Here is a 56,436-nt window from a genome sequence, read left to right as displayed (position 1 = left end):
TTCGCGTCGGGGTCGCCCCGGTGGAAGTCCCCCTCGCCGTTCGGCCCGAGCTTCACCCCGTTGATCCAGGGCACCGAGTCGCAGATGCGGTGCTGGTCGAAGTGGTCGAGCGCCGACGCGAAGTACACCTTCCGGTTCGCGGCGGCGAGTCCGTCGACGACCTCCTTCTGCTTCTGCGCGATGTACTCCGCCAACCGGTTCAGCGGTGCGGCCACCGGTCCGGTGATCGCCTGGATGTTGCACACGTTGTCGCCCTCGTTGAAGAGCCTCGGGTACCCGAGCAGGACGATCTTCGCGTTCTTCGCCTTGTCGGAGACGGCGGTCAGGGTGGTGCGGTACGCCTCCATGTTCCGGTCCACGATCTGCTTGTACTTGGCCAGGAACGCCTCGTGGCCGCCGGCCTCACCGCAGCTCGGGCTCAGGATGCACGCGGTGATCCCGTCGGTGAACATCGAGTCGTTGTTCGCACCCATGGTCATCGCGACCATCGTGGTGTTCTCGTCGAGCGCACCGGAGTTGATCTGACCGATCTCGCGGAACTGGCCGTTGCCCAACTCCGCGTAGTCCTTGACATCGTTGGTGTGCCACGCGGGTTGCGGCTTGTCCATGATGAAGTTGGTGTCCGCACCGGAACACGCCACGAAGCCGAGCTCGGCGTCGGGTGCGAACCTGTCCGCGAGCTGCCCGAGGTTCTCCTGTTGTCCGGAAAGGACGGTCTGGCGGATCCACGCGTTGCGGCTGCGCCGACAGGCGTTCCAGTCGAGCGTCCCGTGGTTGTTGTCGGACTCCTTGAAGTAGTCCCCGGCTCCTTCACCGGAGGTGTAGGAGTCGCCGAGCACCGCGACGATGTGCTTCGGCTTGGCGGTCAGCGGCTGGAACGCGATCGCGTCCCAGGCGATGTCGTTGACCAGCCGGCCGTCCGCGGTGATGTTGCCGAGCCGCACCCGCGGTATGCCGTTGAACTGGTACACGCCGAGGGAGACCCACTTGTTGGCCTCGGTGCCCTGTGACAGGTAGCGGGATCGTTCGAACACGCCGTTGCCGCGGTCGATGTCGTACCGCGCCTGCTGGGTGTGCGCACCGTGGTCCGGCATGTGCACCAGCACCCTGGCCCACTGGTTGAGCCCGCGGTTCAGCTTCCACGTGCCGGTCACCTTCAGCTTGTAGCCGATGTCGTCGGCCTGGTTCGTGTGGGAGAACCAGAAGTGGCCGCCGAACCCGGCGCCCAGCTGATGGAAGTCGATCTTCGACGGATAGGTGCCGCTGGTGTTGGCGAAGTCGAGCGAGAACGACCCCTCGTTGGCCCAGTTGTTCGCACAGGGACGTTGGGAGGTCGAGTGCGCCGCTGTGCCCGTCGGTACGTCGTCGACGATCAGCGCGTCGCCCGGCAGGCCGTCGCGCTTGCAGTTGGGCGGATAGCTCCTGCCGTCGGGCTGGTAGCCGATGTCAGGATCGCGGAACCGGTTGGTCCACACCGCACAGTCGCGGTCGCAGTTGTCCTTCCACGTGGCCGTGTGGTGCCACCAGCACCGCAGGTCGTAGTAGCCGTTCGCGTCCTGGTGCCCGCACGGCCCCGCATCCTCCCCGATCGTGCCCTCGTCCTCCGGGGTGTTCGGGTCGTCGGGCTTGTTGGGCGTGAACTTCTTGGTGAGGTCGCAGTTGTTCTTGTCGACGCTGCAGAACAGGTAGTACGGCGGTTTCACGTCACGACGGTTCTGCTGCGAGCTGGGCGTGCCGTCGCCGGGGTCCTCGCTCGGATCGGCGTTCTCGTCCCAGCCGTTCCACGTCAGGTAGTTGAAGCCGGAGACGACCTTGCCCGGCTCCTCCCAGGACTCGATGGGGTGGCCGGCCCAGCCGAGCACCTTCTCCGGGTACGGCCAGTCCTGCGGGTGCGCCGCGTCGCCGTAGCCGTACTCCAGGAACGGCTTGCGCGTGGGCGAGTACTTCGGGTTGACCGGGTTGTTGGCCCAGCCGACGCCCCACGGCTTGGACTGCGACGCGTCCGGGTAGTTGAAGCCGGAGTTGTAGGCCCAGATGGCGAAGAACCAGTTCTCGGCCTTGTTCACGTCACCGTTGTTGATCATCAGTCCGTGGCGGCGCGTGGTGTTCCACTTCTCCTGCAGGATCCGCAGGCCCGCCGCGACGTTGGTGGCGAAGTCGACCGCGACCGCTCGCTGCTGGTTGGGCGAGAGCGCGGTCTCGCCCGGCTTCTCCTTGCCCGCCAGCCGCATGCCGTCGGTGATCTGGGTGACGCCGTAGCCGCAGTCGGCCTTGGCCCAGTTGATGTTCCAGTCGTCACTCTGGTCGCCGTTGTAGAGGTCGACGCCGTAGAAGTTGCCGATCAACGGGTTCGACGTGACGCCGGGCAGTGCGAACCGGGCCGCCTGCCACATGTTCGACTCCTGCGCGATGATGCCGAGGAACACCTGCGGCGGCACCTTTCCGCCACCCTCGAGCGGGATCGGCGGGAACATCGACTGCGGCTGCCACGACACCGGCATCCCGGAGTTCTTCCAGTTCGCCTCACGCGTGATGGTCAACGCCGAGTCGACCGCGTAGTCCACGGCCCACTCGACCTGACGTGCGGTCGGTTGGTACACCTGGATGTTCGGGTTGTTGCGCGCGATCGCGCACACCTGCTCCGCCGGGTCGAGCGGGGAGTCCGGTGAACCCTGCGCCGACATCTCACCCGAAGGCGTGCCGAGCTTCGGGTGCGGCGCGCGCCCGCTGTCGCCCGCGTCGGTCGCGGCCGGGTCCACGGTGAACGCGACCGGCTTTCCGGTCGTCGCCGACCTTGCCTCGACGCGGACCGGCCGGGCCGCGAACGGGTCGCGCACCGGCGTGCGCGGGTCCGGGTTCTTCGCCCGCAACACCGAGGTCACCGCGAGCTCGCCCAGCGTCGACATGGTGCTCTCGTTCGAGACGTCCAGCCGCTTGACGGTCCGGGGCAACGGCGACAGCTTGGCGACCTTACCGGTCACGAAGACCTTGCCCGCCGCACTGGCCGCCAGACCGATCTCCATCAACGGACCACGAGCCAGCGCGGCGACCTTCGCGCCCTTGCCGACGCGGTCCACCCGCCGCACGACGCCGTCCGCGCCCTCACGGTCCATGAACACGACACCGCCGTCGGCGTCCGCGCGCAGCCGGAACGGCAGCTGCGCGGACTTCGCCAGCAGCTCGCGCTTACCCTGCGCGTTCACGGTCACCACGCCGCCCGAGTCCGCGGCCACGATCCCGTTCTTCGTGGGGATCGACGAGGTCAGCTGGCCGGGCACCTCGATCGCCTTGCCGACGGTGTTCTTCGCGGCGTCGACCTCGAACAGCCGGGTCTTGCCCAGCGTCTCCACGCCCTCCTGAGTCACGACCGCGGTCTCACCCGTGCCGCAACCGGGGTTGTAGTAGGCCAGCGTGCTCTGCACCGGCAGCTTCGTCACCGCACCCGACTCGAGATCGACCGTCGCGGTGAATCCGCCCCGGTCGAACAGCTCGGCCTTGTTGGTGAACGTCCGCGGTGCGTAGACCACCACGAGCCGCTTACCGGAACCGGTGGCACACACGTTGCCGATCCACTGGTCCGCGTCGAAACCGCGCTCGGACAGCGTGGCCACGGTCCGCCACTCGTAGCCCTCTGCGGCCTTCGCGGCGAGGATGTGGAACCCGTCCGCGTCGCCGGACGTGGTCCACGCCACGTCTCCGGACTTCTGCCACTCCCTGCCGAGCACCTCGCCGCGCTTGCCGGGCGGCACCAGACTCGGCTCGGAGCTCTTCACCTCCTGCTGTGCGATGTCCTTTTGAGACTTGTCAGGGACCGCCTGTGCGGCCGTGACCGGCAGCAGCGACACGACGATCGCGGCCCCCAGTCGTTTGGTCGTTCTTGACCAGAGCACGGTGCTCTCCACGTTGTGCGGGCACGCCAAAGGCGCGCCGGACCTGAAGTCGGTTTGGTGGCGGCGTTGACTGCGAGCAGCGCTCTGATCAGGTGTGAACGGACATGACGTCCATGACGAACCCCCCAGTTCGTATGTCCCCGCCCCAGTACGAGGACATGTCGACCTTAGGCGAAACGGATGGTCAGGGGCTAGTCGACGTTTCCCACCCCGTCAGGAACGAACGAGGGGCCACTCCGCGGTGTCGGAGTGGCCCCATCGTCATCTGGGTTCGCCGGGCTCGGTCGGGATCGTGATCGGTGGCGGCTCACCTGGGTGGCCCGGATCGCCTGGTTGCCCCGGATCCGCGGGCGGACCGGGCTCCTGCGTGTCGCTCGGCACCGGCGGCGGTACGTAGCCCGTGCTCACCATCAGCATGACCACGGTGCCGCGCAACGCGTTGCCGCGCGGCGACTGGCTGACGACCGTCCCCTTCGGCTGGTCGGAGTTGAAGTTCTGCTGGCTCACCTTGTAGCCGGCGCGCTCCAGGATCTGCGTGGCGTCGTTGACGTTCTTGCCGACGACGTCCGGGATCTGCATCTCCTTGCCGCCCTTGCGGTACCGGTCCTCGATACCGGGCAGCGGCGACGCCGGGATGTTGCCGTGCACCTTCGTCATGGTGTCGAACCACGTCTTCGCCGGGATCGTGCCGCCGAAGATGTTGCCGTTCGCGCAGAGGCGGGGTTGGGCACCGAGGCAGATCGGCCGCGGGTTCGTGCCGTCGTTGAACGTCTGCACCGCGCCCGCGAAGTCCGGGGTGGCGCCGATGAACGCGGCGGACTTGTACTCCTCGGTGGTGCCCGTCTTGGCGATCATCGGGCGGTTCCACTTGAACTGCTTCGCGGCGTTGGCCGCGGTGCCGTTGCCCTGGTCGTCCTTGCTCATGCCGACCGCGAGGCCGTTCGCGAGGCCCTCGGCGACGACCTGCTCGCACGGCGACTCGTTCACCGGCACCTGCTTGCCGCTGCGGTCCAGCACCTTCTGCAACGGCGACGGCGGGCACCACTTGCCGCCGCTGATGATCGTCGCGACGACGTTCGCCAGCTCCAGCGTGCTGACCGGCGCCGGCGACAGCGTGAACGAGGCGTTGCCGCCGTTCTGCTTGTAGAACTCGGTCTGCGAGATCCGCAGCTGCTTGTCCTTGGCCTTCGGGTCCGGCCGTGTGCCGGAGATGTTCGTCGCCATCGTCTCGCGCATGCCGAGCCGCCCGGCCATGTCGACCACCGGGTCCATGCCGAGCTGTTCCTCGAGGATGACGAAGCCGGTGTTGGGCGACGTCTGCAACGCCTGCTGCAGCGGCATCTGCGGCGGGTAGCTCGAGTCGAAGTTGCGCAGGCAGTACCAGCGGGTGTCCGGTTCGCCGGTGCCGGGACAGCCCTTGCCGCCACCCTTGAAGCGCTTCGAGACGTACGAGGTGGGCGTGGCCATCATGCTCTCGATGCCCATGCCCTTCTCCAGCGCGGCGGCCGCGGTGAAGACCTTGTAGACCGAGCCCGCCCCGAACTTGTTCTCCACGCCGCTCGGGAGGTCGAACGTCGTCTGGTGCTGGTCGCCCTTCAGGCCGTAGTCGCGGTTGGCGACCAGCGCGAGCACCTGGTGGCGTTCCTTGCCCGGCTTGACGATCGCCATCGTGTTCGCGATGCCGTCGATGCCCTTGTTGACCTGAGCCTCGGCGGCCTGCTTCGCGACCGCGGTGACGTTTCGGTCCAAAGTGGTCTGGATGACATAGCCGCCGGTGCGCAGCTGCTCCTCGCTGAAACCCGCGCGCTGCAAGTAGTTCACGACATACGAACAGAAGAAGCCGTTTTCCGGTCCCGCGCCGACACAACCGTTCGGCGGCGTGCGGACCGGGGTCGCCAGGCCGAGGCCTTCCTTCTTCGCGGCCTCGGCGGCATCGCGTGAAAGCTTGTCGTTCTCGACCATCTTGTCGATCACTTTGTTGCGTCGTTCCAGAGCCTTGTCCGGATACGCTTCGGGGTCGAGCGCTGACGGACTGTTCACCATTCCCGCGAGCATTGCCGCCTGCGGAACGGTCAACTTGTCCGGCGTCGTGTTGAAGTACGCCTGTGACGCCGCGGCGATGCCATAAATGGTTGAACCAAAAGGCACCACGTTGAGGTAGCGGGCGAGGATCTCTTCCTTGCCAAGTTTTCGTTCCAGCTGAAGGGAGATCCGCGCCTCGCGCATCTTGCGGGCGACGGTCTGCTCCTGCGCCTTCTGCTGCTCGACCTTGTTGTTCCGCGCCACGACGTGGACCAGGTAGTTCTTGACGTACTGCTGCGTGAGCGTGGACGCGCCCTGCGACACCGAGCCCCTGACCTGGTTGGTCAGCGCGGCGCGGAAGGTGCCCTTCCAGTCGACGCCCTGGTGCTCGTAGAACCGCCGGTCCTCGACCGAGATCAGCGCCGCCTTCATGGTCGGCGAGATCTTCTCCGGCGGTGTCAGGACTCTGTACTGGTCGTACAGGTAGGCGATGGGGGCGCCGTCCTTGTCCGTGACCGTTGTGATCAACGGCGGATCGGTCGTCACCAAGTCGGCGGAGATGCTGTCCACGGTGTCGCTGGCCTGGTTGGACACGAGGCCCATGGCGCCGACGACGGGGAACAACATGCCCGCCAGGAGCACCCCGGCCAGCATGCACAGGCCGAGCATCTTGAGCACGCCATTCCTGACTCGCACGCGGGCCAGCGTACGCGTGACACGAACGGGTGATGATGATCAGCAACACCCGTTACTCAGGATGAGTAACGGTACTCAAGACAGGTAACGGCTCGGCAACCCAGGGTTGGACGTGGAACCAGAAGGCTCTACAGTCCGTCAACGTCCAATGAATGCGGCCGTCGGCGTCCGACGCTACGGCATCCGCGGCAGGGGTGTGGCGGATTTCAGGAAATTGGACAGCACATGAGGAGTGGGGGATATGGATCAGGGGGATTGGCGTATCAACGCTTCGTGCCGAGATGAGGAGCCGGACCAGCTCTTCGTTCGCGGCGCTGAGCAGCGCAAAGCGAAGCTTGTGTGCCTCGGGTGTCCCGTGCGCATGGAATGCCTCGCGGAGGCTCTGGACAACCGGATCGAGTTCGGTGTCTGGGGCGGGATGACGGAGCGTGAGCGTAGGGCTCTACTGCGTCGTCGACCGGACGTGGACTCTTGGTACGAGTTGCTCGACAACGCTCGCCAGGAGCACCTCGAGGACACACGCGTCGGGTAATTCCAGCTCACTCGCCGGCGAGCCGGCTGCCGATCTCCCGCAGACCGTCGATGTCGTGGACGTCGGCGGGCAGCGCGGGCACGCCGACGAGTGCGACACCAGGATGCGCGCGGGTGAACCGGGCCAGCAGTCGCTTCTCCCGATCTGCGACCGCGGCCCGGTCCGCGTGCAGCCGCAGCACGGCCGCCGCGAGCGGGGCGTCACCGGCACGTTCGAGGTCGTCCGCCGCGGCCAGCGCCTTCGGTGCGGGCAGCGCCGCCAGCACCGGATGCGTCCGGTTCGCGACGAGACCGCACAGCGGCATGCCCTCGGCGCTCAGTCGTTCGACGAAGTAGCTGGCCTCCCGCAACGCGTCCGGCTCGGCCGCGGCGACCACCAGGAACCCCGTGCCCGGTGAGCGCAGCAGCTCGTACGTGCGCTGGGCGCGTTCGCGGAATCCACCGAACATGCTGTCGAACGCCTGCACGAACGTCGACGCGTCGTGCAGCAGCTGACCGCCGACCACGGTGGCCACGGCCTTGGTGAACAGGTTGAACCCGGTGCCGACCAGCTTGAGCAGGCCCCGGCCGCTCGCCCTGGCCGGTGCCGAGAGCATCCGGATGAACCGGCCGTCGAGCACAGTCGACAGTCGCTGCGGCGCGTCGAGGAAGTCCAGCGCGCTGCGGCTCGGCGGGGTGTCCACGATGATCAGGTCCCACTCGCCCTGCGCGACCAGCTGGCCCAGCTTCTCCATCGCCATGTACTCCTGCGTGCCGGAGAACGACGAGGAAATGGTCTGGTAGAAGGGATTCGAGAGGATCTGGTCGGCCCGGTCGCGGCCGGCGTGCGTGAGCACCATGTCGTCGAACGTGCGACGCATGTCCAGCATCATCGCGAACAGCTCGCCCTTGGGTTCGAAACCCTCGACCTTCACCTCACGCGGCTGGTTGTCCAGCTCCCGCAGGCCCAGCGACTGCGCGAGGCGCCTGGCCGGGTCGATCGTGAGCACGACCGTCCGCCTGCCCCGTTCCGCCGCCCGCAGCGCCAGTGCGGCGGCGGTCGTCGTCTTGCCGACACCGCCCGAGCCGCAGCACACGAGCACGCGGGTCGCCGGGTCGTCGATCAGCGGGTCGATGTCGAGCCGGTTCATCGCACACCCGCCGCGACGAGCAGCTCGGCCAGTTCGTAGAGGGCGGCGACGTCGACGCCGTCGGTGAGCTCGGGCAGCTCGATCGACGGCAGGTCCGACTCGGCGAGCTTCTCCTTCGCGGACTGCTCCATGCGCACCCGGATCGCGTGCTCGACCGTTTCGTCGACGAGGCCGTGCAGCGTGTCCTCGTCCAAGTCGATCCCGGCGGCCCGCAGTCCGGCGCGCAGGCGTTCGTCGTCCACGTTGCCCTTGGCGGCGGCCGCGACGGACCGCGCGGGCAGGCGCGGCGGCCGCACCCGGTTCACCAGCACGGCACCCGGCCGCAGGTCCGCGGCGTCCAGCTCGGCGACCGCGTCGAGCGTCTCCCGCACGGGCATCTCCTCCAGCAGCGCGACCAGGTGCACCGCGGTGTCGCCGGAGTGCAGCAGCCGCACCACGCCCTCGCTCTGCCCCTTGATCGGGCCGACCTTCGCGAGATCGGCCATGGCCTTCGTGACGTCGAGGAACTTGACCACGCGCCCGGTCGGCGGCGCGTCCAGCACGACGGCGTCGTAGGTGTGCCGGCCCTGCGGGCCGGTGCGGTTGACGCACTCCTTGACCTTGCCGGTGAGCAGCACGTCGCGCAGGCCCGGCGCGAGCGTCGTGGCGAACTCGACCGCGCCCATCTTGCGCAGCGTCCGTCCGGCGAACCCCAGGTTGTAGAACATCGCGAGGTACTCCAGCAGCGCCGCCTCGGCGTCGATCGCCAGCGCGTGCACCTCACCGCCGCCGGGCGCGGACGCGATGCGCTCCTCGGCGTACGGCAGCGGCGGGCGGTCGAACAGCTGCGCGATGCCCTGGCGTCCCTCGACCTCGATCAGGAGGACCTTGCGGCCGCCCGTGGCCAGCGCGAGCGCGAGGGCGGCGGCGACCGTGGTCTTGCCCGTCCCGCCCTTGCCGGAGACCACGTGCAGACGAGCGCGGGTCAGCTCCTCCGTCCACGACATCACGTGGCCAGCCTATGTCGGGGAAGGTCAATCCATCATGGTGAGAAAGAAAACGACCATCGCGGTCGCGGCGACCAGCGCCCACACGACGACCGAGGGCAGCCACGTGGCGATGTTCACGGCGATCACGGCGACGACCAGCAGGCCGATCAGGCCGGCGCGGATCACCTCGCCGTGCGTGGAGTGCTTGCGGTCCCGGACCTGGGCCATCGCGACGAGCACCATCACCAGCCCGCCCACACCGAACAGACTGGTGGCGACGATCCGCCAGGTGTCCATGTGATCAAGGTAGCGCCAACCGGCGGATTCGGGCAGAGGTTAGGCTCCCGCCCATGACGAAGTGGGAGTACGCCACCGTGCCGCTCTTGATCCACGCCACCAAGCAGATCCTCGACCAGTGGGGCGAGGACGGCTGGGAGCTGGTCACCGTGCTGACCAACCCGACCGGTGAGCAGCACGTCGCCTACCTCAAGCGGGCGAAGGCATGAGCTGGTCGGAGCGTCTCGCCGAGCTGGGGATCAAGCTTCCCGGGGTGGCCGCACCGCTGGCCGCGTACGTGCCGGCAGTGCGCACCGGTTCGCACGTCTACACGTCGGGCCAGCTGCCGTTCGTGGACGGCTCTCTGGTCGCTACGGGCAAGGTCGGTGCCGAGGTCAGCCCCGAGGAGGCCAAGGACCTCGCCCGCGTGTCGATCCTCAACGCGCTCGCCGCGGTCGACTCGGTCGTGGGCATCGACAACATCGTCCGAATCGTGAAGGTCGTCGGATTCGTCGCTTCGGCCGAGGGGTTCACCGGGCAGCCGGCCGTTGTCAACGGCGCCTCGGAGCTGTTGGGTGAGGTCTTCGGCGACGCGGGCAAGCACGCGCGTTCGGCCGTTGGCGTGGCCGAGCTGCCGATCGGGGCGCCGGTGGAGATCGAACTGATCGTTGAGGTGTGAGATGTCGGACACGTGCCACGAGCTTCTGCTCCGCCTGGCCGGGCGGCTGCCGGACGACCTCCTCTGGAGGTACCGAGACTGGGCGGCGTCCGACGCGTATCCGGTGCTCGCGCGGTCGCTGCCCCGCACGCTCCTGCACGACCGCGTCGCTTTGACGGATCATGAACTGGCCCTTTTGCACGACGCCCTCGTGCCCTACGGGGCGGATCCCGGTGCCATCAGTTCGGTCAAAGGGCTGGACGAAGTGCCCCCCACCGACTACACCTTTACGCCGGAATCACCTGATCGGGTGGTCATGGGGGATTCCGCGACCGTTGTGCTCGGTGCGACGCTGCGAGGCCGGCACGGAGTCGGTGAGGTCCGCTCCTGCTGGCGTGTCGGGCAGGGGCCGGCCAGGAGGGTCATCCTGGTCGCCGCCACCACCGGCCACGCGCGGCTGACCGGCGAGTTGCAGCGGGTGCTGCGGGCGTTGGGCGAGCACGACCCGTGCGTCGAGGTCATGTCGTCGGGAATGGATCTTCCGCCCTACCACAGGGCGGCGTTGGCGGCTTCGGAGTTGGTCTGTGCCGGCGCCGAGTCCGAGGAGCATTTGGTGCTCAGTTAAGGAGTTTGGCGTGACGAGCGACGGCGTCGGTCTGCCGGTCCGTTTACACGATCTCCTGCTGGCGATGGCGGGTCGCGTCGACGACGACGCGCTGTCGCAGGCGCGTGAGTTCCTGGCCGTGGGGGAGCTCGACCGGGCGGTCGAGCTGCTGGTGGGCACCCTGCTCGCGGGCAGCATCCCCGTACTGCCGGACGAGCGCGCCGCGCTGGTGTGGCTGCTCGGCGAGGTCCGCTCGAACCCGGCGCTGGCGGACCGCCTGCCCGTGGTCGAGGTGCTGCCGCGCGTCCGTCACCGCTTCACCGCGGAAGCCGACCCCTTCGAGGGAGTCGGCGACGCCCTGTCCCGTGCCGTCTCGGTGCTCCCGGACGTCCGCGGCGTGCGCTGCGTCTGGCGCTCGTCGCCCGCCGGCTCGACCCCCGGCCCGCTGCCGCAGCGAGTCGTACTGGTCGACATCGGCCCCAAGGGCTTCGCCCCGGCAACGGCCTACCGCATCGACAGCGTCCTGCGCGGCGCCGGCGTCCGCGCCGCCGTCGAGGTCGTCACCGTCGGCACGCAGCTCAGCGACTACCACGCCGCCGCCATGACGTCGGCCCGCGCCCTCTCGGTCGCCGCCCCGCGTGCCGATGCTCCGGTTGCCAGGCAACCCGTCGAGACTCCGCAGACGACCTGGTTCGACAACTCGGACGAGCTTCCCGCTCCGGCGCCGGTGGCCGAGCCGACACCGGCGCCGGAGGCAGCGGAGAACCCCGGCTCACGACGTTCCCGCGCGGCGGCCCGTGAAAGTCTCGAGGGCGCCCAGCCCTTCCCGCCGAAGCCGGTGAAGCGCATCGCCGTTCCCGCGGAGGAGGAGGCGGCGTCTCCTGCTCCCGCTCCGGCTCCGGCTCCGGCAGAAGAGCGTCCCGCGGCTCCGATCGCGCGGGCCGAGGTGACCACGGAGCTCAAGCCGGACGAGCTCGCCGCTCTGCAGGCCGCGTTGGCCGAGGGGGCGGGCGAACCGTCGTCCGTCGACGCCAACCTCAGCGAGCGTGAACGGGCCCTGTTGCAGCAGCTGCACGAGGAGCTCGCGCAGCGCGAGCAGTCCGGGACCAAGGCCACCGACACCGGACGCTGGCAGATCGACCGGTCCAGTTCGCGGCAGAGCGCGTTCGGGGCGGCCAACAACGGCCACCCGCCGTTCCCGCCGGCCGGCTGAGGCTTTCGGACAGCCCGTTCACGCTTTGCGTGGACGGGCTTTCTGCTGCCCTGGGGCTTTGGGCTTTGGGCTTCGGGCTTCGGGCTTCGGGCTTCGGGCTTCGGGCTGGGGGCTGGGGGCTTCGGCTCCGCGCTTGCGCCGAGGTCCCCCGGCCTGGGGGACCCCCGTTTTCAACTCTGCCATGCGGCACCGACAGTTTCGGGCGCGCTGAGGCGTCAACGGGCCGTTCACGGCCTCGATTCGCAGGCAGTGCCCGCCGTGTGGTGAGCAGGGCGGCCGGTCGACCTGCCGTGCTGTGCGCGCTTGCGCCGAGGTACCCCGGCCTTGGGGGACCCCCGTTTATAACTCTGCCATGCGGCACCGACAGTTTTGGGCGGGCTGCGGCGTCAACGGGCCGTTCACTGCCCCGATTCGCCAGGTAGCGCGCGCAGCGTGGCGAGCAGGGCGGCCCGGTCGGCCCGGCTGAGCGCGCGATAGGGGCGCGAAGCCATCCGGTCCGTCGCCGCCTCGATGCGCGCCCGGATCGGGTCGTCGTCCTTCAACGCGCGCACTCCGTCCACCGTCAGGCCCTCCGCCTGCCAAGCCGCGGCGTGCGCGTCGGCGCGGTGGTAGCGCAGGGCGCGGAGCTGGTCCCACAGACGCGCCGCGGGGTGGTCGCCCGTGGCCGCCGCGGCGAACGGGTGATCCACCTCGATCTTCAGCTCGGGCGGGTCCGGCCAGAGCGCCGCGGCCGCCTTGGCGTGATTGCGGTTGATCTCGACGATGAACGGCTCGGCGAACTCCGTCGGCGTGATCTTGTCGGTGACCTTGATCCAGCCTTCACGTGCGAGTTCCAGCAGGCTCAGGTCGCGTTGCTCGGCGTGGTAGCGGTGGACGTCGAACACGACGTCCACGGGCGCGGGCAGGAGGCTGGCGACGTCGGCGAGCACCCACAGGTGCGGCGGCCGGATCGACGGACGGGCCGAACTGCGGTGCACGGCCGGGACGAGGCGGTGCAGTTCGATGGCGACTAGCGCAGCGGTGAGGCACGCGTCGGCGGCGTCGATCTCGACGGCCAGAGCCGGGTCGGCGGCCTCGGTGAAGTGCTCGAGTGCGCGTGACCAGTTGCCCTGGTCGTAGTAGCACCGGCCCCAGTGCTGGTGCACCAACGCGGTCAGCTCGCCGCTCTCCAGACACCGCGCGAACTCCGCATGTGCCTCGACGTAGCGCTCCTGCCACTGCAGGGTGCGGGCGAGCTCGAGTCGCGTCGCGACGGTCGGGTTGAGCTCCATGGCTCTTCGCAGCGCCCATTCGGACAGCGCGACCTCGCGCAGCATCCGGGCGGCGACACCGATCTGCGCCCACGCCTCGTGGGGCGAGACCGGGGAGTCTCTGAGGGTCTCCGGGTCGATCTCGAACGGGATCACGCGCCGGCCTTGTTCCTCGCCGCGTCGATGATCCGCTGCAGGTGCAGCCCGCGGTGCACGTCGCACTCGTGGGACGTCGTGCCGCTGTGCACCATCGCGACGAAGTCGTCGAGCAGGTTGACGAAGCAGTCGAGCGCGGATGTGTCCCGATTGGACAGTGTGCGGTGCCCGTGTTCGCCGTACACGGTGAACTCCGCGAACGGCGGCTGCAGCGGCAGGTTCAGCGACAGCGAGACCGTGCTCGTGGCGCCGCCCTCGTGCTGCAGGATCACCTGCCACAGGCCGGTCGCGTTGCGGTTCGCGGCGATCACGTCGGTGATCCGGCCGAGCGCGGCGTCGAGCAGGTCGAACGCGTGCGGGCCGATGTCGTCGATCGCGCCGCGGTCGTGCCGCCACTGGGAGGTCGAGTACGGGCCGTCGAGCAGCGCACCGGCGAGCCACCGCGCATCCGCGCCCGTCCAGCCGCCCGTGCGGTGCAGCTGGGCGAGCAGCTCCTTCGTCTCCGGCGCGTATCGGCGCGTCAGCATGACGAGCGACGCGACGCCCGCCTCGTCGACCGCGGCGGCGAGGCGTTCGGCGTCCGCGACGGTCGCCGCGATCGGCTTCTCCAGCACGACGTGCTTGCCGGCCTGTACGGCCTGCAACGCCATTTCCCCTTGTACGGCAGGGGGAACGCAGAATGCAACTGCGTCCACATTGGACAGCATTGCGGCGTAGTCCTCGACGACCTCGGCGCCGTGCGCACCGGCGACCTCGGCCGCGGCCTCAGGCCGGCGCGCCCACACGGCGGTCAGTCTGGTGCCGGGGTGATTCGCGATGCCGGGCGCGTGCACCGCCCGCGCCCACGGTCCGGCCCCGACGAGTCCTACGCGCAGCTGTTCGTCCACGGGGGTCATCCTGCCTCAGGAGTAGCTCCCTTTGGGCACGAAGATCTCCCCGCCGCCGCGGAACTTGAGTCGCACGCCGTCCGGCGTGAACTCGTGCTCAGGTGCGGTGTCCCAGCCGGCGGGGATGTGCACGACGTGTCCGCGGTCCTCGGTCGGGCCGAGCCACAGCTCGAACTCCGTGTTGCCGACCGTCCGCTCGACCTTCTTCACGTAGATGCCGGGCCCGTCGCTGGACGGCGGCGTGCTGCTCACCGTCGAGCGGCTGGGCAGGAACAGCAGCACGGCCGTCACCGCCGTGAGTGCCGTGCCCACGACGACTCCGAACAGGACCAGCAGGAGTTTGACGAGGCATCCCGAGACGTTCGTGACCATCGTTCCATCCTCGCGTGTACTCGGTCGTAGTCTCGGAGGATGCCCGAAGACATGACCTTGCCGGGGAACCTGGTACCCGCTGAGCAGCCGGCCGAACCCGTTCCGGTGCGCGACGCGGTGACCGTCGTGCTGCTGCGGGACGGCGCGGAGGGCCTGGAGGCGTTCCTGCTGCGCCGGGTGACCGGCATGGCGTTCGCGGGCGGCATGACCGTCTTCCCCGGCGGCGGCGTCGATCGCCGCGACGCCGACGCCTCGGTCGCCTGGGCCGGACCCGATCCGGCCTGGTGGGGCCAGGTCTTCGGGGTCGACGAGGCGACGGCCCGCGCGTTCGTGTGCGCGGCCGTGCGCGAGACGTTCGAGGAGTCCGGCGTCCTGCTGGCCGGCCCCGACGCCACCAGCGTCGTCGCGGACACCAGGCCGTTCGCCGCCGCCCGCAAGGCGCTGGTCGACCGTGAGCTGTCGCTCGCCCAGTTCCTCGCGGATGCGAACCTGGTGCTGCGCGCCGACCTGCTGCGCCCGTGGGCCAACTGGGTCACGCCCGTGGGCGAGCCGCGCCGCTACGACACCCGGTTCTTCGTCGCGGCGCTCCCCGAGGGCCAGCTGGCCGACGGCGAGACCACCGAGGCCTCGCACAGCGCGTGGCAACGCCCGTCGGACGCCATCGCCGACGCTCGGGAAGGCCGCCACATGCTGATGCCGCCGACCATGCGCACCCTCGACGAGGTGGGCGCACTCGGGTCCGTTTCCGCCGTGATGGCCGAGGAACGCTCGATCGACAAGATCATCCCCAAGCTCGTCCGCGACGGCGACGTCGTCCGAGTGGTGCTCCAGTGAGCGGCAGCCCACTCATCGGCGCCCGCGCCGAACATCCGCTCTACGGCCAGTTGCGCCCGGTCACGCCGCACGCGTCCGTCCTGCTGGCGGACAACCCTGGTGTGATGACCCTGGACGGCACCAACACCTGGGTCCTGCGCGCACCGGACTCGGACACGTGCGTCGTCGTCGACCCCGGTCCGGACGACGAGACCCACCTGCGCCGAGTGGCCGCCTGCGGACCGGTGGCCGAGGTGCTGCTGACGCACGGCCATCCCGACCATGCCGAGGGCGCCCGCCGCTTCGCTTCGCTCGTGGGTGCTCCCGTGCGGGCCCTGGACCCCGCGCTGCGTCTCGGATCCGAAGGCCTGGCGCACGGCGACGTGATCGCTCGCGCCGGCCTGGAGATCCGCGTGCTGGGCACGCCTGGGCACACGGCTGACTCGCTGTGTTTTGTTGTCGAGTCGGAGGCCGTGCTCACCGGGGACACCGTGCTCGGTCGCGGAACGACCGTCGTCGCACATCCGGACGGCAAGCTGGCGGACTACTTCGACTCGTTGCGTCTGCTGGCGGACCTCCCTTCTGGGACGGCTGTGCTGCCTGGGCACGGTCCCGAACTGGCCGATGCCGGGGATGCCGCGCGGGCATACCTCGCGCATCGGGAACAACGGTTGGAGCAGGTGCGGGCGGCTGTTGACTCGCTCGGCGGCTCGCCTACGCCGCGGCAGGTCGTCGAGATCGTTTATGCGGATGTGGATCGCGTGTTGTGGCCGGCCGCGGAGTGGTCGGTGCGGGCGCAGTTGGAGTACCTGCGGACGCACGGCTGAGCTACGGGATGCGGTCGGGTTCGCGGTGGGTTCTGAGGCGGATTGGCTAGGCCGCGTGGTTTGCGGGTGCGGCGTCGCCGCCCGCCGTGGGTGGGGCGTTGGGCGGGTTTGGAGTTGGCCGATCGGGTGGGGGCTTCGGGGTTCGGGTCGCGGGGCCCTCGGCCGCTGTGGGCGGGGCCTCGGATCGCATGGGGTCGCGGGGTAGGTCGAACTTGGAGTCGGCTGATTCCGGATGGGGCTTCGGCCCGTCCGGGTTGTGGTGGGCGGCTCGGATTGAGTGGGTTCACAAGGCTGGTCGGGACCGGCCTGGCGAGGAGGCGGCTGCCTCCTGAGCGCGGACCGGCCTGCCGCGTCAGGACGCCATTGAGCGCATTGGGACCACCAGGTAGGTGAGCTCGACCCCGTCGTCGTCCGGCGGCGACGTCAGCACCGTTGACCGCAGGCCGTCCTGGATCCGCAGTTCCACTCGCCGCCCCGCGAAGGCCCGTAGGGCGTCCGCCAGGTATCTGGCCTGGAACGTCTTGGTGATCCGGTTGCCCTCGACGGTCGCCTTCACCGACTCCTCGGACTCGCCGGACTGGGGATCCGATCCACGCACCCGCAGCTCCGTGTCCTCCACCTGGAGCGTGACCGAGCCGTGCGGACCCGCGTAGGGCGTGGCGCGGCGGACCGCGCGCGCGAGGGTGTCGGCGTCCACGAGGACGGTGCTGTCGATGACTGCCTCCAGGAGTCGGCGTGCCCGGTCGTCCGGGAACGGTGCGGCCAAGAGTGCGGTGGTGATCGAGTCGCCGGACCAGGCCAGGCCCATCCGGTCGGTTGAGGCGTGCAGGGCCACGCGGCCCGACGGCTGGCGGAAGGCCAAGGCCGTGGCGGGGACCAGGACGTCCAGCGGAGCCGGGCCCGGTTCCCACGGCAGGACCGCGTGCGCCATCCGGTAGCGGTCCGTCGCCAGCAGGTGGAGTGACGAGCCTGCCGACTGGATGCGGACTCCGGTGAAGATCGGTAACGCGTCGTCGCGCGACGCGGCCGAGGCGACCGGCGCCAAAGCGGAAACCAGAGCCCTGGAATCAACGTGACCACATAACGGCGGCAGCTCGGGAACGCCTGGGTGCGCCGGTAAGTCCAGTAACGGCAGGGCGAAGCGCGCGCAGGATGTTCGGACGGCCAGTCGGGAGCCCTCTACGACCAAGCGCACCTGAGGTTCGTCCAGGGACTGCAGAGTCGCGGCGAACAGGCGGGCGGGCACTAGTACCGCGCCGTCGGTGTGCACCGTTGCGGAGCGGTGCAGCACGACGCCGGTCTCGCGGTCACTGCCGGACACGACGACCCCGCTCCCGCCGGCCCGCAACAGCAGGCCGGCGAGAGGCAGGTGTGTCCGCAGCAGCCGGACCACCTCGGCAACTGCCGAGGCCAGGCCGGCTGTGGTGGCGGTCAGATCCATGTCTCGCAAGTTAGCGAGGGGGTCTGACAATTTTGGGCCGCCATGTCCCGGCAAGGTAACGAGAGTCTTAACGGAGGGGAAGCATTCCGTCTCAACCCGTGACGAGCTCGAGCTCCGATCGGCGCGGCAGTTCAACCGGCACACCAGCGCGAACAGTGCGGCGGAAGATCCACACCAGCAGTGCGATCAGCATTCCCGCGAAACCCGCCGCGAAGAACGCCGGCCGCGTGCCGAAGTGCTCGACGATCTGGCCGCTGATGCCTTGGCCGATCGCGAGACCCACGGTCACCGAGGTGATCACCCAGCCGAACGCCTCCGCGGCCGTCCCGGACGGCGTGACCTGCTCGATCGCCGCCGAGTGCGCGGTCGACTGCGGCGTGATCAGCGTGCCGACTACCAGCAGGGCCAGCGAGAGGCCGACCAGAGAAAAAGGCACGCCGAGCAGCAGCGTCAGCAGGCCGAACCCGCCCAGCAGGACCGGCAGCCGCAGGTGCATCGGCCGGGGCCACGGACGCATGCCGTAGACCACGCCGAAGATCACCGAGCTGACCGACCACAGCGAGAGCAGCAGGCCGCCCAGCGACGCCTCACCCGCGGCCGTGGCGAACGCGGGCACGGCGACCTCGACGAACCCGATGGTCACGCCGAAACCGAGAGCCGCCAGCGCCACCGTGCGCATGCCGGGGTACGCGAACGCACCCAGCAGTGAGGCAGGGCGAGAAACCGAGGGACCCCAAGCGCGCACGACCGGGTTCAACGCGAACCAGGACGCGCCCACGATCATCAGGACCGCGCCGACGACCACGCCGGTACCGGCCCACGGCGCCGCGATCAGCAGTCCGGACAGACCCGGTCCGAGGACGAAGAAGACCTCCATGCTGATCGCCTCGTAGGCGTACCCGGCCATCCGCGTCGGGCCGACGGGCACCATCCGCTCCCATAGGGCACGCGACGCGGCACCGACCATCGGCTCGAACGAACCGACGAAGAAGGCCAGTCCGACCAGCACCGGCACCGGCGCACCCGCCTCGACGGCCAGCACGGACGCCGCCACGGACACCGAGAACAGCCCGACCGTCGCGAGCAACGGCCGGGTGGGGCCGTACCGGTCGATCAGGCGGCCTTGGACGATCGCGCCCGTCGCGACACCGACCAGCGCGGCCGCCGACACGAGACCGGCCGACGCGAACGAACCGGTGGCGCGTTCGACGTAGAGCAGCATCGACAACCCGACCATGGCGATGGGCAGGCGGGCGAGCAGCGACGCGACGACGGGGCCGCGCATTCCGGGGGTGGTCAGTGCGGCGCGGTAGTCGGAGAGACGGGCGGAGTGGGACATGCGTACCAGTTTGCCAGAGTTGGTACGGGAGTACCACTAAGAAACCGGTGCGCTCCGTCACGGACGTTGCGATTCGGTCACGGAAGTGGGATGACCGGGTGAAACATGCAACTAAAACCCACGACATGCGGTCCTTGAGGGTGAAAGGACTTGAGCGGGATGGGTGGGGTCGTGCGAAAGTTGACTCATCCACCGAACGTTCCTCTGGCATGAGGGTCGGGGCCTAACGCGCCAGAGGGATGAAGGCACGGTTCGTCGGGGGATGGGCCGTGCAAGACAAAGGGCTGGTGCGCCGCGTCGGGGGCGGCGCCCAGCCCTTTGTTATGTAACGACCTAGCGAGCGCGTCGAGCCAGGCGCTCCGGGTCCAGGATCAGCACGGACTTGCCCTCCAGGCGCAGCCAGCCGCGGTGCGCGAAGTCGGCCAGGGCCTTGTTCACGGTCTCGCGGGACGCGCCGACGAACTGGGCGATCTCCTCCTGCGTCAGGTCGTGCGTGACGCGGAGCAGGCCGGCCTCCTGCGAGCCGAAGCGCTGCGCGAGCTGCAGCAACGCCTTGGCGACGCGGCCGGGCACGTCGGTGAAGATCAAGTCGGCCAGCATGGAGTTCGTCCGGCGCAGCCTCCTCGCCAACGCCCGCAGCAGCTGCTCGGCGATCTCCGGCCGGTTGGTGATCCACTGCCGCAAGGCGGGACGGTCCATCGACACCGCGCGCACCTCGGTCACCGTGGTGGCGGTGGACGTGCGGGGTCCCGGATCGAAGATCGACAGCTCGCCGAACATGTCGGAGGGCCCGAAGATCCCCAACAGGTTCTCGCGACCGTCCGGGGACTTTCGGCCGATCTTCACCTTGCCGGACTGGATGATGTACAGGCGGTCGCCCGGCTCACCCTCCGCGAAGATCACGTGACCGCGCGGGAACTCGACCGACTCCAGCGTCTGCGCCAAGGCCTCCGCTGCAGCCGGTTCAACACCCTGGAAGATGCCCGCGCGGGCCAGGGTCTCGTCCACCTCATCCCTCCTAATCGACGCGACGGCACGCCCATCACCGCCTTTGGTGATGTCAGCGCCGTGCCGTCGATCACTGCGTTGCAGTCTAAGGGCTGTCCTGTGGATCGCTGACCGGCTCGCCGTCTTAGTTGGAATACGGTGCTGTTTCGATCCAGAGCCCAACGAGCCAGTCTAGTTCACGAGCGAACGCGCTTCTTGCTCAGGTTCCGCGCGCGGCCACCCAGACGACGGAGACGGAACAGTTCCAGTGCGCGACCGATGCCGTGTCCGTAGAGCGCCCTGACCTCGTCGGGACGGGCGGACTCCAGGAACTCCTCGACCTCGTCCTCCTGCACGGCGACGTGCCGGAGCTTCGCTTCCACGCGCTCCATGAAGAGCGCGAAGAACATGATCACGATCGGTACGGCGATGACGAACCAGGCAGTCATGATGCTCCGCATCCTCGCGCATGAGGGATTCGATGACGCGTCAGGGGGTCTTGTCGGCGTGTTGACTAGGCTTGTTGTGTGCCCCGAGCCTCGAAACCGGAAACCAAGATCGGCCTGGTCCGCAGGGCCCGTCGGATGGTGCGAACGCTGGCCGAGGGTTACCCCGACGCGCACTGCGAGCTGGACTTCACGACGCCGCTCGAGCTGATCGTCGCGGTCGTGCTGTCCGCGCAGTGCACCGACAAAAAGGTCAACGAGGTCACCCCCGCGCTCTTCGCCAAGTACCCGACGGCCGCCGACTACGCCGGCGCCGACCGGATTGAGTTGGAGGAGATGATTCGCCCGACCGGTTTCTACCGGAACAAGACGACATCTCTTATGGGTCTCGGTGCGGCACTGGTCGAGCGCCACGACGGTGTGGTTCCCGGCAAGCTCGAGGAGCTGGTCAAGCTCCCGGGTGTAGGACGCAAGACGGCCAACGTGGTTCTCGGCAACGCGTTCGGTGTGCCCGGCATCACAGTCGACACCCACTTTGGACGACTTGTCCGGCGCTGGAAGTGGACCACCGAGGAAGATCCGGTCAAGGTCGAGCACGCGATCGGCGCGATCATCGAGAAGCGCGACTGGACCATGGCGTCGCACTGGATCATCTTCCACGGCCGCCGCGTCTGTCACGCCAAAACGCCTGCGTGCGGCGCCTGCCTGCTGGCGCCGGACTGCCCCTCGTTCGGTACCGGGCCGGAGGATCCGGTCAAGGCGGCCAAGCTCGTGAAGGGCGAGGAGAGGGACCACCTGCTCGCCCTGGCCGAGCGGGTCAGGGCCGGTGAGAAGCTCGGGTGAACACCCGCACGCGCTGGCTCGTCGCCGTACTGGTGCTCGCCGTGGCGGGCGTGGTCGCGCTGTGGCCGCGGGGCGGCGCGGAGCAACCCCCGCCGCGGCCGGAGCGTCCAACTCAGGACCTCGCCGCACTGCGCCAGCAGGCCTCGCTGCGGCAATGCCTGCCGGGTTCGGAGGGTGGTGTCCAGGTGACGTGCCTCGGTGACGGCACCCGGACGGCCGTCGCGCTCAAGGGGCCACTCCTGATCAACTTCTGGGCGACGTGGTGTGTGCCGTGCCAGGACGAGCTGCGCGTGCTCGACACCTACGCCCAGCGGCCGGGCGCGGTGCCCGTGCTGCCGGTGCTGGTGGAGAGCCGGGAGGGCGACGGGCTGGAGCTGCTCGCGAAGCTCGGCGTCAAGTTGCCGTCGGTGTTCGACGACGCGGACGCGTTGCGCAGGCAGCTCAAGGCGCCGAAGTCGCTGCCCGCGAGCTTCGTGGTGCAGGCTGACGGCACGGTCCGGCAGGTGACGAACCCGTTGGTGTTCACGTCACCGGATCAGGTGGGGGAGGCGGTCCGTTGAGTTTGCCGGAGTGGATGACGCGACTCGTCAAGGCCACCGAGAACATCGACTCGAAGGCGTTCACCAGGATCTCGCCGCCGCCGGACAATTCGGGCCGGCCGGCGTCGGTGCTGATGCTCTTCGGCGAAGGCAACGACGGCCCGGACGTGTTGCTGCTGCGCAGGGCGGACACGCTGGGCTCGCATCCCGGCCAGGTGGCGTTCCCCGGCGGGGCCGCGGACCCCAGCGACGACGGCCCGGTGGCCACGGCATTACGCGAGGCTTACGAGGAGACAGGTGTACTTGCGACAGGAGTGAGACCTGTGGCCCAGCTGCCGGAGCTGTACGTTCCGGTGTCCGGGTTCGTGGTCACGCCAGTGCTCGCCTATTGGGAACAGCCGAGCCCCGTCGCGCCAGTCGACCCCGCCGAGACGGCAGCGGTCGCTCGTGTGCCGATCGCGCACCTTGCGGACCCCGCCAACCGGTTCCGGGTACGACACCCGTCGGGCTATCTGGGAGCTGCCTTCGCCGCACCGGGCATGCTGGTGTGGGGCTTCACCGCGGGCCTGCTCAACGGACTACTCGCACTCGGTGGCTGGGAACGGCCGTGGGATGCGACGGATGTGCGGGACCTTGAACTAGCGTTGCGCGCTACATAGCGAGGCGGAGGTTTCGGTTGAACTGGGTTGACCTGCTCGTACTGGGCCTGGCCGCCATCGCCGCGGTCTCGGGCGCCAGGCAGGGCATGGTCGTCGCGCTGCCCGCGTTCGTGGGCGTGCTCGTCGGCCTGATCCTGGGGACCCAGATCGCACCGCTGCTCGTCTCGCAGTTCGACAACGTCGTGACCAAGGTGGTCTTCGCGGTCGGCATCGTCGTGTTGCTGGTCGCGCTCGGCGAGACCATCGGCGTGTACATCGGCCGGACGGTGAAGGCCAAGGTCAACGCCTCGCCGTTGCGCGGCGCCGACAACGCGCTGGGCGCCGTCGTGCAGGGCGGCGTGGTGTTCATCGTCGCGTGGATGATCGCGCTGCCGCTGACCTCGGTCGCCGGTCTGCCGGACCTGGCGCGGGCGCTGAACCAGTCGGTGATCCTCAAGACCGTCGACGACACCATGCCGCAGGCGGCCCGCAAGCTCTCGCAGGACCTGCAGAAGCTGTTCGACGTCTCCGGCTTCCCGGCCGCGATGGACCCGTTCAACCGGACTCCGCTCAAGGAGGTCGGGCCGCCCAACCCGCAGCTCGCGGGCTCACCGGTGGTGCAGAAGCTGCGGTCGTCGGTGCTGAAGGTCCGCGGCCGCGCGCCGTCGTGCTCGCGGGCGCTGGAGGGCACCGGGTTCGTGATCTCGCCGCAGCGCGTGATGACCAACGCGCACGTCGTCGCCGGCACCAACGAGGTCACCGTCGAGGTGGGCCGGGGGCAGTTCGACGCCACGGTCGTGCACTACGACGCACAGATGGACGTCGCCGTGCTGGCGGTGCCGGACCTCGACGCGCAGCCGCTGCAGTTCCGCACCGACGAGATCCAGCAGGGCGAGGACGGCATCGTGCTCGGCTACCCGCTGGACGGTCCGTACACGGCCTCCGAAGCGCGGGTGCGCGAGCGGATTCCGTTGCTGCGCGGGCCGGACATCTACGACGCGCAGACCGTGACGCGGGACGTCTACACCGTGCGCGCGAAGGTGCGCAGCGGTAACTCCGGTGGACCGCTGGTCGATCCGCAGGGGCGTGTCATGGGCGTCGTGTTCGGTGCCGCGGTGGACGACCAGGAGACCGGCTTCGTGCTGACCGCACAGCAGGTCTCGTCGGTGGTGCAGAAGGCGCCGACGATGGTCCGGCGGGCTTCTACCCAGGGCTGCGCTTCGTGAGCCGGGCCTCGATTCCGTCGAGGATCAGCTCGAGCCCGCCTTCGAAGACCGTGTCGGCGTCCGGATGCGTCGCCTCGTGGACCACCCTGGCCAGCATGGGAAACCGGCCGGTGGCGAGCATTCGTTCGATGTAGGGCCCGGACGCGGTCTGCCACTGTCGTTCGTTCATGCCGCTCGCGCGTTCGGCACGGGCCTCGCTGATCTCGTTGCGGACCGCTCCGATCACGTAACCGCGCACCGTGCCGACGGCGCCCATCACGTCGTCGATGTGGTCGAACTCCGGTGCGCCGTCCAGTGCCACGAGTGACGCTTCGGTGAACGCCAGGGCGTTCGGCCCCATGTGCGGGCGGCCGCCCAGCAGGTCGGAGAACCAGTCGTGGCGCAGTGCCGCCTGCCGCAGGCTCCGCGCGACCGTCTGCAGCGCGCTCCGCCAGCCGTCGCCGGGCTGGGGCGGCGAGATCTCGCCGTAGACGGCGTCGACCATCAGGTCCAGCAGTTCGTCCTTGGTCTCGACGTAGCCGTAGAGCCGCATCGGGCCCGCATTCAGCTCGGCCGCGACCTTGCGGAACGACACCGCCACCAGACCGTCGGCGTCGGCCAGCGTGATCGCGGCCCGCACGATCTTCTCCCTGCTCAACGGGCTGGGAGTCGGCTTGCTCGGCGGCTCCGGCCGTTCCCAGACGAGCATCGTTCCTCCCACCGATCTTGAAAACGTGTTGAACCATACACCGTCCGCTGCGATACAGTGTATCGAGAGATACGGTGTATCGAGGGAGGCGATCGTGCGAACTTCTGTGCTCGTGGTCGGCGGTGGGCTGGCCGGATCATCCGCGGCGATGTTCCTGGCCTGGCGAGGGGTGCCCACCGTGCTGGTCGAGAAATATCCGGGCAGCTCGCTGCACCCGCGTGCGGTCGGGTACCGGGCGCGGGTGATGGAGCTCTTCAGTGCGGTGGGGTTGCAGGACGAGATCCCGCAGCGCGAGGGCCCCGGCCCGTCGGTGGGCCGGATCCGGGTGGAGAGCCTCGCCGGTGAGTGGTTCGAGGAGATGCCGTGGGCCTCACCCGCTCCGCCACCCGGCATCGAGTACTCGCCGATGCGGGGCGCCGGGCTCGCTCAGGACAAACTGGAGCCGCTGCTGCGGGACAAGGCGCGCTCGTTCGGCGCCGACATCCGCATGAGCACCCGGATGACGTCGTTCACCCAGGACGACGAGGGCGTCACCGCGGTGGTCGAAGGCCCGGAGGGTCCGTACGAGATCCGGGCGGACTACCTGCTCGCCGCCGACGGCCACCGCAGCCCGGTGCGCGAGGCGCTGGGCATCGGCCGGTCCGGCCGCGGGCACCTGAGCACGTCGCGCAGCGTGCTGTTCCGCGCGTCGCTGGACGAGTACCTGGGGAAGGGGTTCGGCCAGTTCGTCATCGACGATCTGGGGTTCCTCACCACGTATGGCGACGGCCGGTGGGTGTTGATGCTCAAGGGCGACACCGAGTACAGCGAGGAAGTGTTGCGGGAGAAGATCTTCCGGGCGATCGGCCGGTCCGATGTGGACGTCGAGCTGATCACGACCGGGCGGTGGGAGGTGACCGCGTCGGTCGCCGACACCTTCCAGGCCGGCCGGATCTTCCTGGCGGGCGACGCCGCGCACACGTTGCCGCCCAGCCGAGGTGGCTATGGCGCCAGTGTGGGCATCGAGGACGGGCACAACCTGGCGTGGAAGATCGCCGCCGTGCTGGACGGTTCGTCCGGGCCGGAGCTGCTGGAGACCTACGAACCGGAGCGCAGGCCCGTCGCGTTGCTGAGTCACGACCAGATCTTCGCCCACAACGACGGCCACGACCCGAACGGACCGGGGGACGCCGGCCCGGTCATCGACGACATCGCGATGGGGTTCGGCCAGCTCTACCGTTCCGCCGGGATCATCGGGGCCGGTGCGGACCTGCCGGACGCATTGCGTCCTGACGAATGGGCGGGTCAGCCGGGCACCCGCGCACCACATGTCCGGATGGCCGACGGAAGGTCCACATTGGACCTGCTGCAACGTGGTTGGGTGCTGCTCGCCGAGGACGACCGGTGGGCGGCGGCGGCCAAGGCGCTCCACATCGAACACCACCGCACCGGAGTGTCGGAGGCGTTCGGGGTCTCCGAAGATGGCGCGTCGCTGATCCGTCCGGACGGCTACATCGCCTGGCGTAGCAAGGGAATGCCCGAAGACCCGGCCGGGGAACTGGAGAACGCCTACCGGCAGGTCAGTTTCGCCCGATGAACTCGGTCAGGATCCGGCTCGTGGTGTGGGGCACTTCTTGGTTCAGGAAGTGCCCCACCTCGGGCAGCGACCGGAACTCCGACCCGGCGCCGAGCCACTGCTTGGACGCGAGCGCGGTCTGTTCCCTGATCACCGGATCCAACGCTCCGTGCAGTTGCAGCACCGGCACGGACAGCCGCCGGTCCACCGCGTCGACGAACCGCCGTCCGTCGCTGCGCAGCTGCGACCGCATCGCCCAGCGGTAGTACTCCATGGCGCTGTGCGCGACGCCCGGCACCAGCATCGCCTGCCGGTTGCGCCGGATCACCTCGTCGAACTCCGGCGCCACCCGCCACTTCGGCCCGGACCACGCGTGCAGCAGCCGGGCGACCGTCACCGCGTTCTCCCTGGTCAGCCAGCGTTCCGGGTACATCGGCAGCTGGAACCGGAAGACGTAGCCGTACGACCTGGGCGTGCGCCACACGGCCCGGCGCAGCGCCAGCGGATGCGGTGCGGCCAGTGCCGACACCGACGCCACGACACGGGGGTGGATCGCGCCCACAGTCCACGCGAGCATCCCGCCCCAGGCGTGTCCGACCAGGTGGGCCCGCTGGTCTCCCAACGCGCGCACGAGGCCGGCGATGTCACCGGCGAGGGTGAAGCCGTCGTAGCCGCGCGGGGGCTTGTCGGAGTCGCCGTAGCCGCGCAGGTCGACAGCGACGGCGCGGTAGCCGGCGTCGGCCAGGGCGGTCAGCTGGTGCCGCCAGGACCACCAGAACTCCGGGAAGCCGTGCAGCAGCAGCACCAGGGGGCCGTCGCCGAGTTCGGCGACGTGCAGGCGAATGCCGTTGGCCGACACGTCGCGGTGGGTCCACGGGCCGTTGACCCGGACCACGGACGGGTCGGGGACGCGGCTCAGTTGTCGTCGCCGCGGTGTCGCAGCGCGGCCATGGTGCCCTTGGCCGACTCGATCGTCCGCTGCGGCGCGCGGATCTTCTTGACCTTGCGGTAACCGAGGAAACCGAACAGGCCCGCCGTCACGAGCATGGTGACGAAGACGATGCCGAACGCCAGCGAGAACGGGAGGCCGATGTCGTAGAGCACGAACCCGAGGGTCATGAACAGGAAGAACAGGCTGAAGCACAACACCGTCAGCGCGACGATGAAGTAGACGCTGCCTTTCAGGCCCTTCTTGACCTCGGCCTTGATCTCGCCCTTGGCGAGCTCGACCTCTGCTCTGACCAGAGTCGACACGTGGGCCGTCGCATCGCGGACCAGGCCGCCGATGGACTGCTCAGCCGTCGGGTCGTCTGCGGTCAGCGGAATCGACGGAACGTGCTCCCTGGTGGTCACTCCGACATCGTGCCATGTGCCCGGCTGCGGCGAATGAGCAACACCGCGGCAAGCAGTGACGCGGCCAGCGACGCGAGCAGAACGGCGGCCTTCGCGGTGTCCGGGTCCGGAAGCGACAGATCAGCGATCAACAGGCTCACGGTGAACCCGACCCCGCCGAGCATCGCCACCGCCACGATGTCCCGCGGCCCGGCGCCCGACGGCCACACCGCCAGCCTCAGCCCCACCGCCAGCGCCGACGACCCGACGATGCCGACCATCTTGCCGACGAGCAGACCGGCGATCACGCCCATGGCGATCTTGTCGCTGAACAGTGCGGACAACGCCGCGCCGTTCACCGGCACACCGGCGGCGAACAGGGCGAACGCCGGCACCGCGAGGCCGGCCGACCACGGCTGCAGCCGGTGCTCGAGCCGGATCGCGGGCGCCTCGTTCTCGTACGGGTCGCGGCGCACGCGCGTCAGCAACGCCAGCGCGACACCGGCGATCGTCGCGTGAATCCCGGACTCGTGCATGAACCACCAGGTAGCCACCGCGATCGGCACGTACAGCCACGGCGAGGAGATCCGCTTGTGCTGCAGGAACCAGTACGCAGCCAGCAGAACCACGACCAGCAGCGCCGCGAGGACGTTGAAGTGCGACGTGAACAGCACTGCGATCACGATGATCGCGCCCAGGTCGTCCACGACCGCGAGCGACAGCAGGAAGATCCGCAGGCTGCTCGGCAGCCCCGACGCGGTCAGTGCCAGCACGCCCAGCGCGAACGCGATGTCCGTCGCGACCGGGATGGCCCACGCCTTCTCGATCCCAGGCGAACCCCAGGCCAGGGTCAACGCGGTCAGCGCCGGAACGATCATGCCGCCCAGCGCGGCCACCACGGGCAGCACCGCGGCCTTGAAGGTCGACAGCTCACCGACGACGAGCTCGCGCTTCAGTTCGAGCCCGGCGACGAAGAAGAAGATCGCGAGCAGGCCGTCCTTCGCCCACCCGCCCACGGTCAGCGGTCCGGCCCCGAGATCGCGCAGCCCGAAGTACGCGTCGGACAGCGGCGAGTTGGCCCAGATCAAGGCGACGGCCGTCGCACCCAGCAGGACCATGCCGCCCACGGTCTCGGTCCGCAGGTAGCGGGCGAACTCGGTGACGGGGTGCCTGCGCGACAAGGGCGATCAACTCCTCGGGAAGGTACGACGAATCCTCGTGCCGACCAGACTTCCCGGCTCACCCTGAAGGGATCTTAACGCGAAAGGGGAGCCGCCGAGGCGACTCCCCTTCGTGTTGCTAAATAAACCTCAGTCCTCGGACTTGCCCGACTGCAGGCCCGCCGAGATCAGGTCCATCACGGACGAGTCGGCCAGCGTCGTCACGTCGCCGACCTGACGGTTCTCCGCCACGTCGCGCAGCAGGCGGCGCATGATCTTGCCGGACCGCGTCTTCGGCAGCTCGGGCACGACCATGATCTGCCGCGGCTTGGCGATCGGGCCGATCTCCTTGGCCACGTGGTCGCGCAGCGCCTTGATCGCCTCGGCGCCGGACGCCTCGTCACCCGCGCCACCGCGCAGGATCACGAACGCCACGATGCCCTGACCGGTCGTCGCGTCGGACGCGCCGACGACGGCGGCCTCGGCCACGGTCGGGTGCGACACCAGCGCCGACTCGACCTCGGTGGTCGAGATGCGGTGACCGGACACGTTCATCACGTCGTCGACCCGGCCGAGCAGCCAGATGTCGCCGTCGTTGTCGTACTTCGCGCCGTCGCCGGCGAAGTAGAAGCCCTGCTCGGCGAAGCGCGACCAGTACGTCTCGCGGTAGCGCTCGTCGTCGCCCCAGATGCCGCGCAGCATCGACGGCCACGGCTCGTCCAGCACCAGGTAGCCACCGCCGCCGTGCGGCACCTCGACACCCTGGTCGTCGACGACCTTGGCGCTGATGCCGGGCAGCGGGCGCTGCGCGGAACCGGGCTTCGTCGACACCACGCCGGGCAGCGGCGAGATCATGATCGCGCCGGTCTCGGTCTGCCACCACGTGTCCACGATCGGTGCGTTGTCGCCACCGACGTTCTCGCGGTACCACATCCACGCCTCGGGGTTGATCGGCTCACCGACGGAACCCAGCACGCGCAACGACGACAGGTCGTACTTCGCCGGGATGTCCGCGCCCCACTTCATGAACGTGCGGATCAGCGTCGGCGCCGTGTAGTAGATCGACACGCCGTACTTCTGCACGATCTCCCAGTGCCGGCCCTCGTGCGGGGTGTTGGGCGTGCCTTCGTAGACGACCTGCGTCACGCGGTTCGACAGCGGGCCGTAGACGATGTAGCTGTGGCCGGTGACCCAGCCGATGTCCGCGGTGCACCAGTAGACGTCGGTGTCCGGCTTGAGGTCGAACACGTTGTGCTGCGTGTACGACGCCTGCACCAGGTAGCCGCCGGACGTGTGCAGGATGCCCTTGGGCTTACCCGTCGTGCCCGACGTGTACAGGATGAACAGCGGGTGCTCGGAGTCGAACGCCTCGGGCGTGTGCTGGTCGGACTGCTGGTCGACCAGTTCGTGCCACCAGATGTCGCGGCCCTCGGTCCACGCGACGTCGTTCTTGGTGCGCTGCACGACGAGCACGTGCTCGACGGACGGCGTGTTCGCGACGGCCTCGTCCACGGCCGGCTTCAGCGGGGCCGGGTTGCCGCGGCGGTACTGGCCGTCGGTCGTGATGACGAGCTTGCACGACGAGTCCTCGATGCGGGTGCGCAGCGCCTCGGCGGAGAAGCCGCCGAACACGACGCTGTGCATCGCGCCGAGCCGCGCGCAGGCGAGCATCGAGAAGATCGCCTCGGGCACCATCGGCATGTAGATCGCGACGCGGTCCTCGGCCCCGATCCCGAGCGAGGTCAACGCGTTCGCGGCCTTCGACACCTCGCGCTGCAGCTCCGCGTAGGTGATCGCACGGCTGTCGCCGGGCTCGCCCTCCCAGTGGATGGCGATCTGGTCGCCGTGACCGGACTCGACGTGCCGGTCGACGCAGTTGTAGGCGACGTTCAGCTTGCCGCCGACGAACCACTTCGCGAACGGCGCGTCCGACCAGTCCAGAACCTGCGACCACTTGGTGTCCCAGTGCAGCCGCTCCGCCTGCTTCGCCCAGAACGCCTCGCGGTCCGCCTTCGCCTCCTCGTACAGGTCCGGCTGCGCGTTGGCCTGTGCGGCGAACTCCTCGCTGGGCGGGAACGTCCTGCTCTCCGTGAGCAGGTTGTCCAGGGCTGGGCCCTGGCCTTGCGACTGGGTCATGGTGCGAGACCTCCTGGGAAATCCAGACCGCTAGGGGATGCGGGTACTGACCGTAGTGCGAGCCAGTTCACTCCAACAGGTTCCTCCCCCGAAAGGTTCAGACCAATCGAGGGTTGGTGCATGCAGGGCATTCACTGTGTAACCCGATTTGTCGGAAAAACGCACGTCTACGGCGTTGAACGCACGCCGAAATGCGCCCAGTGGCGCGGTTAGTGAGCTGGGTCACTCATTTCACCTGGTCAGGTACTGTGCGCCACCGTGACAGATCCGCTCGCTCCGCTGCTCGACCTGCCCGACGTGGCCGATGCCGTCGCCGCGGCGAAGGACGCCGTCTTCCAGGTGCACCGCCATCGGGTGAACTTGCGAGGCTGGGCTACCACGGCTGCCGAGGCATCGGTGCGGGCGGCCCGTGCGTCGGCCGCGCTCGACGGCGGTCCGACCGAGATTCCGGCTGATGGCGCGGTGTCCGAGCCGGTGCTGACCGGATCGCTGCGGGTCGCGGAGGCACTGGGCGGACTCGTCGCCACGTGGCAGCGCGCACCACTGCAGGTGCTCGCGAAACTGCACGTCCTGGCGGCGGCCGACCTCACCGCCGAAGTGGGCCGCCCCAGCGAGCAGCGCGGTGTGTCCGAACGACTGACGATGCTCGGTTCACTGGTCACCGGCGGCACCTCGGCGCCCGCGCCCGTGCTGGTCGCCGTCGTGCACGGCGAGCTGTTGACGTTGCGGCCCTTCGACTCCGCGAACGGCGTGATCGCGCGCGCCGCGGCCCGGCTCACGTCGATCTCCACCGGCCTGGACCCGAAGGGGCTCGGCGTGCCGGAGGTGTCCTGCCTGCGCCGCAAGGACGAGTACGAGGCGGCGGCCGAGGCGTTCGCCTCCGGTACGCCCGAAGGCGTCGGCCAGTGGATCCGCTTCGTCTGCTCCACGCTGGAAGCGGGCGCCCGCGAGGCGACGAGCATCGCGGACGCCGCACTCAGCGGATGATCTCCGCCAGCACCTCGGCAGCCCTGATCGCGTCCTCGTCACGTACGTAGAGCGGCGCGAACCCGAACCGCAGCACGTCCGGCGGGCGGTGGTCGCCGATCACGTTGCGCGCGATCAGCTCGTCCATGACCTGCTTGGCATCAGGGCAGCGCAGCGAGACCTGGTTGCCACGCCACTCGGAGTCGGGCGTGATCACTTCCAGGTCGGTCAGCTTCTCCACCTGTTGCCGGAACAACGCGGTCAGCTCCAGCCCGCGCGTGCGCAGCTCGGCCAGGTCCACGTCGTCCCACACGTCCAGCGCGGCGTCCAGCGCCAGCATCGACAGGATGTCCGGCGTGCCGACGCGGGCCCGCACCACACCGGGGTCCGGCGTGTAGGTGGGTTCCATCGCGAACGGCGAGCGGTGCCCGTTCCACCCGGACAGCGGCTGCTCGAACGTCGCCTGCGAAGCCGTTGGCACGTAGATGAAAGCGGGCGAGCCGGGACCGCCGTTGAGGAACTTGTAGGTGCACCCGACAGCCAGGTCCACGCCCAGCGCGTCGAGTTCGATCGGCAGCACGCCGACGCTGTGGCACAGGTCCCAGACGATCTTCGCGCCGACCGCGTGCGCCTGCTCGGTCAGCCGTGCCATGTCGTACAGCTCGCCGGTCCGGTAGTCGACGTGGTTGAGCAGCACGACCGCCGTGTCCTCGGAAAGCTCCAAAGAGGACGGTGACACCGGCCGGATCCGAAGCCCGGCAAGAGAAGCAACTGAGGAAGCGATGTAGCCGTCCGTCGGGAACGTCCCGGCGTCCACGACGATCTCGCCGCGCGAGGTCCCGTGCACGGCCGCCATGAGCGCTTTGAAGATGTTGACCGACGTCGAGTCGCCGACCACGACCTGGCCCGGCGCGGCACCGACCAGCCGGCCGATCCGGTCACCGATCCGCTGCGGCGCCTCCCACCAGCCCTCGGACCACGACCGGATCAGCCGCCGGCCCCACTGGTGCCGCACGACGTCCTGCACGCGTTCCGCGACCGCCTTGGGAGGTGCGCCGAGCGAGTTGCCGTCCAGGTAGATCACGCCGTCTTCGAGGTCGAACAGCTCTCGCTTCACACGTAGCTCCTCGCGGTCCACAACTCCGGGAACACCGATCGTTGCGTCCGCTTCTCCAGCCACGCCACCCCGGCCGACCCACCCGTCCCGACCTTGGCGCCCATCGAACGCCGGGTCGCCAGCAGGTGGTCGTAGCGCCAGCGGGCGAACTCCTCGGCGATGTCGGTCAGCGCCTCGCCGAGTTCCAGCAGGTCACGGTCGTGCCCGCGGTAGATCGCCGCCCAGACCTCCTCGACCTCGTGCGACGGCTCGTAGGCCTGGCTGACGTCGCGGTCCAGCACCGCCTGCGGAATGGCGAAGCCCGCACGTTTCAACGCGGCGAGCACGTCGTCGTACAGCGAAGGCTGCTGCAGCGACTTCTCCAGCTGGTCGTGCATGGCGGGCACCGCGCGGTGCGGCACGAGCATCGAGCGCGACTTCTCGCCGAGCAGGAACTCCATCTCGCGGTACATGCCGGACTGGAATCCCGAGCCCTCGCCGAGGGCGTCGCGGAACGAGTTGAACTCCGTCGGCGTCATCCGGGCGATCGGGCGCCATGCGGCCGACAACGCCTGCATGTGCAGGTCGCTGCGGCGCAGCGTGCGGACCGCGGCGCGCAGGTCGTCCGCGCGCAGTTCGGTCTGCGCCTGCCGCCACTCGAAGCACAGCAGCCCGAAGTACAGCTCCATGACCTGCGTGATCACCAGGAACGACATCTCCCGCGGGTCCTTCGACCACTGCTGCTGCAACGTGTGCAGCACGGACGCGTGCACGTAGTCCTCGTACGGAGTCGTGCCACCGAAGTCCAGTTTCGGCGTCTCAGACATGGGGCAAGTCATGGACTAATCATCTGTCGGTTCGTCCGCAACCTGAATGGATGACGAAGTGCGAACGGGGACGAACTTCTCACGTTCGCAAAGCGTTCGGACGAGTACCTTTGCATTCGTGTTGGACGACGTGGATCGCGCCCTGTTGGAGGCCCTCCAAGAGGACGCACGGCTGTCGTACAACGAGCTCGCCCGCCGGGTCCACGTGTCGCCGCCGACGGTCGCGCAGCGCGTTCGACGGCTGGAGAACATCGGTGTCATCACCGGCTATCGGGCGACGGTCGACCCCACGGCGGTGGGCCGGCCGGTCGTCGCGTTGGTGCGGATGAAGTGCTACGGCCCGCGGTGCATCACGGTGCACCCGGAGCTGTTGGACGACATGCCCGAGGTCGTCGAGGTCGTCCGGCTGACCGGCGACATCTGCTCGGTCGTCAAGGTCGCCACGAGCACCATCGCTGAGCTCGAACGCCTGCTCGTGCGGCTCGCGAGCCACGGCGAGACGTCCAGCGCGATGGTGCTGTCGACGCCGATCCCGTGGCGCCCGGTACTACCCGGCTAACGCGCCGAGTGCGTTGCGGACGTGACCGTTCGCCGAGGTCAGCGCCTCGGCCGCCCGCGCGGTCGGCACACCGGACAACAGGTGCACCAGCGCCACCTTCAGGTCACCGCTCGCCTCGGCCAGCGCGGCGACGCACTCCTGCTCCTCGAGCCCGGTCGCCTCGGCGAGGATCCGCACGGTCCGGCCGCGCAGCTTCGCGTTCGTCGCGCGCATGCTGACCATGAGGTTCGAGTACGTCCGGCCGAGCATGACCATCACGGCCGTGGAGAACGCCGTCAGCACGAGCTTCTGCGACGAGCCCGCCTTCATCCGCGTCGACCCGGCGATCGCCTCCGGACCGGTGTCCAGCACGACCAGGACGTCCGGCTCCATCGGCACGTGGGCGTTGTTGGAGATCAACACCGTGTGGGCGCCGATCGCGTTCGCCTCCTGCAGCGCGCCGATGACGAACGGCGTGCGGCCGGACGCGGTGATGCCGACAACGATGTCGGACGACTTCACGGCCCGGCGGATCTGCGCGGCGCCGGAGTGGTCCTCCACGTCCTCCATCGCGCGGACCAGCGCCTCGGTTCCGCCCGCGTGGTGCGCGATGAACCAGTCCGGCGGCGTGTTGAACGTGGGCACGAGCTCGGCCGCGTCCAGCGTCGCGAGCCGGCCGGACGTGCCCGCGCCGACGTAGTGCACGCGGCCGCCGGACCGCAGCGCGCCGACTGCGAGGTCGACCGCGCGGGCCACCTCGGGGAGCGCGGCCGCCACCGCGGCGGGGACCGTGCTGTCCTCGTCGTTGATCATCCGGAGGACGTCGAGGGTGGCGACCCGGTCGATGTCGACGGTCCGCGGGTTCCGTTGTTCGGTCGGAGATTCCACGTTCACCGCCACACCGTTCCGGGGGGAGATCATTTACCGGTCTCCCGCGGCCGCCTGCGCCCGTCTGGTCGCGCGCCGAGCCGATGGCCCGACACCGCTTCGTAGGTCGCCTCGAGCGCGGTCTTCGCCGTGTCTACATGCCGCTGCGCGATGCCGATGAACAGGCAGTCGATCACCGTGAGCTGCGCGATCCGGCTGGCCATCGCGCCGGAGCGGAACGTCGTCTCGCGCGCCGCCGTGGTGAGCACGTGGTCGGCCACCTCGGTGATCGGCGAACGCGGGAAGTTCGTCAGCGCCACGGTGGTCGCGCCGTGCTCCTTCGCGATGCGCAGCGCCTCGACCGTCTCCGCGGTGGAGCCGGTGTGCGAGATGCCGACCGCGACGTCCTCGCCGGTCAGCACTGCGGCACTCGTCAACGCGACGTGCGTGTCGTTCCACGCGAAGCAGGTCCGGCCGATGCGATGCAGCTTCTGCTGCAGATCGAACGCGACGAACGCGCTCGCGCCGAACCCGTAGGCGTCGACCCGCCGTGCACCCGCGATGGCCTCCACGACCCGTTGCAACGACTCGACGTCGAGTTGCTCGGCGGTCTCCTCGACCGCGCGGGCGTCGGCGAACGCCACCTTGCCGACCACCTGGCGCAGGTCGTCGCCGGGGCCGATGTCGCCACCCATGTCCTGGTTGGACCGGGCGGCGCTGCGAGCGGTGTCGGCGGCGAGCGCGATGCGCAGCTCGGGGTATCCGCCCACGCCGATCGCCTTGCAGAAGCGCGTCACCGTCGTCTCACTCGTGCCCGCCTGTTCGGCGACCTCGGTGATGCTCCGGTGCGCGACAGAGGCCGGGTTCTCCAGCACCACCTTGGCGACCCGTTGCTCCGCACGGGCGAGGCCCGGAAGCAGCGACCGGATCTTCACCAGGGGGCTGGACTCGGCACTGGATTCAGTGGACACGTGGGAAACTTACTAACCGTGCTCCCAGGGGTCAACGGACAGTGGGCAGAACTCACCCCTACTGTGTCCCAAAGTCACCCTGATGGGGACATTTCCTCACGGCGTGTCGACAGAAGGTCACCGGACGTCGGGAAGTTTCCGGGTGCTAACCGAAATCCGGTTCAGCGAGTTGATGCTCACGATCAGTGCGATGAGCTGGGCTAGCTCTGGTTCGTCGAAGTGCTTCGCCGCAAGCTCGTAGACATCGTCCGGCACGAACCCGTCGCTCAGTCGGGTGATCTTCTCGGTGAGGGCCAGTGCGGCCCGCTCCTTCTCGGTGTAGAGATCACCCGCCTCCTCCCACGCGTTCAGCAGGTAGATCCTCGCCTCGGTCTCGCCGGCCTTGCGCGCGTCGACGGTGTGCATGTTGATGCAGAACGCGCAGTGGTTGAGCTGGGACGCCCTGATCATGACCAGCTCGGCGATCGTCTGATCGACCCCGGCTTTTGCCGTGCGGTGGAACAGGACCAGGGCGCGGTAGACGTCGGGCGCGTTCTTGGCGAAGTCCATGCGTGGCATGGCATTGACGTTATGGTCTCAAATGGCCCGGTTCATGGTGGACTCTAAGTGTGGAATCTTGGGCCACTTTTGGTAGCGACTTCTACCTCGACCTGTCCGGCACCGGCGGTCTCCGGTCGAGGCTGACGCGCTCGCTGCGGGACGCGATCCGGTCGGCCCGCCTCGCGCCCGGAACCCGGCTGCCCTCGTCGCGGACGTTGGCGGTCGATCTCGGGGTCGCCCGCAACACGGTCGCGGCGGCGTACGACGAGCTGGTCGCCGAGGGCTGGCTGACCGCGCGCCGCGGGTCCGGCACGCGAGTGGCCCAACGAGTGACGCCACCGGCTCCTGCTCTTCGGCAGGCCACGGTCGCGCAATCCATGCTCGATCTCTCGGTCTCGACGCCCGACATCACGCTCTTCCCGCGCACCGGGTGGCTGCGGTCGGCCCGCCGTGCGTTGACCGTCGCGCCGCACGACGCGTTCGCGCCCTGCGACGCACAGGGCCGCGTGGAGCTGCGCGTCGCACTGGCGGAGTACCTCGCGCGAGCGCGCGGCGTCCGGGCGGATCCAGGCCGGATCGTGGTCGTGTCCGGCACCGCGCACGCGTTGCGGCTGTTGAACGTCCTGGTTCCGGGGCCGTTCGCGGTCGAGTCGTACGGGCTGGGCTTCCACCGCGACCTGCTGTCGGCGACGACGCCCGTGCCGGTCGACGATCACGGCGTTCGCGTCGAGTACATGCCGGCGGTGCCCGCCGCCCTGCTGACGCCCGCGCACCAGTTCCCCCTCGGCGGGCCGCTGCATCCGCGCCGGCGGGCCGATGCCGTGGAGTGGGCGCGCGCGACGGACGCGTGGGTCCTCGAGGACGACTACGACGGCGAGTTCCGCTACGACCGCGACCCGGTCGGCGCCCTGCAGGGGCTCGACCCCGAGCGGGTCGTCTACCTGGGCACGGCCTCAAAGTCGCTGTCGCCCGCGCTGCGGCTCGGGTGGATGGTGGTGCCGGACCGGTTGGTGGACCCCGTTGTGGCGTTGAAGGGGGAGAGCGAGCAGTACTCCAGCGCGCTCGACCAGCTGACGCTCGCGGACTTCATTTCTTCGGGCGAGTACGACAGCCACGTCCGCCGCATGCGGTCGCGGTACCGGCAACGCCGCGACCAGCTCGTCGCGGCGTCGCCCGTGCCGGTGTCGGGCCTCGCGGCCGGGCTGCACGCGGTGCTGGAGCTCCCGGCCGGTCGTGAGCCGGCCGTCGTGCGGGCCGCTCGGGCCGCCGGGCTCGGGGTGAGCGGGCTCGACCACTACCGCCATCCCGATGCGGCACCCGAGCGCCACGGCCTCGTCGTCAGCTTCGGCGCGCCCGCCTTCCCACGGGCGCTCGCGCCGTTGTGCCGGGTGCTAGCGGAGCACGGGTGACCAGCCGTCCGCGATCGGGTCACCGTCGAACAGCAGGCCGTTGCGGCCGGTGATCCGCAGGTTGGAGACGTAGACGCCACGGCCGCCGTACTGCCCCGCCCTCGTGTAGGTGAAGGTCAGCTTCGTGGCCGTCGTGTCGAACGAGAGGCGCTCCCAGCGGCGTTTCCCGTACCCCTGCAGGGTTCTGCCGTCGACGACGACCTTGTCACCGGGTTCGAGGTCGACGAACACGTCGAACTCCACGCGCTTCTTGTCCGCCGGCAGGTCGGGGGTGCTGAGCGTCGCCCCGGACCGCATCGGCGTCCACGAGTAGTTGCCGTTCGCCGGTTTCACGGCCAGCGCCTTGGCCAGACCGGATGCCACGGCCGCGCGGGCGTACTTGATGTTGCCCCAGTCGCGGCTCGGGTGGACCCGGTTGGTCAGCAGGATCGCGATCGAGCGCGACGCCCGGTCGATCACCAGCGACGTGCCGGTGAACCCGGTGTGCCCGGCGGTGCCGGGGCTCGCGAGGGCGCCCATGTACCAGCGCTGGTCGAGCTCGAAGCCGAGCCCGTGTGAGTTCTCCGGGAACCGCTGGTTGAAGTTCGTCAGCATCAGCTCGACCGACTGCCGCGACAGAACCCGTTGTCCCGCATAGGTTCCGCCGTTGAGGATGGTCTGGCCGAGCGTGGCGAGGTCCCACGCGGTGGAGAAGATCCCGGCGTGCCCGGCGACGCCGCCGAGCGACCAGGCGTTCTCGTCGTGCACCTCACCGCGCACGATGCCGCGCGGCGGTGTCGTCTGGTACTCGGTCGCGGCGATGCGGTCCAGCTTGCTCTTCGGCGGGTTGTAGCCGGTGTCGCGCATGCCGAGCGGGCCGGTGATGCCCTCCGCGACGAGCACGTCCAGCGGCTTGCCGGTGACCCGTTCGACCAGCTTCCCCAACGTGATCAGGTTCAGGTCCGAGTACACGTAGGTGGTGCCGGGGGTGTACTTCGGCTTGATGTCCATGACCGCTTTGATGCGCGACGGGACATCCGGGTAGAGCCTCCACAGCGCGATGAACGGCTCCAGCCCGGAGGTGTGCGTCAGCAGCTGCTTGACGGTGATGTGCTCCTTGCCGTTGACCCCGAACTCCGGCAGGTACCGCGACACCGGCTGGTCGATGTCGACCCGGCCGGCGTCGACCTGCCGCATCACGACGACCGACGTGAACAGCTTCGAGATCGACGCCATGTCGAAGATCGTGTCCGTGGCCATCGGGACGCGGTCCTCGACCGGCAGCTCGGTCGTGGCATCGGAGTAGCGCACCGCCCAGGCGGTGGGGTGATGCGTGACGACCGCGCCATCGTGGGCGTACAACGTGACGGCGCCGGAGAACAACGGGTGTGGTTGACCCTTTGTGTACTCGTCGACCTGGTGCAGTGCCGCGTTGATCGGGGCCGGGTCGAGGCCCACGCTCTCCGGCGCGGCGTTGTGGAGCACGGTCGTCGGCGGCGCGAACCCCTGCTGCGGCCGGTCGTAGCGGCCGCTGTTCGCATCGGCGTGCGCGGGTGAGGCCATGAGAAGGACGGACAGTACGGCGATGGCGGGGATCTTCATGGTTGGCCTCACCGGTAGCGCAGGTAGGGGATGCGGGTGCGGCGGAACCGGGCGAGCTCGTCGTGCCAGGCGCCGGCGATCTCGTCGGTCTTGGCGCCGGCGTCGACCATGCGGCGCAGGCGGTCCGAGCCGGACAGCTTGTCGATCCAGTTGTCTGGTCGCCAGGCGAACACGGCCGGGTACAGCGCCTTGACCGTGACGATCATGGCGACCGCGGTCTCGATCGCGTCGAACTCGTCCGGGTCGGTGACGTGCAGCGCGACGCCGCCACACGTCTTGCCCTGGAACTTGTTGAACGTGGGCGCGAAGTAGGTCTCGCGGAAGCGCACTCCCTTGAGCCCCAGCGTGTTCAGCTGCTCCGCCCAGCGCCAGTCGACGTCCGGTGCGCCGATCGTCTCGAACGGCCGGGTGGTGCCGCGGCCCTCGCTCAGCACCGTGCCCTCGAAGAGGCACGTGCCGGGGTAGACGAGCGCGGTGTCCTGCGTCGGCATGTTCGGGCTGGGCGGGATCCACGGCAGGCCGGTGTCCAGCTGATCGCGCCGCCACCCCTTCAGGTTGATCACCTCGAGGTGTTCGACCTGGCCGCCGTCGTCTCCGAGGAACTCGCCGTTGAACAGCCGGGCCAGCTCGCCGACGGTCATTCCGTGTTGCTGCACAACGGGTTTCTTGCCAACGCCGGTGGCATACGCGGGGTCGAGCTGCGGCCCCTTCGCGGTGCCGCCGACCGGGTTCGGCCGGTCGAGGACGAGGAACGACGCCCCGGCGATCGCGGCCGCCTGCATCGCCGTGTACATCGACCAGATGTAGGTGTAGAAGCGCGCGCCGACGTCCGCGATGTCGAAGACGACGGTGTCCACGCCGGCCTTGGTGAACATCCCGGCGAGCTTCGTGGCGTTGGCGCCGTACGCGTCGTACACCGGGATCTTCGTGCGTGGATCGAGGTAGTCGCCCTCGGAGCCACCCGCCTGGGCGGTGCCGCGGAAGCCGTGTTCCGGGCCGAACGCCGCCACGGGCGGGACGCCGGCGGCGACCATCGAGTCGACGATGTGCGTCTGGTCGCGCAGTACGCCGGTCGGGTTGGTGAGGATGCCTGCCTTGCGGCCCTTGAGCTTGCGCCAGCCGTCCTGCGCGAGCTGCTCGGCGCCGGTGGTGAGGCGCTGTCTCGCCTGTGCCTCGCCCGTGATCGTGAGCGCGGGAACGGCCAGTGCTCCCGCCAGTAGCTGACGGCGCCTCACCAGCTGAGCCCGTGGCCGAAGGGGTACTTGCCCGACACGTGGACGGGGAGCTTGCCCTGCGGTTTCGCTTGTCCCGTCAGGACTTTCGCCAACGCCGCCATGCTCGGGCCCGTCGTGCCGTAGGTGGCGAGCCAGACCGGCGCGTTCTGTGCGACGTCGTACGGGACGCCCGTGGCGACCGCTACGACCGGTTTTCCGGTTGCTTGCAAGCGGAAAAGCAGTTCCTGCTGCGCGGGCCGGACGTAGAGGCCGTTGGTCAGGAGGACCACCGCGTCCGCCGTGGCCGCCGCGGCGACGGCCGCGTCGATCTGTTCGGCGGTCGGGTTCAGGCTGGTGACGCTGGTGGTGGCGTTGAGGTGCCCGGCCAGGGCCTTCGCCGGGTTTTCACTGGTACCGACCACCAACGGCTTCAGCGGGTGGAACGGCAGGACGTTGCCGTCGTTGCGGATCGCGGTGATGGTGCGGTCGGTGATGCGCTGGGCGGCATCGAGGCTCGGCTGGGTGCCGATGACGACGTTCTCGTCGACCGGTTTCGTGTTCAGGATGCCGCGCAGGAACTTCATCCTGAGGATGCGCAGGACGCTCTGGTTGATGCGCCACTCGGTGAGTTCACCCGATTTGACGGCGGCGACGACCGCGTTGATCGCCCGTTCGAGGTCGACCGGCATGAGCAGCTGGTCGGCGCCGGCCTTCAGGGCGAGGATCGGGATCTCGGCGTCGTTCGGGTGCAGCACCCGCACGCCGGCCATCCCCAGCGCGTCGGTGACGATCACGCCGTCGTAGTGCAGCTCCTCGCGGAGCAGGCCGGTGATGATGCGCTTCGAGAGCGTGGCCGGTTCGCCCGACGGGTCGATGTTCGGCATCTGGATGTGCGCGGTCATGATCGAGTCGACCTTGGCCTGCACAGCGGCTTTGAACGGCGGGGCGTCGATCTCGCGCCACTGCTCGAGGTTGCGCGTGGCGACCGGGAGGCTGGTGTGGCTGTCGTCCTTCGTGTCGCCGTGGCCGGGGAAGTGCTTGGCCGTGGCGGAGACCGCCCCCGGTGCGAACATGTGCTGCTCGTAGCCCTTGATCTGGGCCTTGACCAGCTCCGATGCCAGTGTGGGGTCGCTGGAGTAGCTGCGTACGCCGATGATCGGGTTGGCCGGGTTGGAGTTGACGTCGGCGTCCGGCGCGAAGTCCTGGTTGATGCCCATCGCGCGCAGTTCGGCGGCGGTGATCCGGGCGGCCTGTTCGGCGTCCTTCGCGGACCGTCCCGCGCCGAGCGCCATGTTGCCGGGGAACTGCGTGGCGGGCGGACCGATGCGGGTGACCAGACCCATTTCCTGGTCGGTCGAGATGGCGAGCGGGATGCGGCTCGCCCTCTGCAGACCGTTGGAGAGTGCCGCGATCTGACCGGGTGTGTCGATGTTGTCGCGGGAGGAGTTGTTGAAGTAGATGACTCCGCCGGGGTGGAATTTCTCGACGACCTGGGCGGCGGTGTCGACGCCGAAGTCCTTGCGGTTGTTCGGATTCGGCTCGTCCGCGCGTTGGCCGTGCACCCACGTGACGAAGAGCTGTCCGACCCTCTCCTCGAGCGACATTCGCTGGAGGGCGATCGTCATCGCGTCGGCTTCGGCCGGCGGAGCAAGTGCTGCCGAAATGGACACGACCAGTGCGACAGCGAGTTTGCGCAACCTGCAGCCCTCCCGTTAGTCCCCCACCGGTAACTGGCGTGGTCCGCAAGTTACTCACGTGATCACGGTGGGTCAACGGGTGCGCATTCTGGCGTAAACACCCCCAACAAGCAGACGGCGGACCCATTGCTGGGTCCGCCGTCAACAGCGCGGGCTTTCGAGTTACCAAGCGTGCAACTCGTGTCGTACAACCCTGGCCTCGGCGTCCGGCGTCCCGGTACGCAGGCCCTAGACGACAAGCCTCCCGCGGCGTGCTGCGCGTGGGTGCTCGAAGTCCGCGCACAGAGCTCCGTCGGGGTGGATCCGGACTTCTCTTCGTCTGGTCCCTGGCCGACCTGAGGTCTGCACCTCCATTTGTAGTGCGTGTCGGCGGTCACAGCAAGGGCTCGGACGGGTGCACCGGTCAAGCCACGTTCAGTAGTGAAAGAGCCTTGACTCAGGCGCTGTTTTCGTTGCCGCTCTTGGTGGGTACCGCCGACGGGGCGACTTCGGACACCCACACAGACACCACGTGTGCGGGCCGTTGTGGTTACTCACGCGTAGCGGTACCAACCGTCTACAACTGACAGTCACCTATTGACTTTTGTTCCTGCGTCGGCGGATGCCGTACCACGCGACGCCGGCCGCCGCGGCGGCGCCGAGACCGATCGCGGTGGCCGCCACGGCCTTGCCCGACGGGGTGGGAATCCGGGCGCGCAGCGGCACCGGGTCGGAGAACGCGAGGATCGGCCAGCCGCGCTGTGCGGCGACCTTGCGCAGACCGCGGTCCGGGTTGACGACCGTGGGGTGGCCGACCGCTTCGAGGAGCGGGAGATCGGTCACGGAGTCCGAGTACGCGTAGCACCGGGACAGGTCGTAGTCGTGGACCTCGGCCAGGTGCTTGATCGCTACCGCCTTGTTCTCACCCGCGCAGTAGAAGTCGATGTCGCCCGAGTAGCGGCCGTTCTGGACGACCATCTTCGTGCCGACGCTGTGCGTGGCGCCCACCATGGTCGCGATGGGGGAGACGAGCTCCTCGCCCGACGCGCTCACGACGACCACGTCGTGGCCCTCGGTCCTGTGGTCGGCGATGAGCTGGGCGGCTTCCTTGTAGACCAGCGGGTCGACGATGTCGTGCAGCGTCTCGTCGACGATGCCGCGGATCTGCTCGACGTCCCAGCCCGCGCAGAGCGCCGTGATGTGGGCGCGCATGCGTTCCATCTGGTCCGCGTCGGCGCCGGAGAGCATGAAGACGAACTGCGCGTAGGCGCTCTTGAGCACCGCACGGCGGTTGATGAGCCCCTCCTGGAAGAAGGGGCGGCTGAACGCCAGCGTGCTCGACTTCGCGATCACCGTCTTGTCGAGGTCGAAGAATGCCGCGATCCGGGTTCCCTGAGGCTGGCTCACGGCGCCAGCTTAGGTGACCTTTGAATTGGGCCGTTCGGGTGGCGGTTCGCCGGTTGACGAAACCAGATGCCGTGTCGGGTTGAGCCGTTCGGACCTCAGTTCGGCTCTATACGAATTCGTTCTTGAAAAACTCGTCGTGTCCGTACAACGGAAGGCGCGCGCGACTCTGGCGCATGGGGATACAGTAGGAGGGTCCGGTTCGACGGACGGGTTCAGTCCGACCCCCCGGGACTGAACCATTGACGACCCCCGTCCCTCCCCCCTGGCGGGGGTCGTCCCATGTCCGGGGTCAGGTCGCTCCGGGTTTCCGACAAACCTCTGCGCCCGCTTCGCGGCAACCGCCCACCATCTCACACACCCGTGACAATTCGGCCGTTCCAGGGCGTCGAAGATCGCGACTTGTCCACAGCGCCGGATTTGTCCACATCTTGATCTTGAGCACGTTGTGTCGTTGGTCACCAAACGCGATGGTGCGTCCATGACCCCCACCGCCCTCGTGAACGACCCGGCCCTTCTGGACGACCTCCTCCGCCTGACGGCCGCAGCGGACTGCGAACTGGTCCGCGTGCCCGACGCGGACGCGCTGCGCCCGTTGTGGCAGACGGCCCCTTTCGTACTGCTGGACCCCGCCGGCGCCCGCGCATGCGCCTCCGCCGACCTGCCCCGCCGTGACGGCGTCTTCCTGGTGTGCAGCGGCGATCCGCCGTGGGAGGAAAGCCTGACCGTCGGGGTGGAGCGGGTGTTCTCCCTGCCGTCGGACGGCGAACGCCTGATCGCGGAGCTGGCCGACATCCGCGAGGGGCCGCCGCTGCGCGATGGCCGGGTGGTCGCCGTGCTCGGCGGCCGCGGCGGTGCCGGCGCCTCCGTGTTGTGCGCGGCCGTCGCCTTGGCCGCGGTAGGCACCGGCTCGGAGAGCCTGCTGGTCGACTGCGACCCGCTAGGCGGTGGAATCGATCTCACACTGGGTGCCGAGCAGGTGACGGGCGCGCGCTGGCCGGCGGTACAGGTGAGCGGCCGTGTCCCGATGTCCGCACTGCGCAGCGCGTTGCCCGCCAAGGGAAACCTGACCGTGCTGTCGTGTGACCGCGAGGGCCCAGGCCCCACACCCCAGGCCGTGACAGCCGTCCTCGACGCGGGCAGACGCGCGGGCTGCACCGTCGTCTGCGACCTACCCCGCCACCTGCCACCGGCAGCCGAAGCCGCACTCGACCGAGCCGACATGGCAGTCATGGTCGTGCCCGCCGAGGTCCGCGCCGCGGCCGCGGCAAGACGAGTGGCGGACCGCGTCACCGGATCCCTGCGCCTGGTGGTCCGCGGCCCCTCGCCGGCGGGTCTCAAAGCCGAGGAGGTCGCCGACGTAGTAGGCGTCCCACTGCTGACGCAGATGCGCCCGGAGCCGCGCCTGGCAGCGATCCTCGAGCACGGCCGCTTCCCAAGCCGCGGCCCGTTGGCCGCCGCGGCGCGGGAAATCCTGCAGGAGCTGCGCTCATGACGGCCCCGCTGGTCTGCGCGTGCTCGGTCGGCGTCCGGTCGCCGCTGGCCGCTGCGGCACGCGTGATCATGAAGGAGCTGTGCTCATGACGGCTCTGTCGGTAGATGGCGTCCGTGAGGAGCTGCCTTCATGACAGCCCTACTCGTTGATCGAGTCCGCGAGCGCCTTGTCGACGTCCGGATGCCGACCGCGCTTCGTGACGCTCCTCAGGGAGCTGTGCTCATGACGGCTCTGTTGGTAGATCGCGTCCGCGCGCATCTGGTCTGCGTCGGGTCGCTTCCGCAGCAGCACTTCGCTGCGATCTGCGAGGAGCTGCCTTCATGACAGCCCTACTCGTTGATCGAGTCCGCGAGCGCCTCGTCGGCGTCCCGGAAATCACCCCGGCCGCCGTGGCGAGCGCCGTCCGCTCCGAAGCGGGCGGAGTCCTGGCCGACGCGGACGTCCTCGACGCACTCCACATCCTCCGCCAGGAATTCGTCGGTGCGGGCGTGCTCGAACCTCTCCTGCGCGACCCGGACACCACAGACGTCCTCGTCACCGCGCCGGACCAGGTGTGGGTCGACGGCCGGAACGGCTTGCGCCGCACGGAGATCCGCTTCCCCGACGAAGCGGCCGTCCGGCGTCTGGCGCAACGCCTAGCAGTCGCCGTGGGCCGCCGCCTGGACGAGGCGTCCCCGTGCGTCGACGGCTGGCTGCCCGGTAGCAACGTCCGCCTGCACGCAGTTCTCCCACCACTGGCGCCGGACGGCACATGCCTGTCGCTGCGAGTGCTCCGCCCGGTGGGCCACGACCTGAACGCCCTCTGCGCACTAGGAACGTTCTCCCGCCAAACCGCCGACCTGTTGCGCGCGATCGTCGCGGCCCGCCTGGCGTTCCTGGTGGTCGGCGGCACCGGAAGCGGCAAGACGTCACTGCTGGGCGCGCTACTCGGCTGCGTTCCCGCGGACCAACGCGTGGTGTGCGTGGAGGACGCGGGCGAGCTACGCCCCGACCATCCCCAGTTCGTCCGCCTGGTGGCCCGCCCGCCGAACGTCGAGGGCGCGGGCGAGGTCACCGTTCGCGACTTGGTGCGCCAAGCCCTCCGCATGCGTCCGGACCGGATCGTGGTCGGCGAGGTGCGCGGCGCCGAAGTGTGCGAACTCCTGTCCGCGCTGAACACCGGCCACGACGGCGGCGCGGGAACCCTGCACGCGAACTCGCCCACGGAAGTCCCCGCGCGCCTGGAGGCACTGGCAGCCCTGGGTGGCCTCGACCGACGTGCCCTGCACAGCCAGCTGGCCGCGGCGCTGCACCTCGTCCTGCACATGCGGCGGGCCCCCGACGGCAGACGTCACCTGGCGGAGATCGGCCTGTTCACCAGAGTCGGCGACGACGTCGTGGTCCGCCCCGCCTGGCGCCCGGACTGGCAGGGCCACGAGCTGAAGGAGCTTCTGTGCTGACCGCCATCCTGGCCGCTCTCGCCCTCCTGGTGTGGCCGTCGTTCCAACCGATCAACCGCCTGCGCCCACGATCCCCGAAACGCCTGCCACGAATCCCCCTGCCGGCGCTGTCCATTCTGGCCTGCCCCTTGGGATTCGGCGCTCTGATCGCAGTTTTCATTCTGATGTGGACTGTCGATCGCGTGGCCAAAACCCGTGCAGCCCAACGAATCCGCCTGACCTCCAGCGAAGCACTGATCACCGGCCTGGCAGGCGTGGTCGCGGAACTGAAGGCCGGTGCCCCCGCACCCCGAGCCGCCACCAATGCGGCGTCCGACTGCCCGCAGCCCGCCTCCGATGTCCTGAAAGCCGTTGCTGCCACGGCAAACCTGGGCGGCGACGTGAATCGGACCTTGCACGACCTGGCGCCACAACACCCGCACTTGGCCCTGACGCAACTGGCCAGAGCCTGGCAAGTCTCCACGCGGTACGGCGTAGCGCTGGCCGAGGTCCTGGACGCCACGCGCCAAGACCTGGCCCAACGAGCCGCCTTCGCCCGCCAACTGGAGTCCCGAATGGCCGGACCTCGCGCCAGCGCGGCCGTGCTGGCCGCCCTCCCACTACTGGGCCTCCTACTCGGCCAGGCAAGCGGCGCCGAACCCGCCCACGTGCTCTTCGCCACCGTTCCAGGTCAAACCCTGCTCGTGCTGGGTGCGCTCCTCACCGCCGCAGGCCTCCTATGGACCACAGGCCTAACGACAAAGGCAGCCCATACATGACCCTCCTCCTACTCGCCCTGGCCCTGCTGGTCGCACCCACGCGCCCGCCCGCGATATCCAGACTCACCCGCCAGCACGACCCGCCGCCCCCGCCCATACCGCCCGACGACTCGCCGTTCCAGCGCGCGGCGGACTGGGACCTGCTCGCCGCCTGCCTCCGGGCTGGCCTCCCGGTGGCGACCGCGGTGCGCGCGATCGAAGTGCCGGCGCTCGACCACGTCGCCGAACTCCTCGCCCTGGGCGCGGACCCGCAGCAGGCGTGGGCCAAAGCGCTCGAAGACCCGGAAACGGCACCGCTCGCCGTGGCGGCCAGACGCACCGCCCGGTCGGGCACGGCGCTCGCTCAGGCCGCGGCCGAGTTGGCGGCGCGGATGCGGGCGGACGCCGGCGACCGGGCCGAGGCGCGCGCCCAGCGGGCGGCGGTGCTGGTCGCGGGACCGCTGGCGCTGTGCTTCCTGCCCGCGTTCGTGTGCGTCGGCGTGCTGCCGGTGGTGCTCGGACTCGCGGCCAAGTTCCTCGAACAATAAGGAGAGACGAATGTGGAACCCGCTGAAGAACGACCGCGGCATGTCGACGGTCGAGTACGCCATCGGCCTGGTCATGGCCGCGGCGTTCGCCACGGCGCTGTATCTGATCATCAAGAGCGATGCCGTTCAGGCCAAGCTCGCGCAGATCGTGCAGAGCGCGCTGTCGGCGGTGAGCTGACCGATGACCGGGGCATGGTCACCGTTGAGGCGGCGGTCGTCATCTGCGTGCTGTTGGCGGTCCTCGCGCTGGCCGCGGGCGGGATGAGCGCGATGGTCGGTCAGCTGCGCTGCACCGACGCGGCGCGGGAGGCGGCCCGGCTGATCGCGCGCGGCGACCGGGGGCATGCCGAGGCCGCGGCACGGCGCATCGCGCCCGGCGCCACGGTGACCGTGCATGAGGACGGTGATTCCGTGATCGTCGAAGTAGCCGCGACTCGTCATGGGTTTCGGCTGAGAGCCGAGGCGTTCGCCGTGCTGGAGCCGACGTGAACGACCGCGGTTCGGCGACGGTGAGCGGCGTCGGGTTGGCCGCGGTCCTGCTGGTTCTGTTGGCCGCAGGCGTTCAGGTCGGTTCAGCGGTCATCACCCGCCACCGGGTGACCGGTGCGGCCGATCTGGCGGCGCTCGCCGCGGCGACGCGGTTGATCGAGGGTGACGGTGTGGCCTGTGACCAGGCGCGACGCGTCGCCGAACGGAACCGGAGCCGGTTGGACGAGTGCGCGGTGAGCGGCTGGGAGGTCGGCGTACGGGTGTCCGCGGATACGCCGTTCGGCCCGGCGAGCGCACGTTCAAAGGCAGGTCCGGCCGAAGATCGGGACGTTTGGGGCACGACGAGCGGTCGTCCTCCGGCGGTGAGCGGACTCACACCGGGGTCCGGACATGCTGAACGTTGATCGAACCAAACCGCGACAGTTCAGTTGCTCGGTCACGTACCTGGCGTTCGCCGTCTCATAGCTACCAGTTGTCGAGCGAGGGTTACTTCGCTTGCCGCCGGTGTCGTTAGTTGTAGTGGCGGCACCGACACGGTGTCCTACGAAAACCGACACGGTGTCCGATGGTGTCGAGCAGATCTTGGAGGCGAAGGAAGATGGAGTGGTCGGATAGTTGGCGCGGGGCCTTCCGCATCGAGCTGCGTGCTGAGGCCGTGAGCCTCGCGTGGCGCGGTTGGCCTGTGCTGCCAGGCACCTATCCGACGGTCTCCGCAACGGGCGAGACGAAGTGGGCCGGCCGCGACGGCCTCGAGGCCGCCGGCCCGGTTCCGGTGCACCGCGACTGGCAGGAGCGGATCGGCACGCGGCCCGAGCAGGTCGCCACCTGGTGGGCGGGCCGCTCGTACAGCCTGCTCGTCGCGACCGGCCACGTCGTCGACGCGATCGAGGTCGGCACGGACCTCGGCCGCCGCGCGGCGGGTGCGCTGCGCAACATGGGCATCCCGGTGCCGATCGCGGCGACGCCGGCCGGCCGGTGGATGTTCCTCGTGGCGTCCGGCTCGACGCTCAACACCGAGCTGCGCCAGCACGAGGACGTCCGTCACCTGGCACAGGGCGAGTACATCCCGCTGCCGCCCACCCCGATGTCGCACGGTGTCGTGCACTGGCGGGTCAAGCCGCAGATCTGCGGCCGCGACCTCCCGGACGCGCACATCGTGCAGGACGCACTGGTCGAGGTGCTGCACATGGCCGAGACCCCCGAACTGGCGTCCGTCTGATGTAGACCCGGCCGCGCTGGGTGTCGTTGTGGACTCTCCCCGACAACCCCGAGAACGATGCCCAGCGCGGCCGCACCACCTGCCCGATCCGGCGGAACCGTCGTACCCCGCACTTCGACGGATGATCGGACGGGCATGAAGCCGAACACCGAGCGGAAAGGAGCGCCTCCCGCGCACCACTGAGCCAAAGGACGATAGTGGCCTAGCCCAGCAGCAGGCCGCGGTCGGCGAAGCCGGATCCTCCTCCCGGAAACCCGTCGCACGGACAACGACGCCTCCCAATGTCCATGAGCGACGACCAAGAGAATCCGCCGATGTCCCAAGGCAAACGTCGTGCAGCGGTAGCAGGCACCACCGCCCGAGTGTTCGGCAGTGTGGAACGCGCCGGGGTGCGCGTCGGTCGGACCCGCGACCGTCGCCCCCGGCGCGTTCTGTATCTAATTGTCCTCGCTCCGCTCGGACGGCGCTGTCGCCGGGAAGTCGGCGCATCGAGCGTGTTTTTTCGCGGCTCAGCTCGCTTCGCTCGGTGGCCGCGAAAAAACAGGCTCGACACGCCGACGCGACAGCGCAGGGCGGTGGTGCCCCATCGGGGATGCGTGATCGGCGTGCGTGATCGCGCAGGGCCGGTGGGGTCGGAGGTAGGCGTTACCGAGCCGAATGCCGCCGCGGCGTACAAGGTTTATGGGTGAGAGCTCGCCGAGGTTGTCGGAACCCTCGTGGCGTACGACCTGAATCCCGTCCTGGCATGGAAACCTGAACGCCGTCGGCACGTGGCGGGCGAAGCGCGCCGGGGTGTGCGAGCTGCGAGGGCACCGAAATTGTCAGACCCCGCGACTAGGATCGGATTCGGGGGTGCTTCGGTTCGGGGCGAGGGAAGTCAGGGGCCCGGATTTAGCGTACCGGGAGGGTCTGACAGTTCTGGGGCTTACGAGATCGCCTTCAGCACCACCTCCAGCACCGCTACCGCGCCCGCCTTGTCCAGAGGCTCGTTTCCGTTGCCGCACTTGGGCGACTGCACGCAGGACGGGCACCCGAACGGGCACGTGCAGGAACTGATCGCCTCACGCGTCGCCGTCAGCCACGGCACGATCGCCGCGAAACCCCGGTCCGCGAACCCCGCCCCGCCCGGATGCCCGTCGTGCACGAACACGGTCGCCGCACCGGTGTCCGGATGCACGGCCGTCGACACGCCGCCGATGTCCCAACGGTCGCAGACGGCGAACAACGGCAGCAGGCCGATCGCCGCATGCTCGGCGGCGTGCAACGCGCCGGCGACGCGGCGGTGCTCCAGGACGTCGCCCAGCAACGAATCGGAGATGGTGTACCAGACGGCCCGCGTGTCCAGGGTCTGCGACGGCAGGTCGAGCGGGATCTGGTCGATGACCTTGCCGGACGGCAGGCGGCGCAGGTAGCCGACCACCTGGGTCGTGACCTCCACCGAACCCAACGAGACGGTGACGCCGTCAAAGGACAGGCTTTCCACTGTGTCCACAACGGAAATGTCGACGACGTCACGCGGCTGGGTGGTCCACTCGGGCTCCTCGGCGTGCACCATGGCGAGCCCGTGCTCGAGATCCAGCTCGTCGACCACGTACGACGCGCCCTGGTGCAGATATACGGCACCGGGATGCACCTGCCAGCACGCGGAACCCGGATCGACCGTGCCGAGCATGCGGCCGGAGTCGGCCTCCACTACGGCGACCTGATCGCCGCCCGACCCGCGGATGTCGACGCCCGCGTGCGGCTGGTCGTGCGACGCCCAATACCAGCCAACGGGGCGTTTGCGCAGCACGCGGTCCGCCACCAACGAATCCAGCACCGAGGAGGCGGCCGGGCCGAAGGCCTCGAGATCCGTTGGGGTGAGGGGTAGTTCGGCGGCCGCGCACGCCAGTTGCGGGCCCAGCACATAGGGGTTCGTCGGATCCAACACAGTTGCCTCGACCGGGCGGTCCAGCACGGCCGACGGGTGGTGCACGAGGTATGTGTCCAACGGGTCGTCGCGCGCTACGAACACCACCAGAGCGCTGTCGCCGGCTCGGCCGGCGCGTCCCGCCTGCTGCCAGAACGACGCCAGGGTGCCTGGGAAACCGGCGACCACAACGGCGTCGAGGCCGACGATGTCGACGCCCAGTTCCAACGCGTTCGTCGTCGCGACGCCCAGCAATTCGCCGGAGGACAACGACTTCTCCAACGCCCGGCGCTCCTCGGGCAGGTAGCCGGATCGGTAGGCGGCTACCCGAGGAACCAGTGACGAGTCCACTTCGGACAGAACTCTGCGGGCTCCGATAGCGGCCAGCTCCGCACCGCGCCGTGAACGTACGAAGGCCAAAGAACGTGCGCCCTCGACGACCAGGTCGGCGAGGATCCGGGCGGTCTCGCTGCCCGCGGACCGGCGCACCGGGGCGCCGTGCTCACCGGCCAGCGACGTCAACGGCGGCTCCCACAACGCCACCGTGCGGGACGCGCGCGGCGAGCAGTCCTCCGTCACCGCCGTGCACGAAGCGCCCAGCAGTCGCGACGCCGAAGCGGCGGGATCCGACACCGTTGCCGACGCGAGCACGAACACCGGCGAAGAACCATACTTTCGGGCGACTCGTTGCAGGCGCCGCAGCAGCAGGGCGACGTGGGAGCCGAAGACGCCGCGGTAGGCATGACATTCGTCGACGACGACATACGCCAGCCGCCGGAAGAAGCGCAGCCACTTGGAGTGCCGGGGGAGGATCCCGCGGTGCAGCATGTCCGGGTTGGTGAACACCCAGTTGGCGTGTTCGCGCACCCAGTCGCGCTCCGCGAGCGGCGTGTCGCCGTCGAACGACGCCGCGCGCACACCAGGCAGCCCCAGGGAGCACACCGAGCGGAGCTGGTCCGCCCCAAGTGCTTTCGTCGGCGCCAAATACAACGCGGTCGCGCGCGAGTCCGTGACCAAGGTGCTGAGCACCGGCAGCTGGTAGGCCAGCGACTTGCCGGACGCGGTGCCTGTTGAGACGACGACGTTCGAACCCGACCATGCCAACGACGCCGCGGAAGCCTGGTGCTCCCACGGCGACGAAACGCCGCACGACTCGAACGCCGACACCACCGACGAAGGCGCCCACGAAGGCCACGGCGCATGGGATGCCACGCGCTGGGGCAGGTCGCTGACGTGCGTCAGCGGCGACTCCCCGGCGGGCACCCCGGCCAGCACGCGGTCCAGCAGGCGCCGTCCCTGATCCACCACGTGACCGAGCTTTGCACAGACCCCTGACAGTCCGACTCGCCTTCCTGGGCGGATAACGGTGTGTGCACGGATCGGGACACTTTGTTGTCTCGGTGTAAGCAACCCTTAGACTCCCCGCTCATCGCATCCAATGAGGGATGCATCACGTCGCGTCCGGGCGGCTGGTCGCCTTGGCGCTGCAATGGCAACTCACCAGGAGGACGGATGTCCCGGCAATTCCTCGCGGAGAGCCTCGAGCTCTCCGGAGGTGATCGCGGCGTCGTAGCCGCGGTCGCCGTGGTCGCCCTGGCTGCTCTCGCCGTCGGGTACGTGCTGCTCAGGGAGGTCCTGGCCGCCGGCCAAGGAACCACCAAGATGCAGGACATCGCCAAGGCGGTTCAGGAGGGCGCAGCGGCCTACCTCAATCGGCAGTTCCGCACGCTCGGCATTTTTGTCGTCGTCGTGTTCGTACTGCTGTTCGCGCTTCCCGCCGACGACATCGGCGAGCGGATCGGCAGGTCGTTGTTCTTCGTCGTCGGTGCTGCGTTCTCCGCGACGATCGGCTACCTGGGCATGTGGTTGTCCACGCGCGCCAACGTGCGGGTGGCCGCGGCCGCCAACGAGGGCGAAGGCGGCCGCGAGAAGGCGATGCGCGTCGCGTTCCGCACCGGTGGTGTGGTCGGCATGACGACCGTCGGCCTCGGCCTGTTCGGCGCCGCGCTGGTCGTGCTGGTCTACGCGGGCCAGGCGCCGAAGGTGCTGGAGGGCTTCGGTTTCGGTGCCGCTCTGCTCGCGATGTTCATGCGTGTCGGTGGCGGCATCTTCACCAAGGCCGCTGACGTCGGCGCCGACCTGGTCGGCAAGGTCGAGCAGAACATCCCCGAGGACGACCCCCGCAACGCCGCGACGATCGCCGACAACGTCGGTGACAACGTCGGTGACTGCGCCGGTATGGCCGCGGACCTCTTCGAGTCCTACGCCGTGACCCTGGTCGCGTCGCTGATCCTCGGCACCGCCGCGTTCGGTGCGCAGGGTCTGCTGTTCCCGCTGATCGTGCCCGCGATCGGTGTGCTGACCGCGGTCATCGGTGTCTACACGACCAATGCGCGCTCGGGCGAGGGAGGCCTGACCGCGATCAACCGGTCGTTCTACATCTCGGCCGTGATCTCCGCGGTGCTCTGCACGATCGCCGCGTTCGCGTTCCTGCCGGGCTCGTTCGCCGACCTGAACGGCGTCTCCGACGCCATCAAGGCCACCAACGGCAACCCGTCGCTGATCGCGGCCGTCGCGGTGATCATCGGCATCGTGCTCGCCGGCGTCATCCTCTGGCTGACCGGCTACTTCACCGGCACCGAGCACAAGCCGGTGCAGGAGGTCGGCCGGACGTCGCTGACGGGTGCGGCCACCGTCATCCTGTCCGGTATCTCGGTCGGCTTCGAGTCCGCCGTCTACACCGCGCTGGTCATCGGTGCCGCCGTCTACGGCGCGTTCCTGCTGTCCGGTTCGGTCGTCGTCGCGCTGTTCGCGATCGCGCTGGCCGGTTGTGGTCTGCTCACCACCGTCGGTGTCATCGTCGCGATGGACACCTTCGGCCCGGTCTCGGACAACGCGCAGGGCATCGCCGAGATGTCCGGTGACGTGCACGGCGAGGGCGCGAAGATCCTCACCGAGCTCGACGCGGTCGGCAACACCACGAAGGCCATCACCAAGGGCATCGCGATCGCGACGGCAGTGCTCGCCGCGACCGCGCTGTTCGGCTCCTACAGCGACGCGATCGGTCAGGCGCTGCAGAAGGCCGGCAACCTCAAGCCGGACCTGACCTCGTTCTCGTTCGTCGTGTTCAGCCCGAACGTGCTCGTCGGCATCGCCATCGGCGCGGCCGTCGTGTTCATGTTCTCCGGCCTCGCGGTCAACGCGGTGACGCGCGCCGCGGGCGCGATCGTGTTCGAGGTGCGCCGCCAGTTCCGGGACAACCCCGGCATCATGGACGGCACGGTCAAGCCGGAGTACGGCAAGGTCGTCGACATCTGCACGAAGGACTCGCTGCGCGAGCTCGCGACGCCCGGCCTGATGGCCGTGCTCGCCCCGGTGGCCGTCGGCTTCGGTCTCGGCGTCGGCCCGCTCGCCGGCTACCTCGCGGGTGCCATCGCGACCGGCACCCTGATGGCCGTGTTCCTCGCCAACTCCGGTGGCGCGTGGGACAACGCGAAGAAGCTCGTCGAGGACGGCCACCACGGCGGCAAGGGTTCCGACCCGCACGCCGCGACCGTCATCGGTGACACCGTCGGCGACCCGTTCAAGGACACCGCCGGTCCCGCGATCAACCCGCTCATCAAGGTGATGAACCTGGTGTCGGTGCTGATCGCGCCCGCGATCGTGGCCTTCACGGTCGGTGACGGCGCGAACGACGCGATCCGCTTCATCATCGCGGCGGTCGCCGCCATTGTGATCATCGGCGCGGTCACCGTGTCGAAGCGTCGTGGCACGGCCATCGCGGACACCCCCGCGGAGACCGTGAGCAACGGCGCCGCGTAGCAACAACCCCGGCGAGGGAGCTTTCCAGGCGCACAGCGTCTGGAAAGCTCCCTTCGTCTTGTTCCGGGTTATGGTCAGGCAATGCGCCACGTCTGGATCGCAGCAGTCGCCGCCGCCGTCGTGCTCGCCGGCTGTACTTCGGGAAACGGCGGCAATACCTCGCCCACGAGCTCCGCCAACGACGCCGCGGCCGTGCAGTACATGGACAAGGTCTGCGCCGCCGCCTCGGAGTTCGCCAAGCTCGAGAAGAGCGCGCCCAAGCTGGACAGCGGTGACCCGGCCAAGCTGAAGGCCGACATGGCGGCCTACATGGGCCAGCTCTCCGCCGCCTTCACCAAGTCCGCGGAGGAGCTGCGCAAGGTCGGCCCGTCACCGATCGCGGGCGGCGAGGCCGCCGTGAACAAGATGGCCGACGCGTTCACCACGCTCGCCGCCACCTTCACCGAGGCGAAGACCAAGATCGAGCAAGCCGACGCGAACGACGCCTCTGGTGGCCTCCAGGCTGCCGGAGAGGCGATCGCGAAGCTCAGCCAGCTCGCGGACCCGCTGAAGGACCTCGAGGCCGTCCCAGAGCTGGAGAAGGCCGCGACGAGTGCCCCGAAGTGTCAGGAAATGCGCAATCTGGGCGTCGCTCCCACGTCCAATTGACGTAGCCGGGTAAGGTCCGCCCCCGTCCTTCAGCCCCCAACCCCCCGTGGGGAGTGCACATGAAGAACCGCCTCAAGATCGCTGTGGTGCTGGCCGCGGCGGCTCTCGCCGTCACCGGCTGCAGCGGTGGCGGCAGCGGCTCCGGCTCCAGTTCCAGCTCCGGCAGTGACGACGCGAACGTCGCCTGGGTCGACAAGGTGTGCAGCGCGAGCCTCAACGCGGTGAAGTCGCTGTCGACCGAGCCGCAGCTCGACATGTCCGACCCGGCGAAGCTCAAGACGGGCTTCTCGGAGTGGCTCGGCAACGGCTCGGCCTCCGTCGACAAGTCGATCAAGGAGCTCGAAGGCCTCAAGAACGGTCCGCACCCGGACTCGGAGAAGCTGGTCAACTCCGCGACCGAGGTCTTCGGCAAGATCAA

General features: G+C 69.2%; 54 protein-coding genes (2 of these 54 running past the window's edge). 26 read left to right on the top strand and 28 right to left on the bottom strand.

Annotated elements, in window-relative coordinates:
• Positions 1–3,890: the 5' portion of an SGNH/GDSL hydrolase family protein gene (locus tag QSK35_RS25730; RefSeq protein WP_285750049.1), read on the bottom strand. It extends 136 nt beyond the left edge of the window; only the first 3,890 of its 4,026 coding nucleotides appear in the window; it begins with the start codon at positions 3,888–3,890; its stop codon lies beyond the left edge, outside the window.
• 261 nt (positions 3,891–4,151) lie between these two features.
• Entirely contained in the window at positions 4,152–6,608 is a 2,457-nt protein-coding gene (locus QSK35_RS25725; protein ID WP_285750048.1) for a penicillin-binding protein, read from the bottom strand.
• Between the two features lie 241 nt (positions 6,609–6,849).
• Here QSK35_RS25725 and QSK35_RS25720 point away from each other — a divergent pair, with 241 nt between their 5' ends.
• A complete protein-coding gene (locus QSK35_RS25720) occupies positions 6,850–7,140 on the top strand; it encodes a WhiB family transcriptional regulator (RefSeq protein ID WP_285750047.1) in 291 nt (96 codons plus the stop codon).
• A gap of 7 nt (positions 7,141–7,147) precedes the next feature.
• Here QSK35_RS25720 and bagB read toward each other — a convergent pair whose 3' ends face one another.
• From bagB to QSK35_RS25705, 3 genes are read right to left on the bottom strand one after another with little or no spacing between them, the layout of a single operon-like run.
• A complete protein-coding gene (gene bagB, locus QSK35_RS25715) occupies positions 7,148–8,269 on the bottom strand; it encodes an ATPase BagB (protein WP_285750046.1) in 1,122 nt (373 codons plus the stop codon).
• Complete coding sequence (gene bagA, locus QSK35_RS25710; protein ID WP_285750076.1) at positions 8,266–9,255, bottom strand: ATPase BagA; 990 nt, start codon at positions 9,253–9,255, stop codon at positions 8,266–8,268. Before bagA ends, bagB begins: the two co-directional genes overlap by 4 nt.
• A gap of 27 nt (positions 9,256–9,282) precedes the next feature.
• Positions 9,283–9,534, bottom strand: coding sequence for a hypothetical protein (locus tag QSK35_RS25705; RefSeq protein ID WP_285750045.1), 252 nt, complete (start codon positions 9,532–9,534; stop codon positions 9,283–9,285).
• A 53-nt stretch (positions 9,535–9,587) separates the two neighbouring features.
• On the opposite strand from QSK35_RS25705, the gene sp36 reads away from it, so the two are divergent.
• The 4 genes from sp36 to QSK35_RS25685 are packed head-to-tail and all read left to right on the top strand — an operon-like array spanning position 9,588 to position 11,988.
• Positions 9,588–9,743 (top strand): Sp36 family protein, encoded by a 156-nt coding sequence (sp36, locus tag QSK35_RS25700; protein ID WP_156213051.1) that lies wholly within the window; start codon positions 9,588–9,590, stop codon positions 9,741–9,743.
• On the top strand, positions 9,740–10,192 hold the full coding sequence (locus tag QSK35_RS25695; protein WP_285750044.1) for a RidA family protein: 453 nt from the start codon (positions 9,740–9,742) through the stop codon (positions 10,190–10,192). Before sp36 ends, QSK35_RS25695 begins: the two co-directional genes overlap by 4 nt.
• A 1-nt stretch (position 10,193) precedes the next feature.
• Positions 10,194–10,796, top strand: a complete 603-nt coding sequence (locus QSK35_RS25690) for a hypothetical protein (protein ID WP_285750043.1) — start codon at positions 10,194–10,196, stop codon at positions 10,794–10,796.
• Positions 10,797–10,806: 10 nt separating this feature from the next.
• Entirely contained in the window at positions 10,807–11,988 is a 1,182-nt protein-coding gene (locus tag QSK35_RS25685) for a hypothetical protein (RefSeq protein WP_285750042.1), read from the top strand.
• 398 nt (positions 11,989–12,386) lie between these two features.
• Here QSK35_RS25685 and QSK35_RS25680 read toward each other — a convergent pair whose 3' ends face one another.
• The 3 genes from QSK35_RS25680 to QSK35_RS25670 are packed head-to-tail and all read right to left on the bottom strand — an operon-like array spanning position 12,387 to position 14,653.
• On the bottom strand, positions 12,387–13,394 hold the full coding sequence (locus QSK35_RS25680; protein ID WP_285750041.1) for a tetratricopeptide repeat protein: 1,008 nt from the start codon (positions 13,392–13,394) through the stop codon (positions 12,387–12,389).
• Positions 13,391–14,290: a Gfo/Idh/MocA family protein gene (locus QSK35_RS25675; protein ID WP_285750040.1), complete on the bottom strand. Its 900-nt coding sequence runs from the start codon at positions 14,288–14,290 to the stop codon at positions 13,391–13,393. Before QSK35_RS25675 ends, QSK35_RS25680 begins: the two co-directional genes overlap by 4 nt.
• Positions 14,291–14,296: 6 nt before the next feature.
• Complete coding sequence (locus tag QSK35_RS25670) at positions 14,297–14,653, bottom strand: hypothetical protein (protein ID WP_285750038.1); 357 nt, start codon at positions 14,651–14,653, stop codon at positions 14,297–14,299.
• Positions 14,654–14,704: 51 nt separating this feature from the next.
• Here QSK35_RS25670 and QSK35_RS25665 point away from each other — a divergent pair, with 51 nt between their 5' ends.
• Positions 14,705–15,487 (top strand): NUDIX hydrolase, encoded by a 783-nt coding sequence (locus tag QSK35_RS25665; protein WP_285750037.1) that lies wholly within the window; start codon positions 14,705–14,707, stop codon positions 15,485–15,487.
• The gene (locus tag QSK35_RS25660) at positions 15,484–16,293 is read left to right on the top strand and encodes an MBL fold metallo-hydrolase (RefSeq protein WP_285750036.1); all 810 of its coding nucleotides are present in this window, start codon (positions 15,484–15,486) and stop codon (positions 16,291–16,293) included. The genes QSK35_RS25665 and QSK35_RS25660 overlap by 4 nt, the downstream gene beginning before the upstream one ends.
• Positions 16,294–16,645: 352 nt before the next feature.
• On the opposite strand, the gene QSK35_RS25655 is transcribed toward QSK35_RS25660, so the two are convergent.
• From QSK35_RS25655 to QSK35_RS25640, 4 genes are all read right to left on the bottom strand, one after another.
• Positions 16,646–17,734 (bottom strand): DNA polymerase III subunit beta, encoded by a 1,089-nt coding sequence (locus tag QSK35_RS25655; protein ID WP_285750035.1) that lies wholly within the window; start codon positions 17,732–17,734, stop codon positions 16,646–16,648.
• 91 nt (positions 17,735–17,825) lie between these two features.
• Complete coding sequence (locus tag QSK35_RS25650; protein ID WP_285750034.1) at positions 17,826–19,073, bottom strand: MFS transporter; 1,248 nt, start codon at positions 19,071–19,073, stop codon at positions 17,826–17,828.
• 333 nt (positions 19,074–19,406) lie between these two features.
• Positions 19,407–20,081 (bottom strand): Crp/Fnr family transcriptional regulator, encoded by a 675-nt coding sequence (locus tag QSK35_RS25645; RefSeq protein ID WP_015097742.1) that lies wholly within the window; start codon positions 20,079–20,081, stop codon positions 19,407–19,409.
• Between the two features lie 176 nt (positions 20,082–20,257).
• Positions 20,258–20,509: a hypothetical protein gene (locus QSK35_RS25640; RefSeq protein ID WP_285750033.1), complete on the bottom strand. Its 252-nt coding sequence runs from the start codon at positions 20,507–20,509 to the stop codon at positions 20,258–20,260.
• A gap of 135 nt (positions 20,510–20,644) precedes the next feature.
• Between QSK35_RS25640 and nth the strand changes: the two genes are divergently transcribed.
• From nth to QSK35_RS25620, 4 genes are read left to right on the top strand one after another with little or no spacing between them, the layout of a single operon-like run.
• On the top strand, positions 20,645–21,349 hold the full coding sequence (gene nth / locus QSK35_RS25635; protein WP_285750075.1) for an endonuclease III: 705 nt from the start codon (positions 20,645–20,647) through the stop codon (positions 21,347–21,349).
• The gene (locus tag QSK35_RS25630; RefSeq protein WP_285750032.1) at positions 21,346–21,909 is read left to right on the top strand and encodes a TlpA family protein disulfide reductase; all 564 of its coding nucleotides are present in this window, start codon (positions 21,346–21,348) and stop codon (positions 21,907–21,909) included. Before nth ends, QSK35_RS25630 begins: the two co-directional genes overlap by 4 nt.
• Before the next feature lie 14 nt (positions 21,910–21,923).
• Positions 21,924–22,547 carry an NUDIX hydrolase gene (locus tag QSK35_RS25625; protein ID WP_285750031.1) on the top strand — a complete coding sequence of 208 codons (624 nt, stop codon included), beginning with the start codon at positions 21,924–21,926 and terminating at the stop codon, positions 22,545–22,547.
• Between the two features lie 17 nt (positions 22,548–22,564).
• Positions 22,565–23,752: a MarP family serine protease gene (locus QSK35_RS25620; RefSeq protein ID WP_285750030.1), complete on the top strand. Its 1,188-nt coding sequence runs from the start codon at positions 22,565–22,567 to the stop codon at positions 23,750–23,752.
• Here QSK35_RS25620 and QSK35_RS25615 read toward each other — a convergent pair.
• Positions 23,730–24,440 carry a TetR/AcrR family transcriptional regulator gene (locus QSK35_RS25615; protein WP_285750029.1) on the bottom strand — a complete coding sequence of 237 codons (711 nt, stop codon included), beginning with the start codon at positions 24,438–24,440 and terminating at the stop codon, positions 23,730–23,732. The genes QSK35_RS25620 and QSK35_RS25615 overlap by 23 nt on opposite strands.
• A 94-nt stretch (positions 24,441–24,534) precedes the next feature.
• Here QSK35_RS25615 and QSK35_RS25610 point away from each other — a divergent pair, with 94 nt between their 5' ends.
• On the top strand, positions 24,535–26,016 hold the full coding sequence (locus tag QSK35_RS25610; RefSeq protein WP_285750028.1) for an FAD-dependent monooxygenase: 1,482 nt from the start codon (positions 24,535–24,537) through the stop codon (positions 26,014–26,016).
• Here QSK35_RS25610 and QSK35_RS25605 read toward each other — a convergent pair.
• The 4 genes from QSK35_RS25605 to acs form a co-directional block, all read right to left on the bottom strand.
• Positions 26,000–26,914 (bottom strand): alpha/beta fold hydrolase, encoded by a 915-nt coding sequence (locus tag QSK35_RS25605; RefSeq protein ID WP_285750074.1) that lies wholly within the window; start codon positions 26,912–26,914, stop codon positions 26,000–26,002. The two genes, QSK35_RS25610 and QSK35_RS25605, sit on opposite strands and share 17 nt — an antisense overlap.
• Entirely contained in the window at positions 26,911–27,348 is a 438-nt protein-coding gene (locus QSK35_RS25600) for a phage holin family protein (RefSeq protein ID WP_285750027.1), read from the bottom strand. The genes QSK35_RS25605 and QSK35_RS25600 overlap by 4 nt, the downstream gene beginning before the upstream one ends.
• Positions 27,345–28,445, bottom strand: a complete 1,101-nt coding sequence (nhaA, locus tag QSK35_RS25595) for a Na+/H+ antiporter NhaA (RefSeq protein ID WP_502881717.1) — start codon at positions 28,443–28,445, stop codon at positions 27,345–27,347. The genes QSK35_RS25600 and nhaA overlap by 4 nt, the downstream gene beginning before the upstream one ends.
• 192 nt (positions 28,446–28,637) lie before the next feature.
• Complete coding sequence (gene acs / locus QSK35_RS25590; protein WP_285750025.1) at positions 28,638–30,623, bottom strand: acetate--CoA ligase; 1,986 nt, start codon at positions 30,621–30,623, stop codon at positions 28,638–28,640.
• A gap of 258 nt (positions 30,624–30,881) precedes the next feature.
• Between acs and QSK35_RS25585 the strand changes: the two genes are divergently transcribed.
• Positions 30,882–31,610: a Fic family protein gene (locus tag QSK35_RS25585; RefSeq protein ID WP_285750024.1), complete on the top strand. Its 729-nt coding sequence runs from the start codon at positions 30,882–30,884 to the stop codon at positions 31,608–31,610.
• Here the strand turns inward: QSK35_RS25585 and kynU are convergent.
• Together kynU and QSK35_RS25575 are read right to left on the bottom strand one after the other, a co-directional pair.
• Entirely contained in the window at positions 31,600–32,706 is a 1,107-nt protein-coding gene (kynU, locus tag QSK35_RS25580; RefSeq protein ID WP_285750022.1) for a kynureninase, read from the bottom strand. The two genes, QSK35_RS25585 and kynU, sit on opposite strands and share 11 nt — an antisense overlap.
• The gene (locus QSK35_RS25575; protein WP_285750021.1) at positions 32,703–33,512 is read right to left on the bottom strand and encodes a tryptophan 2,3-dioxygenase; all 810 of its coding nucleotides are present in this window, start codon (positions 33,510–33,512) and stop codon (positions 32,703–32,705) included. The genes kynU and QSK35_RS25575 overlap by 4 nt, the downstream gene beginning before the upstream one ends.
• A gap of 118 nt (positions 33,513–33,630) precedes the next feature.
• Between QSK35_RS25575 and QSK35_RS25570 the strand changes: the two genes are divergently transcribed.
• Positions 33,631–34,071, top strand: a complete 441-nt coding sequence (locus QSK35_RS25570) for an Lrp/AsnC family transcriptional regulator (RefSeq protein WP_285750020.1) — start codon at positions 33,631–33,633, stop codon at positions 34,069–34,071.
• On the opposite strand, the gene QSK35_RS25565 is transcribed toward QSK35_RS25570, so the two are convergent.
• The 3 genes from QSK35_RS25565 to QSK35_RS25555 form a co-directional block, all read right to left on the bottom strand.
• Positions 34,060–34,971: an N-acetylmuramic acid 6-phosphate etherase gene (locus QSK35_RS25565; protein WP_285750019.1), complete on the bottom strand. Its 912-nt coding sequence runs from the start codon at positions 34,969–34,971 to the stop codon at positions 34,060–34,062. The two genes, QSK35_RS25570 and QSK35_RS25565, sit on opposite strands and share 12 nt — an antisense overlap.
• Positions 34,968–35,888 (bottom strand): MurR/RpiR family transcriptional regulator, encoded by a 921-nt coding sequence (locus QSK35_RS25560; protein WP_285750018.1) that lies wholly within the window; start codon positions 35,886–35,888, stop codon positions 34,968–34,970. Before QSK35_RS25560 ends, QSK35_RS25565 begins: the two co-directional genes overlap by 4 nt.
• Before the next feature lie 117 nt (positions 35,889–36,005).
• Entirely contained in the window at positions 36,006–36,446 is a 441-nt protein-coding gene (locus QSK35_RS25555; RefSeq protein WP_285750017.1) for a carboxymuconolactone decarboxylase family protein, read from the bottom strand.
• A gap of 50 nt (positions 36,447–36,496) precedes the next feature.
• On the opposite strand from QSK35_RS25555, the gene pdxR reads away from it, so the two are divergent.
• Entirely contained in the window at positions 36,497–37,837 is a 1,341-nt protein-coding gene (gene pdxR, locus QSK35_RS25550) for a MocR-like pyridoxine biosynthesis transcription factor PdxR (protein WP_285750016.1), read from the top strand.
• Here the strand turns inward: pdxR and QSK35_RS25545 are convergent.
• The 4 genes from QSK35_RS25545 to QSK35_RS25530 all read right to left on the bottom strand — a co-directional run bounded on the left by QSK35_RS25545 (position 37,820) and on the right by QSK35_RS25530 (position 43,715).
• Positions 37,820–39,418, bottom strand: coding sequence for a serine hydrolase domain-containing protein (locus QSK35_RS25545; protein WP_285750015.1), 1,599 nt, complete (start codon positions 39,416–39,418; stop codon positions 37,820–37,822). The two genes, pdxR and QSK35_RS25545, sit on opposite strands and share 18 nt — an antisense overlap.
• Positions 39,419–39,426: 8 nt before the next feature.
• Positions 39,427–40,656 carry an exo-beta-N-acetylmuramidase NamZ family protein gene (locus tag QSK35_RS25540; protein WP_502881716.1) on the bottom strand — a complete coding sequence of 410 codons (1,230 nt, stop codon included), beginning with the start codon at positions 40,654–40,656 and terminating at the stop codon, positions 39,427–39,429.
• Positions 40,650–42,257, bottom strand: a complete 1,608-nt coding sequence (locus tag QSK35_RS25535; protein WP_285750071.1) for a glycoside hydrolase family 3 protein — start codon at positions 42,255–42,257, stop codon at positions 40,650–40,652. Before QSK35_RS25535 ends, QSK35_RS25540 begins: the two co-directional genes overlap by 7 nt.
• A 645-nt stretch (positions 42,258–42,902) precedes the next feature.
• On the bottom strand, positions 42,903–43,715 hold the full coding sequence (locus tag QSK35_RS25530; RefSeq protein WP_285750014.1) for an HAD-IB family hydrolase: 813 nt from the start codon (positions 43,713–43,715) through the stop codon (positions 42,903–42,905).
• Positions 43,716–44,193: 478 nt separating this feature from the next.
• Here QSK35_RS25530 and ssd point away from each other — a divergent pair, with 478 nt between their 5' ends.
• Positions 44,194–45,207, top strand: coding sequence for a septum site-determining protein Ssd (ssd, locus tag QSK35_RS25525; RefSeq protein WP_285750012.1), 1,014 nt, complete (start codon positions 44,194–44,196; stop codon positions 45,205–45,207).
• A 138-nt stretch (positions 45,208–45,345) separates the two neighbouring features.
• Here the strand turns inward: ssd and QSK35_RS25520 are convergent, their stop codons facing one another.
• Positions 45,346–45,498 carry a hypothetical protein gene (locus tag QSK35_RS25520; protein ID WP_285750011.1) on the bottom strand — a complete coding sequence of 51 codons (153 nt, stop codon included), beginning with the start codon at positions 45,496–45,498 and terminating at the stop codon, positions 45,346–45,348.
• A 29-nt stretch (positions 45,499–45,527) separates the two neighbouring features.
• On the opposite strand from QSK35_RS25520, the gene QSK35_RS25515 reads away from it, so the two are divergent.
• From QSK35_RS25515 to QSK35_RS25485, 7 genes are all read left to right on the top strand, one after another.
• Entirely contained in the window at positions 45,528–46,646 is a 1,119-nt protein-coding gene (locus QSK35_RS25515; RefSeq protein WP_285750010.1) for a TadA family conjugal transfer-associated ATPase, read from the top strand.
• On the top strand, positions 46,640–47,404 hold the full coding sequence (locus QSK35_RS25510; protein ID WP_285750009.1) for a type II secretion system F family protein: 765 nt from the start codon (positions 46,640–46,642) through the stop codon (positions 47,402–47,404). The genes QSK35_RS25515 and QSK35_RS25510 overlap by 7 nt, the downstream gene beginning before the upstream one ends.
• Positions 47,401–47,931: a type II secretion system F family protein gene (locus QSK35_RS25505; protein ID WP_285750008.1), complete on the top strand. Its 531-nt coding sequence runs from the start codon at positions 47,401–47,403 to the stop codon at positions 47,929–47,931. Before QSK35_RS25510 ends, QSK35_RS25505 begins: the two co-directional genes overlap by 4 nt.
• 10 nt (positions 47,932–47,941) lie before the next feature.
• Complete coding sequence (locus tag QSK35_RS25500; protein WP_285750007.1) at positions 47,942–48,109, top strand: DUF4244 domain-containing protein; 168 nt, start codon at positions 47,942–47,944, stop codon at positions 48,107–48,109.
• Positions 48,110–48,123: 14 nt separating this feature from the next.
• Complete coding sequence (locus QSK35_RS25495; protein ID WP_285750006.1) at positions 48,124–48,420, top strand: TadE family type IV pilus minor pilin; 297 nt, start codon at positions 48,124–48,126, stop codon at positions 48,418–48,420.
• Positions 48,417–48,824 carry an Rv3654c family TadE-like protein gene (locus QSK35_RS25490; protein WP_285750005.1) on the top strand — a complete coding sequence of 136 codons (408 nt, stop codon included), beginning with the start codon at positions 48,417–48,419 and terminating at the stop codon, positions 48,822–48,824. The genes QSK35_RS25495 and QSK35_RS25490 overlap by 4 nt, the downstream gene beginning before the upstream one ends.
• 194 nt (positions 48,825–49,018) lie before the next feature.
• Entirely contained in the window at positions 49,019–49,639 is a 621-nt protein-coding gene (locus QSK35_RS25485; RefSeq protein WP_285750004.1) for a bifunctional DNA primase/polymerase, read from the top strand.
• Between the two features lie 925 nt (positions 49,640–50,564).
• On the opposite strand, the gene QSK35_RS25480 is transcribed toward QSK35_RS25485, so the two are convergent.
• A complete protein-coding gene (locus QSK35_RS25480; protein WP_285750003.1) occupies positions 50,565–52,856 on the bottom strand; it encodes a DEAD/DEAH box helicase in 2,292 nt (763 codons plus the stop codon).
• 204 nt (positions 52,857–53,060) lie between these two features.
• Here QSK35_RS25480 and QSK35_RS25475 point away from each other — a divergent pair, with 204 nt between their 5' ends.
• The 3 genes from QSK35_RS25475 to QSK35_RS25465 all read left to right on the top strand — a co-directional run.
• The gene (locus tag QSK35_RS25475) at positions 53,061–55,370 is read left to right on the top strand and encodes a sodium-translocating pyrophosphatase (protein WP_285750002.1); all 2,310 of its coding nucleotides are present in this window, start codon (positions 53,061–53,063) and stop codon (positions 55,368–55,370) included.
• Positions 55,371–55,451: 81 nt separating this feature from the next.
• Entirely contained in the window at positions 55,452–56,018 is a 567-nt protein-coding gene (locus QSK35_RS25470) for a hypothetical protein (protein ID WP_285750001.1), read from the top strand.
• Positions 56,019–56,077: 59 nt separating this feature from the next.
• Positions 56,078–56,436 carry the 5' portion of a hypothetical protein gene (locus tag QSK35_RS25465; RefSeq protein WP_285750000.1) on the top strand. Its footprint extends 232 nt past the window's final position, so only the first 359 of its 591 coding nucleotides appear in the window; the start codon lies at positions 56,078–56,080; the stop codon falls past the right edge of the window.

Origin of the sequence: Lentzea sp. NBRC 105346 (genome assembly GCF_030269605.1) — a bacterium.
In the GTDB taxonomy this organism is placed as follows: Bacteria; Actinomycetota; Actinomycetes; order Mycobacteriales; family Pseudonocardiaceae; genus Lentzea.
Note: the sequence above shows the minus strand (reverse complement) of the source record. Positions and strands in the feature narration are given on the sequence as shown.

Excerpts from the sequence above, each read along its gene's own strand:
- QSK35_RS25535 (WP_285750071.1), bottom strand. The coding sequence starts at position 42,257 with ATGACGATCGCCCTCCAGCGAATGTCGCTCGAGGAGAGGGTCGGACAG.
- bagA (WP_285750076.1), bottom strand. The coding sequence starts at position 9,255 with ATGTCGTGGACGGAGGAGCTGACCCGCGCTCGTCTGCACGTGGTCTCC.
- QSK35_RS25675 (WP_285750040.1), bottom strand. The coding sequence starts at position 14,290 with ATGACCCCCGTGGACGAACAGCTGCGCGTAGGACTCGTCGGGGCCGGA.
- sp36 (WP_156213051.1), top strand. The coding sequence starts at position 9,588 with ATGACGAAGTGGGAGTACGCCACCGTGCCGCTCTTGATCCACGCCACC.
- QSK35_RS25670 (WP_285750038.1), bottom strand. The coding sequence starts at position 14,653 with ATGGTCACGAACGTCTCGGGATGCCTCGTCAAACTCCTGCTGGTCCTG.
- QSK35_RS25720 (WP_285750047.1), top strand. The coding sequence starts at position 6,850 with ATGGATCAGGGGGATTGGCGTATCAACGCTTCGTGCCGAGATGAGGAG.
- QSK35_RS25575 (WP_285750021.1), bottom strand. The coding sequence starts at position 33,512 with ATGTCTGAGACGCCGAAACTGGACTTCGGTGGCACGACTCCGTACGAG.
- QSK35_RS25655 (WP_285750035.1), bottom strand. The coding sequence starts at position 17,734 with ATGGATCTGACCGCCACCACAGCCGGCCTGGCCTCGGCAGTTGCCGAG.
- QSK35_RS25690 (WP_285750043.1), top strand. The coding sequence starts at position 10,194 with ATGTCGGACACGTGCCACGAGCTTCTGCTCCGCCTGGCCGGGCGGCTG.
- QSK35_RS25470 (WP_285750001.1), top strand. The coding sequence starts at position 55,452 with ATGCGCCACGTCTGGATCGCAGCAGTCGCCGCCGCCGTCGTGCTCGCC.
- QSK35_RS25695 (WP_285750044.1), top strand. The coding sequence starts at position 9,740 with ATGAGCTGGTCGGAGCGTCTCGCCGAGCTGGGGATCAAGCTTCCCGGG.
- QSK35_RS25555 (WP_285750017.1), bottom strand. The coding sequence starts at position 36,446 with ATGCCACGCATGGACTTCGCCAAGAACGCGCCCGACGTCTACCGCGCC.
- QSK35_RS25495 (WP_285750006.1), top strand. The coding sequence starts at position 48,124 with ATGGTCACCGTTGAGGCGGCGGTCGTCATCTGCGTGCTGTTGGCGGTC.
- QSK35_RS25615 (WP_285750029.1), bottom strand. The coding sequence starts at position 24,440 with ATGCTCGTCTGGGAACGGCCGGAGCCGCCGAGCAAGCCGACTCCCAGC.
- QSK35_RS25665 (WP_285750037.1), top strand. The coding sequence starts at position 14,705 with ATGACCTTGCCGGGGAACCTGGTACCCGCTGAGCAGCCGGCCGAACCC.
- QSK35_RS25650 (WP_285750034.1), bottom strand. The coding sequence starts at position 19,073 with ATGTCCCACTCCGCCCGTCTCTCCGACTACCGCGCCGCACTGACCACC.
- QSK35_RS25705 (WP_285750045.1), bottom strand. The coding sequence starts at position 9,534 with ATGGACACCTGGCGGATCGTCGCCACCAGTCTGTTCGGTGTGGGCGGG.
- nhaA (WP_502881717.1), bottom strand. The coding sequence starts at position 28,445 with ATGGTCCTGCTGGGTGCGACGGCCGTCGCCTTGATCTGGGCCAACTCG.
- QSK35_RS25545 (WP_285750015.1), bottom strand. The coding sequence starts at position 39,418 with ATGAAGATCCCCGCCATCGCCGTACTGTCCGTCCTTCTCATGGCCTCA.
- ssd (WP_285750012.1), top strand. The coding sequence starts at position 44,194 with ATGACCCCCACCGCCCTCGTGAACGACCCGGCCCTTCTGGACGACCTC.
- nth (WP_285750075.1), top strand. The coding sequence starts at position 20,645 with ATGGTGCGAACGCTGGCCGAGGGTTACCCCGACGCGCACTGCGAGCTG.
- acs (WP_285750025.1), bottom strand. The coding sequence starts at position 30,623 with ATGACCCAGTCGCAAGGCCAGGGCCCAGCCCTGGACAACCTGCTCACG.
- QSK35_RS25515 (WP_285750010.1), top strand. The coding sequence starts at position 45,528 with ATGACAGCCCTACTCGTTGATCGAGTCCGCGAGCGCCTCGTCGGCGTC.
- QSK35_RS25500 (WP_285750007.1), top strand. The coding sequence starts at position 47,942 with ATGTGGAACCCGCTGAAGAACGACCGCGGCATGTCGACGGTCGAGTAC.
- bagB (WP_285750046.1), bottom strand. The coding sequence starts at position 8,269 with ATGAACCGGCTCGACATCGACCCGCTGATCGACGACCCGGCGACCCGC.
- QSK35_RS25625 (WP_285750031.1), top strand. The coding sequence starts at position 21,924 with ATGACGCGACTCGTCAAGGCCACCGAGAACATCGACTCGAAGGCGTTC.
- QSK35_RS25475 (WP_285750002.1), top strand. The coding sequence starts at position 53,061 with ATGTCCCGGCAATTCCTCGCGGAGAGCCTCGAGCTCTCCGGAGGTGAT.
- QSK35_RS25565 (WP_285750019.1), bottom strand. The coding sequence starts at position 34,971 with ATGATCTCCCCCCGGAACGGTGTGGCGGTGAACGTGGAATCTCCGACC.
- QSK35_RS25640 (WP_285750033.1), bottom strand. The coding sequence starts at position 20,509 with ATGACTGCCTGGTTCGTCATCGCCGTACCGATCGTGATCATGTTCTTC.
- QSK35_RS25505 (WP_285750008.1), top strand. The coding sequence starts at position 47,401 with ATGACCCTCCTCCTACTCGCCCTGGCCCTGCTGGTCGCACCCACGCGC.
- QSK35_RS25485 (WP_285750004.1), top strand. The coding sequence starts at position 49,019 with ATGGAGTGGTCGGATAGTTGGCGCGGGGCCTTCCGCATCGAGCTGCGT.